Annotated in this window: 63 protein-coding genes and 1 pseudogene (1 of these 64 running past the window's edge); 28 read left to right on the forward strand and 36 right to left on the reverse strand. The window is 65.6% G+C overall.

The window, feature by feature from the left end; translation table 11 throughout:
* The 3 genes from EGM87_RS09110 to EGM87_RS09120 form a co-directional block, all read right to left on the reverse strand.
* Positions 1-187, reverse strand: the 5' portion of a protein-coding gene (locus tag EGM87_RS09110) for a hypothetical protein (RefSeq protein WP_044662651.1). It extends 89 nt beyond the left edge of the window; only the first 187 of its 276 coding nucleotides appear in the window; the start codon lies at positions 185-187; its stop codon lies beyond the left edge, outside the window.
* A gap of 52 nt (positions 188-239) precedes the next feature.
* Positions 240-851, reverse strand: coding sequence for a response regulator transcription factor (locus EGM87_RS09115; protein WP_025547776.1), 612 nt, complete (start codon positions 849-851; stop codon positions 240-242).
* An 83-nt stretch (positions 852-934) separates the two neighbouring features.
* Positions 935-1516 (reverse strand): PilZ domain-containing protein, encoded by a 582-nt coding sequence (locus EGM87_RS09120; protein WP_044662652.1) that lies wholly within the window; start codon positions 1514-1516, stop codon positions 935-937.
* A 231-nt stretch (positions 1517-1747) separates the two neighbouring features.
* On the opposite strand from EGM87_RS09120, the gene EGM87_RS09125 reads away from it, so the two are divergent.
* Positions 1748-2164, forward strand: a complete 417-nt coding sequence (locus EGM87_RS09125) for a BLUF domain-containing protein (protein WP_025547774.1) — start codon at positions 1748-1750, stop codon at positions 2162-2164.
* A gap of 316 nt (positions 2165-2480) precedes the next feature.
* Here EGM87_RS09125 and EGM87_RS09130 read toward each other — a convergent pair whose 3' ends face one another.
* On the reverse strand, positions 2481-2867 hold the full coding sequence (locus EGM87_RS09130; protein WP_044662653.1) for a response regulator: 387 nt from the start codon (positions 2865-2867) through the stop codon (positions 2481-2483).
* Between the two features lie 70 nt (positions 2868-2937).
* Here EGM87_RS09130 and EGM87_RS09135 point away from each other — a divergent pair, with 70 nt between their 5' ends.
* From EGM87_RS09135 to EGM87_RS09145, 3 genes are all read left to right on the forward strand, one after another.
* Entirely contained in the window at positions 2938-3696 is a 759-nt protein-coding gene (locus tag EGM87_RS09135) for a Crp/Fnr family transcriptional regulator (RefSeq protein ID WP_044662654.1), read from the forward strand.
* Entirely contained in the window at positions 3693-4622 is a 930-nt protein-coding gene (locus EGM87_RS09140) for an HWE histidine kinase domain-containing protein (RefSeq protein ID WP_044662655.1), read from the forward strand. The genes EGM87_RS09135 and EGM87_RS09140 overlap by 4 nt, the downstream gene beginning before the upstream one ends.
* Before the next feature lie 288 nt (positions 4623-4910).
* Positions 4911-5108 carry a hypothetical protein gene (locus EGM87_RS09145; protein WP_044662656.1) on the forward strand — a complete coding sequence of 66 codons (198 nt, stop codon included), beginning with the start codon at positions 4911-4913 and terminating at the stop codon, positions 5106-5108.
* Between the two features lie 191 nt (positions 5109-5299).
* Here EGM87_RS09145 and EGM87_RS09150 read toward each other — a convergent pair whose 3' ends face one another.
* Positions 5300-6061, reverse strand: a complete 762-nt coding sequence (locus EGM87_RS09150) for a Crp/Fnr family transcriptional regulator (RefSeq protein ID WP_052628237.1) — start codon at positions 6059-6061, stop codon at positions 5300-5302.
* Positions 6062-6477: 416 nt separating this feature from the next.
* The gene (locus EGM87_RS09155; protein ID WP_025547767.1) at positions 6478-7116 is read right to left on the reverse strand and encodes a Crp/Fnr family transcriptional regulator; all 639 of its coding nucleotides are present in this window, start codon (positions 7114-7116) and stop codon (positions 6478-6480) included.
* Positions 7117-7520: 404 nt separating this feature from the next.
* Between EGM87_RS09155 and EGM87_RS09160 the strand changes: the two genes are divergently transcribed.
* The 4 genes from EGM87_RS09160 to EGM87_RS09175 all read left to right on the forward strand — a co-directional run bounded on the left by EGM87_RS09160 (position 7521) and on the right by EGM87_RS09175 (position 8916).
* Complete coding sequence (locus tag EGM87_RS09160; RefSeq protein WP_229742417.1) at positions 7521-8000, forward strand: DUF4142 domain-containing protein; 480 nt, start codon at positions 7521-7523, stop codon at positions 7998-8000.
* A complete protein-coding gene (locus EGM87_RS09165; RefSeq protein ID WP_044662657.1) occupies positions 7997-8188 on the forward strand; it encodes a DUF3606 domain-containing protein in 192 nt (63 codons plus the stop codon). Before EGM87_RS09160 ends, EGM87_RS09165 begins: the two co-directional genes overlap by 4 nt.
* A gap of 120 nt (positions 8189-8308) precedes the next feature.
* Positions 8309-8530, forward strand: coding sequence for a hypothetical protein (locus EGM87_RS09170; protein WP_025551728.1), 222 nt, complete (start codon positions 8309-8311; stop codon positions 8528-8530).
* A gap of 8 nt (positions 8531-8538) precedes the next feature.
* The gene (locus EGM87_RS09175; RefSeq protein WP_226869863.1) at positions 8539-8916 is read left to right on the forward strand and encodes a response regulator; all 378 of its coding nucleotides are present in this window, start codon (positions 8539-8541) and stop codon (positions 8914-8916) included.
* Between the two features lie 9 nt (positions 8917-8925).
* Here the strand turns inward: EGM87_RS09175 and EGM87_RS09180 are convergent, their stop codons facing one another.
* Genes EGM87_RS09180 through EGM87_RS09210 form a run of 7 tightly spaced genes read right to left on the reverse strand, consistent with a single transcriptional unit; the run spans position 8926 to position 16539 of the window.
* Positions 8926-9969, reverse strand: coding sequence for an NAD-dependent epimerase/dehydratase family protein (locus EGM87_RS09180; RefSeq protein WP_226869859.1), 1044 nt, complete (start codon positions 9967-9969; stop codon positions 8926-8928).
* A gap of 32 nt (positions 9970-10001) precedes the next feature.
* Complete coding sequence (locus EGM87_RS09185; RefSeq protein ID WP_044662659.1) at positions 10002-11078, reverse strand: CgeB family protein; 1077 nt, start codon at positions 11076-11078, stop codon at positions 10002-10004.
* Positions 11075-12181 (reverse strand): CgeB family protein, encoded by a 1107-nt coding sequence (locus EGM87_RS09190; RefSeq protein ID WP_044662660.1) that lies wholly within the window; start codon positions 12179-12181, stop codon positions 11075-11077. Before EGM87_RS09190 ends, EGM87_RS09185 begins: the two co-directional genes overlap by 4 nt.
* Positions 12178-13281, reverse strand: a complete 1104-nt coding sequence (locus tag EGM87_RS09195; RefSeq protein ID WP_044662661.1) for a CgeB family protein — start codon at positions 13279-13281, stop codon at positions 12178-12180. The genes EGM87_RS09190 and EGM87_RS09195 overlap by 4 nt, the downstream gene beginning before the upstream one ends.
* Positions 13278-14360: a glycosyltransferase family 4 protein gene (locus tag EGM87_RS09200; RefSeq protein WP_044662662.1), complete on the reverse strand. Its 1083-nt coding sequence runs from the start codon at positions 14358-14360 to the stop codon at positions 13278-13280. The genes EGM87_RS09195 and EGM87_RS09200 overlap by 4 nt, the downstream gene beginning before the upstream one ends.
* Positions 14357-15430, reverse strand: a complete 1074-nt coding sequence (locus EGM87_RS09205; RefSeq protein ID WP_044662663.1) for an SDR family NAD(P)-dependent oxidoreductase — start codon at positions 15428-15430, stop codon at positions 14357-14359. The genes EGM87_RS09200 and EGM87_RS09205 overlap by 4 nt, the downstream gene beginning before the upstream one ends.
* The gene (locus EGM87_RS09210; protein WP_025551718.1) at positions 15427-16539 is read right to left on the reverse strand and encodes an NAD-dependent epimerase/dehydratase family protein; all 1113 of its coding nucleotides are present in this window, start codon (positions 16537-16539) and stop codon (positions 15427-15429) included. Before EGM87_RS09210 ends, EGM87_RS09205 begins: the two co-directional genes overlap by 4 nt.
* Positions 16540-16812: 273 nt before the next feature.
* Between EGM87_RS09210 and EGM87_RS09215 the strand changes: the two genes are divergently transcribed.
* From EGM87_RS09215 to EGM87_RS09245, 7 genes are read left to right on the forward strand one after another with little or no spacing between them, the layout of a single operon-like run.
* Positions 16813-17439 carry a histidine phosphatase family protein gene (locus EGM87_RS09215; RefSeq protein ID WP_044662664.1) on the forward strand — a complete coding sequence of 209 codons (627 nt, stop codon included), beginning with the start codon at positions 16813-16815 and terminating at the stop codon, positions 17437-17439.
* Positions 17436-18260 (forward strand): TIGR04290 family methyltransferase, encoded by an 825-nt coding sequence (locus tag EGM87_RS09220; protein WP_044662665.1) that lies wholly within the window; start codon positions 17436-17438, stop codon positions 18258-18260. Before EGM87_RS09215 ends, EGM87_RS09220 begins: the two co-directional genes overlap by 4 nt.
* Positions 18257-19180 (forward strand): glycoside hydrolase 5 family protein, encoded by a 924-nt coding sequence (locus tag EGM87_RS09225; protein ID WP_044662666.1) that lies wholly within the window; start codon positions 18257-18259, stop codon positions 19178-19180. The genes EGM87_RS09220 and EGM87_RS09225 overlap by 4 nt, the downstream gene beginning before the upstream one ends.
* 12 nt (positions 19181-19192) lie before the next feature.
* The gene (locus EGM87_RS09230; protein WP_044662667.1) at positions 19193-20308 is read left to right on the forward strand and encodes an inositol-3-phosphate synthase; all 1116 of its coding nucleotides are present in this window, start codon (positions 19193-19195) and stop codon (positions 20306-20308) included.
* The gene (locus EGM87_RS09235; protein ID WP_083199121.1) at positions 20305-21309 is read left to right on the forward strand and encodes an MDR/zinc-dependent alcohol dehydrogenase-like family protein; all 1005 of its coding nucleotides are present in this window, start codon (positions 20305-20307) and stop codon (positions 21307-21309) included. The genes EGM87_RS09230 and EGM87_RS09235 overlap by 4 nt, the downstream gene beginning before the upstream one ends.
* Positions 21306-22334, forward strand: coding sequence for a Gfo/Idh/MocA family protein (locus EGM87_RS09240; protein WP_044662668.1), 1029 nt, complete (start codon positions 21306-21308; stop codon positions 22332-22334). Before EGM87_RS09235 ends, EGM87_RS09240 begins: the two co-directional genes overlap by 4 nt.
* A gap of 15 nt (positions 22335-22349) precedes the next feature.
* On the forward strand, positions 22350-22631 hold the full coding sequence (locus EGM87_RS09245; RefSeq protein WP_025550104.1) for a hypothetical protein: 282 nt from the start codon (positions 22350-22352) through the stop codon (positions 22629-22631).
* Positions 22632-22669: 38 nt separating this feature from the next.
* Here EGM87_RS09245 and EGM87_RS09250 read toward each other — a convergent pair whose 3' ends face one another.
* The 4 genes from EGM87_RS09250 to EGM87_RS09265 are packed head-to-tail and all read right to left on the reverse strand — an operon-like array spanning position 22670 to position 26395.
* On the reverse strand, positions 22670-24043 hold the full coding sequence (locus tag EGM87_RS09250; protein ID WP_044662669.1) for a Coenzyme F420 hydrogenase/dehydrogenase, beta subunit C-terminal domain: 1374 nt from the start codon (positions 24041-24043) through the stop codon (positions 22670-22672).
* Positions 24040-25128, reverse strand: a complete 1089-nt coding sequence (locus EGM87_RS09255) for a polysaccharide pyruvyl transferase family protein (protein ID WP_044662670.1) — start codon at positions 25126-25128, stop codon at positions 24040-24042. Before EGM87_RS09255 ends, EGM87_RS09250 begins: the two co-directional genes overlap by 4 nt.
* Complete coding sequence (locus tag EGM87_RS09260) at positions 25106-25501, reverse strand: DUF6165 family protein (RefSeq protein ID WP_025550107.1); 396 nt, start codon at positions 25499-25501, stop codon at positions 25106-25108. The genes EGM87_RS09255 and EGM87_RS09260 overlap by 23 nt, the downstream gene beginning before the upstream one ends.
* A 15-nt stretch (positions 25502-25516) precedes the next feature.
* Entirely contained in the window at positions 25517-26395 is an 879-nt protein-coding gene (locus tag EGM87_RS09265; RefSeq protein ID WP_229742416.1) for a glycosyltransferase family 9 protein, read from the reverse strand.
* Positions 26396-26666: 271 nt separating this feature from the next.
* Between EGM87_RS09265 and EGM87_RS09270 the strand changes: the two genes are divergently transcribed.
* Positions 26667-27902, forward strand: coding sequence for an NRAMP family divalent metal transporter (locus EGM87_RS09270; RefSeq protein WP_044662672.1), 1236 nt, complete (start codon positions 26667-26669; stop codon positions 27900-27902).
* A gap of 2 nt (positions 27903-27904) precedes the next feature.
* Here EGM87_RS09270 and EGM87_RS09275 read toward each other — a convergent pair whose 3' ends face one another.
* From EGM87_RS09275 to EGM87_RS09310, 8 genes are all read right to left on the reverse strand, one after another.
* The gene (locus EGM87_RS09275; protein ID WP_044662673.1) at positions 27905-28633 is read right to left on the reverse strand and encodes a Crp/Fnr family transcriptional regulator; all 729 of its coding nucleotides are present in this window, start codon (positions 28631-28633) and stop codon (positions 27905-27907) included.
* Positions 28634-28714: 81 nt separating this feature from the next.
* On the reverse strand, positions 28715-28954 hold the full coding sequence (locus EGM87_RS09280) for a DUF6894 family protein (RefSeq protein WP_025550110.1): 240 nt from the start codon (positions 28952-28954) through the stop codon (positions 28715-28717).
* A gap of 73 nt (positions 28955-29027) precedes the next feature.
* Entirely contained in the window at positions 29028-31100 is a 2073-nt protein-coding gene (locus EGM87_RS09285) for an NAD(+) synthase (RefSeq protein ID WP_044662674.1), read from the reverse strand.
* Positions 31081-31620: a CinA family protein gene (locus EGM87_RS09290; protein WP_044662675.1), complete on the reverse strand. Its 540-nt coding sequence runs from the start codon at positions 31618-31620 to the stop codon at positions 31081-31083. The genes EGM87_RS09285 and EGM87_RS09290 overlap by 20 nt, the downstream gene beginning before the upstream one ends.
* 17 nt (positions 31621-31637) lie before the next feature.
* Positions 31638-31991 (reverse strand): response regulator, encoded by a 354-nt coding sequence (locus EGM87_RS09295; RefSeq protein WP_025550112.1) that lies wholly within the window; start codon positions 31989-31991, stop codon positions 31638-31640.
* Positions 31992-31997: 6 nt separating this feature from the next.
* Positions 31998-32900, reverse strand: a complete 903-nt coding sequence (locus tag EGM87_RS09300) for an iron-containing redox enzyme family protein (protein ID WP_044662676.1) — start codon at positions 32898-32900, stop codon at positions 31998-32000.
* A gap of 125 nt (positions 32901-33025) precedes the next feature.
* Positions 33026-33175 carry a lmo0937 family membrane protein gene (locus EGM87_RS09305; RefSeq protein WP_130029753.1) on the reverse strand — a complete coding sequence of 50 codons (150 nt, stop codon included), beginning with the start codon at positions 33173-33175 and terminating at the stop codon, positions 33026-33028.
* Between the two features lie 135 nt (positions 33176-33310).
* Complete coding sequence (locus tag EGM87_RS09310; RefSeq protein ID WP_044662678.1) at positions 33311-33925, reverse strand: hypothetical protein; 615 nt, start codon at positions 33923-33925, stop codon at positions 33311-33313.
* Positions 33926-34191: 266 nt separating this feature from the next.
* Here EGM87_RS09310 and EGM87_RS09315 point away from each other — a divergent pair, with 266 nt between their 5' ends.
* Positions 34192-34680 carry a hypothetical protein gene (locus tag EGM87_RS09315; protein ID WP_044662679.1) on the forward strand — a complete coding sequence of 163 codons (489 nt, stop codon included), beginning with the start codon at positions 34192-34194 and terminating at the stop codon, positions 34678-34680.
* Between the two features lie 14 nt (positions 34681-34694).
* Positions 34695-36758 carry a glycoside hydrolase family 65 protein gene (locus EGM87_RS09320; RefSeq protein ID WP_065846648.1) on the forward strand — a complete coding sequence of 688 codons (2064 nt, stop codon included), beginning with the start codon at positions 34695-34697 and terminating at the stop codon, positions 36756-36758.
* Here EGM87_RS09320 and EGM87_RS09325 read toward each other — a convergent pair.
* Together EGM87_RS09325 and EGM87_RS09330 are read right to left on the reverse strand one after the other, a co-directional pair.
* Positions 36740-37726: a DMT family transporter gene (locus tag EGM87_RS09325; RefSeq protein WP_052628238.1), complete on the reverse strand. Its 987-nt coding sequence runs from the start codon at positions 37724-37726 to the stop codon at positions 36740-36742. The genes EGM87_RS09320 and EGM87_RS09325 overlap by 19 nt on opposite strands.
* Entirely contained in the window at positions 37726-38640 is a 915-nt protein-coding gene (locus tag EGM87_RS09330; RefSeq protein ID WP_052628239.1) for an SDR family oxidoreductase, read from the reverse strand. Before EGM87_RS09330 ends, EGM87_RS09325 begins: the two co-directional genes overlap by 1 nt.
* A gap of 211 nt (positions 38641-38851) precedes the next feature.
* Here EGM87_RS09330 and EGM87_RS09335 point away from each other — a divergent pair, with 211 nt between their 5' ends.
* Together EGM87_RS09335 and EGM87_RS09340 are read left to right on the forward strand one after the other, a co-directional pair.
* The gene (locus EGM87_RS09335; RefSeq protein WP_044662681.1) at positions 38852-39247 is read left to right on the forward strand and encodes a DUF6766 family protein; all 396 of its coding nucleotides are present in this window, start codon (positions 38852-38854) and stop codon (positions 39245-39247) included.
* A gap of 127 nt (positions 39248-39374) precedes the next feature.
* Entirely contained in the window at positions 39375-40412 is a 1038-nt protein-coding gene (locus tag EGM87_RS09340) for a PAS domain S-box protein (protein ID WP_044662682.1), read from the forward strand.
* A gap of 6 nt (positions 40413-40418) precedes the next feature.
* Here the strand turns inward: EGM87_RS09340 and EGM87_RS09345 are convergent, their stop codons facing one another.
* Entirely contained in the window at positions 40419-40829 is a 411-nt protein-coding gene (locus EGM87_RS09345; protein ID WP_025550123.1) for a low affinity iron permease family protein, read from the reverse strand.
* A gap of 208 nt (positions 40830-41037) precedes the next feature.
* Between EGM87_RS09345 and EGM87_RS09350 the strand changes: the two genes are divergently transcribed.
* Entirely contained in the window at positions 41038-41946 is a 909-nt protein-coding gene (locus EGM87_RS09350) for a dimethylarginine dimethylaminohydrolase family protein (RefSeq protein ID WP_044662683.1), read from the forward strand.
* Between the two features lie 136 nt (positions 41947-42082).
* The gene (locus tag EGM87_RS09355; protein ID WP_044662684.1) at positions 42083-42262 is read left to right on the forward strand and encodes a hypothetical protein; all 180 of its coding nucleotides are present in this window, start codon (positions 42083-42085) and stop codon (positions 42260-42262) included.
* A gap of 155 nt (positions 42263-42417) precedes the next feature.
* On the opposite strand, the gene EGM87_RS09360 is transcribed toward EGM87_RS09355, so the two are convergent.
* Both EGM87_RS09360 and EGM87_RS09365 read right to left on the reverse strand, forming a co-directional pair.
* Entirely contained in the window at positions 42418-43059 is a 642-nt protein-coding gene (locus EGM87_RS09360; RefSeq protein WP_137710343.1) for a DUF4142 domain-containing protein, read from the reverse strand.
* Entirely contained in the window at positions 43056-43280 is a 225-nt protein-coding gene (locus tag EGM87_RS09365) for a hypothetical protein (RefSeq protein ID WP_025550128.1), read from the reverse strand. The genes EGM87_RS09360 and EGM87_RS09365 overlap by 4 nt, the downstream gene beginning before the upstream one ends.
* A gap of 228 nt (positions 43281-43508) precedes the next feature.
* Here EGM87_RS09365 and EGM87_RS09370 point away from each other — a divergent pair, with 228 nt between their 5' ends.
* Both EGM87_RS09370 and EGM87_RS09375 read left to right on the forward strand, forming a co-directional pair.
* Entirely contained in the window at positions 43509-43697 is a 189-nt protein-coding gene (locus EGM87_RS09370; RefSeq protein WP_025550129.1) for a hypothetical protein, read from the forward strand.
* Between the two features lie 16 nt (positions 43698-43713).
* Entirely contained in the window at positions 43714-43935 is a 222-nt protein-coding gene (locus tag EGM87_RS09375) for a hypothetical protein (protein ID WP_044662686.1), read from the forward strand.
* A 161-nt stretch (positions 43936-44096) separates the two neighbouring features.
* Here EGM87_RS09375 and EGM87_RS09380 read toward each other — a convergent pair whose 3' ends face one another.
* Both EGM87_RS09380 and EGM87_RS09385 read right to left on the reverse strand, forming a co-directional pair.
* A complete protein-coding gene (locus EGM87_RS09380; protein WP_083198893.1) occupies positions 44097-45341 on the reverse strand; it encodes an NADH-quinone oxidoreductase subunit D in 1245 nt (414 codons plus the stop codon).
* A 197-nt stretch (positions 45342-45538) separates the two neighbouring features.
* Positions 45539-45724 (reverse strand): hypothetical protein, encoded by a 186-nt coding sequence (locus EGM87_RS09385; RefSeq protein WP_044662687.1) that lies wholly within the window; start codon positions 45722-45724, stop codon positions 45539-45541.
* Between the two features lie 18 nt (positions 45725-45742).
* Here EGM87_RS09385 and EGM87_RS09390 point away from each other — a divergent pair, with 18 nt between their 5' ends.
* On the forward strand, positions 45743-45925 hold the full coding sequence (locus EGM87_RS09390) for a hypothetical protein (protein ID WP_044662688.1): 183 nt from the start codon (positions 45743-45745) through the stop codon (positions 45923-45925).
* Between the two features lie 6 nt (positions 45926-45931).
* On the opposite strand, the gene EGM87_RS09395 is transcribed toward EGM87_RS09390, so the two are convergent.
* From EGM87_RS09395 to EGM87_RS09410, 4 genes are read right to left on the reverse strand one after another with little or no spacing between them, the layout of a single operon-like run.
* Positions 45932-46699: a ZIP family metal transporter gene (locus EGM87_RS09395; RefSeq protein ID WP_044662689.1), complete on the reverse strand. Its 768-nt coding sequence runs from the start codon at positions 46697-46699 to the stop codon at positions 45932-45934.
* On the reverse strand, positions 46696-47208 hold the full coding sequence (locus tag EGM87_RS09400) for a ferritin-like domain-containing protein (RefSeq protein WP_044662690.1): 513 nt from the start codon (positions 47206-47208) through the stop codon (positions 46696-46698). The genes EGM87_RS09395 and EGM87_RS09400 overlap by 4 nt, the downstream gene beginning before the upstream one ends.
* Position 47209: 1 nt before the next feature.
* Positions 47210-48181 (reverse strand): manganese catalase family protein, encoded by a 972-nt coding sequence (locus EGM87_RS09405; RefSeq protein WP_044662691.1) that lies wholly within the window; start codon positions 48179-48181, stop codon positions 47210-47212.
* Between the two features lie 12 nt (positions 48182-48193).
* On the reverse strand, positions 48194-48484 hold the full coding sequence (locus EGM87_RS09410) for a hypothetical protein (protein ID WP_044662692.1): 291 nt from the start codon (positions 48482-48484) through the stop codon (positions 48194-48196).
* A gap of 388 nt (positions 48485-48872) precedes the next feature.
* Here EGM87_RS09410 and EGM87_RS09415 point away from each other — a divergent pair, with 388 nt between their 5' ends.
* The 3 genes and pseudogenes from EGM87_RS09415 to EGM87_RS09425 all read left to right on the forward strand — a co-directional run.
* The gene (locus EGM87_RS09415) at positions 48873-49379 is read left to right on the forward strand and encodes a hypothetical protein (protein WP_044662693.1); all 507 of its coding nucleotides are present in this window, start codon (positions 48873-48875) and stop codon (positions 49377-49379) included.
* Between the two features lie 114 nt (positions 49380-49493).
* On the forward strand, positions 49494-51734 hold the full coding sequence (locus EGM87_RS09420) for a CheR family methyltransferase (protein WP_137710342.1): 2241 nt from the start codon (positions 49494-49496) through the stop codon (positions 51732-51734).
* A gap of 11 nt (positions 51735-51745) precedes the next feature.
* Positions 51746-52273: pseudogene (locus tag EGM87_RS09425) on the forward strand (chemotaxis protein CheB); the annotation flags it as partial.
* Between the last annotated feature and the right edge of the window lie 26 nt (positions 52274-52299).

Consider the following 52299-nt stretch of genomic DNA (forward strand, 5'->3'; position numbering starts at 1 on the left):
CTTCCTGCGACTTGAAATATCCGAAATCATCGTCACCGGGGATTCTGTCCTGCTTCGGTTTTTTCACCATTAACCATGGCGTAAACGCAGACGATGTTTCACAATCAGATGCCTGCCTGAGATCGGTCCATTTCTTTCTGACAATCCCGCCCCCGAATATGGGGCCGGGAACATCCATCTTTGTCATTTCCAATCCTGTATATTGGGAATGATGGCGACGATTTCACATATTCAACAGGTCAGGGTAATCCTGAATCGGGCAAGAACCGGATGATTTCGGAGAATTTCTTGACGCCGAACTTCTTCATGATGCTGGCGCGGTGCATTTCCACCGTTCTGATGCTGATCTGCAGCGCGTCAGCCACATCCCTGTTGCTGCCGCTGGAACTCAGCGCGCGCACGACATCCAGCTCCCTTTTGGTGAGGCTGCCGAAATAGGCTGCGGCGGCTTCCCGCCGGCGCTGGATCTCGATGTTCCGTTCCAGCATGGGCCAGGCATTGGCGAGCACCTTGAGCAGCAGGCCGTCGGCAAAGGGCTTTTCCAGAAAGTCGATGGCGCCCCGCTTTATGACGTCGACCGCCGTCGGAATATCGCGCGACGCCGTCATGACGATCAGGGGGATGTCCACCCGCCGCGCGGACAGTTCCTGCTGAACCGCCGGCCCGGCCATGTCGGCCAGATGCAGTTCCATCACCGCAATGCCGGGCGCTAGGAAATCAAGCGCCTCGATAAAGTCGGAACCGCAGGAAAAGGGGACGGGTCCGAACCCTTCCCGGCGCAGGATTCGCACCAGTTCCTGGCGCATCCTGCTGTCGTGGTCCACGATATAGACTGGACATCCTGGGTTCATAGCCAATTGCCTAGACCATCATTCCCGCGCCAACGCGCGAAGCCGCCAATGGTTTCGGCTCCGATCCTTTCTTTTTTATCGCGTCAGTTCGCAGCCGTCCGGCGGGGTTCGAAGAAGACCCCGATCATCCCGCCGCTCGACCACTGCACCCGCCCCATCCGTACATCCAGGCCGCGGGTTTTCACAAGCAGCCGCGTACCTTCGCCAAGGCCGCCCACTTCGATCATCATCCCTTCGGCCGACAGGTTGCGGATCGTCCCGATCAACACGGGCGTGGAAGTCACCAGCGTTGCGGAGAAATCGACCGCCAGTCGGCGGCTGCGCGGCTCGTAGGTCTGGGGCGCGGGGTTCGCATCAGGCTCCTCGCCCGGAATCCAGGGCAATGTCTCTTCAAGCAGAAGACCGCATTTGGGCCCGTTGATCCAGCGGACCTCCGCCGTACGGAAGCTGGCGTCGTCGAAGCTCACATGCACCTGCTGGTGCAAGCTCAGCGACAGGGCGCACCGTCCGCTCAGTCCCGCATGGGACACATTTTCGACAGACAGGTTCGCTTCCTCGACGACCGGATAGAGCAATGCCGTCTTGAAGACGGTCTGCCGGGGGTGCCGGCGTTTCTCCATCATCGCGCTCCGGTCGTCGGACGGCTTTTCTAGCGGCTCGGTCATACGGGTTCCCACAGATTCGCGGAATCCCATAAATGATTGGACTTGCACGCCGATTAGCGGGGAAATAGGTATTTTTACGGTATCGCCCGGAGCGGTTGCATTAACCTTCATCTCCTAGACAGCCGGGGGCCGTTTCCTCCGCTGAGGCCGGCCTGGAACCGGCGGGGCGCATTTTCAGTCCCATCATGCGCCTCGCCTTTACTTTCCTCAGACAAATGGCATCATCGTCGCATGCTTGCTCGATGGTCCTATATTAGCACCAGCCAGTTGGATGCAACCCAAGCCGAAAAACACATGGAAGAGATCGTCCAGGTCTCCATTCCGCGCAACCGCTCGCTGGAAGTGACGGGCGCGCTGCTGTTCACGGGCAACCGCTTCGCCCAATATCTGGAAGGCGCGCCGGCCGCCATCGAAAACCTCAAGGCGAGCATCCTGCGCGACCGGCGCCACAGGGAGGTTCAGACGATCGCATCGGGCGAAGCGCCGCATCGCCATTTCGTCACCTGGTCCCTCGCCTATGCCGGCCCTTCCCATTTCGTTTCCGACATCATCGAACGCGCCTTGAACGATGCGCTGGAAAAGGGCGACGAAGGGTTCGAAGCGCTGGTTCAGATGATGTCGGAATTTTCGATCCGCGGCCGGGGTTGAGCTTTCGTCCCGCCATGGCGCGGCGACGCCGATATACCATCCCGCCGGAAAGCAGGCGATTATTAACTCAGATCAATATCCGCCGGGGAACAGGAAGACCTGCCGCTGGTTGCTCTGCCATGCCACTCGCCCTATCCTCGCCGATCGTCCGGGCGGCGGCCGGTCCACTGCCATTGTCACGCAGGATGCATGGCCTTGTCCCTTCCCCGCCCCACCGATATGAGCAAGGGCAGACCATCGGTGTGAATGACAGACGCCCCGGTCGGGCGGAACGTCCAGCGCACGACCGGTTCGGAAAGAAAGGGAGAGCCCGATGTCAGAGCCTGTGGTCCGTGCCGGCCAGAACCATGCCGATCGCCCCCAATATGTCCGTGCGGGAATAGGGCTTGATCACCCGCCTGCAGCTTTCATAGGCCGACGGCAGGCTTTGTTCGTCATAGCCCGTCACGATGATCACCGGCACGGCACGCGCGACCAGTTCGTCGATCAGGGGATAGCTCATCTCCCCCTGAAGATTGACGTCGAGCATGACGATGTCAGGCAAGTGTTCTGCAATGGCCTTGAGCGCGCCGAACAGGCTGCCATGCGGGCCCATCACCGAAAACCCCTCTTCGGCCAGCAAGGCGCCAAGGTCGCTCGCGAGAAAATAATCATCCTCCACCACCAGCACGCGAACCGCGCCGGGGGTCACCCCTTCCATCATTCATCTCTCCTCTCCCGCCAGCCGTCGCACGGGAATGGGCGGCAGAAAATAACATAGGTGGAAACGCGCCATGTCATCGCTCGATATCCCGCAGGTTGCGATGAAGGATAGCATCACTGCCCAGAAACTGGCGGCGCACTGGCCGCTCGGCCGGCGCGACCGGGATGTGATCAACGGCCTGGCCGGTCGGGCGCTTCAACCGCTGCGCACCGGCACGGACCTGTTCACCCAGGGGGACCGGCTGACCTCCATCTTCTTCCTGCTGGAGGGATGGGCGGCCCGGTACAAGATGCTGGAGGACGGCCGCCGCCAGATCGTCAGCCTGCTGCTGCCGGGCGATTTGTGCGATCCCTTCTGCTTCCTGCTGCATCGCGCCGACCATGGCGTCACCGCGCTCACGCCGGTCAGGGTCGCCGAAGTCGGACGCAGCCAGTTCGAGGAGATCGCGCTGGCCCATCCCGAAATCACCAAGGCGATGTGGATCAACGCCCTGATCACCGCGTCCATCCAGCGGGAGTGGTGCGTCAATCTGGGCCGCCGCACCGCGCTGGAACGGTTCAGCCATCTCTTCTGCGAACTCTATCACCGGCTGCTGAAAGTGGGCTTGGTCAGCGGCAACGGCTTCCACTTTCCCGTCACGCAGCTCGAACTGGCGGACGCAACGGGATTGACGATGGTGCACACCAACAGAATATTGCAGGAAATGCGTCGCCAAAGGCTGATAGAATTGCACCGGCGCCATCTTGTCGTGCCGGATCTCGCAGCGCTGGAGCGCGTCTGCGCCTTCGACCCTTCCTATCTGCATCCGGCGGCGCAAGAGGCATCGTGACGACACCATCCCCGACCGACGGCTGGCGCGACTTCCTCGCCCTCTTCGATGCCTCTCCCCTGCCCCAGATCCAGGTCGGGCCCAACGACAATATATTGCGCGCCAATGCGGCATTGACGGAATTGCTGGGCATTCGGCCGGACCGGCTGATCGGCGGGCGGCTGGTCGTGCCGGCATCGGGCGAGTCGGCGGCACGGCTGAGCTGGGACGACGGCAAATGCGAGGCGCGGCTGTTCGCCGCCGTGCTGGTGACGACGCCCGACTATCGCGTCTGCGTCTTGCAGTTCGGCAATGTCGACGCCCTGGAGGCGGCGGCGCGGCAATATCTGCTGCGCGACGTGCAGCATCGGCTGCGCAACCTGATCGCCTCCGTCCGCTCCATCTTCCGGCGGACTGCCGCGACCAGCGATTCCGTCGACCATCTCACCAGCCATTTCCTGGGGCGGCTGGACGCCATCGCCCGGATCGAATCCAATCTGGCCCTGGCGGAACGCCATGGACTTGAACTGCACGACCTGATCATGGACGAGCTGGCGGCGTTCGCCGTCCGTGCGGGGGAACAGGCCTTTCTGGAGGGGCCGGATGTCCGGCTGCGCACCTCCGCCGCGACGACATTGGCCCTCGCCTTTCATGAACTGGGCAATAATTCCATCAAATATGGCGCGCTCGGGTCGGACGGCGGCCGTGTCTGGGTCCGATGGTGGAGCGATCGCGAACCGGCCGGTCCGGTGCTGCGCATCCTTTGGGAGGAAAAGGGCGGCGACAGCCCGACAGCCGCCCGCCGGTCCGGCTTCGGCACGGAGATGCTGACCAAGACGATCCCGTTCGAACTGGACGGTTCGGGCACCATCGACTGGACGCCCGGCGCGTTCAAGGTGCACATCAGCCTGCCCATGACCAAGAGGCTGCTGCACCCCAGCGACTAGAGCCAATCGACATTCAGCCCTGACGGCCTGCAAATGACGTTTTCCGTGCTTCCGGTGCTCACCTACTTTGAGTAGGCTGCGCTCCGGGTCACGGAAAACCATCATTTTCGGCTCGTCATCTTCTGAATGTCGATTGGCTCTAGCCGGCGGAAGGGCGAAGAAGCGCGCCGGCCATGATCCAGGTTATGGGCCGGCCAGGAACGGGGGAACGTCCGCCGCCGTTCTATGTGCTGGGAGGCATGGCCATATGCTTCCCCTCAAGACCATGAAACCAGAGGAACCGCCGACATGCACGAACCGGAACGTCCCAGCGATCGGCGTCTCGGGCTGGCGGCGATCTGGGCGGTGGGAATCGTCCTGCTGGTGATCGCCGTCGTCTTCATCGGGCGCAACTTCTGGCATCATGACGTGCTGAAGGAAGACCAGCAGACGGGCGAGAACAGGGCCGACGACCATGAGGGCCTGACGCCGAACGAAAAGCGCTGAAGCGGCGCCATGCGGCGCGTGGATGCTCCAGAGCCAATCGACATTCAGAAGATGACGAGCCGAGCCGAAGGCCACCGAAGGTAAAATGTCGGTTTTCCGTGACCCGGAGCGCAGCCTACTCAAAGTAGGTGAGCACCGGAAGCACGGAAAAGCGTCATTTGCAGGCCGTCAGGGCTGAATGTCGATTGGCTCTAGCCCTGTTCTTCCTCCAACTCGACATGCCGGTCCATCCGGCCGAGCCAGGCCTGGGGGCGGAAATCGGACAGTTCTGTCAGGCGGCGCCAGTTGGGGATGGTGATCCGCCGCCGGTCGCGTTCGATCACCCCCGCCTTTTCCAGCGCCTTCAGCGTCCGGTTGACATGCACGGTGGTCATGCCGGTGGCGTCGGCCAGCTCCACCTGGGACAGGGGCAGGATCAGCCGGCACCCGTCCGATCCCCCTTCCGGATAGCTGCGCATCACCAGCTCGCAAAGCAGATAGGCTATCCTTCCCCTGGCGTCCCGCCGGCCCATATTGCTGATCCAGGCGCGGAAGACCGATGTTTCGGCCGTCATCTCCGCCCACAGCGCATCGGCGATGTTCGCCCGCTCGCGCATCAGCGCCAGCACGTCCTCCAGCGGGATGGCGGCGACGCGCAGATCGGTCAGCGCCTGGACGAAATCCTCCGATGGAAAGAGCTGCACCGGCGGCAGCGTCAATATGTCGCCCCGGCCATGTATTCCCACGATATGGCGGCCGCCATTGGACGATATGCGGTGGCGATGGGCAAAGCCCGACAGCAGGATCAGGCAGGATTGCGGCCGGTCGCCCTCCCGGATGATATAGTCCCCCGGTTCGCAATGACGCAGGCTGTGCGGCAGGGATAGCAGAGCGGCGCCGTCTTCCTTCGAGAGAGCCGTGCGCCCGCCAAGGCGCGCCAGCAGCGGCAACAGGATCGATGATGGCATTTTCATGAGCGGGATGGGATGCCGTCTTCATCTCCGCCGCGGCCGCGATGCTCGCCGCTGGCCGTCCGGCTGTCCATGGCGGAATGCCGGCCTGCCGCATGCAGGACCGGGCCGTCGCGACGCGGCGCTCTCCCCCCGGCGGGAAGAACGACGGAGCAGTGCGGCATGGGACTCATTATAAGGGTGGAGGAATTCATCCCGGATCGTGTCATGACTCGTCGTCTTGGTGGCGCTGCTCATTCTCCTTCGGTCGACCGGCCGGCGCCGGCGTTCGAACGAAGAAGGATTCACCTTGCTCCAGCCGCCCGCCGACGCTCGCTAACATATGCTAATGCAGGTGTAATTTTTGCCGTTGGGCCTCATTTTCCGGGGCTGGACGGTTGCAGAAGTTGCGCGACATCAAGAAGTTCGCGCCCGCCCGATCAGGCCGCCATGTCCTGGCCGGTGAGGGCGGCCACTTCGCGCAGGGCCTGAAGCTCCGGTATGCGCAGCCATTTGGATTGCAGTTCGACCAGACCGCGCGCCCGCATGGATTGCAGCGTGCGATTCACATGGACCGGGGTCAGCCCGGTCATGTCCGCGATCTCCATCTGCGTCAGCGGCATGGCGCATTGCTGGCCATAGGCGAGACCCGCCTGCCGCATGCGTTCGAACAATTCCAGCAGCAGATGCGCCACCCGTTCGAGCGCCGTCTTGCGGCCCAGGGTGACAAGCCAGTTGGCCTGCCGCTCGATCATGCCGGACAGCGCCTGCCAGAAGCCGTTATGCCCGTCGAAACCGGCGTGCGAGGGTATGCGACAGGGCAGCCGGAGCGCCCTGACGTTGGTGATCGCCACCACGGGCTGGGACGCCACCCCGCCCAGCGCCCATTGCGGATCGCAATAATCGCCCGGCAGATAGAGCGCCGTAATCTGGCGGCGGCCATCCGACAGCAGCCGGTATCGGCACGCCCACCCTTCCTGAACATAAAGCATGGCGTCGGGTTTTTCATTTTCCCGGGCCAGAAACTGATGCATTCGGAAATGAACCTGGTTTTCGCCTTCGGCAACCTGGCTTAACATGGACTACTCCTTGTTAAGCCCCCCTGGACCAATATCGATTGAACCTGCCCCCACCATAGCGTTTCTGGTTCATGCTGGATTCACCTATGTTTCCTCGCAGCAAATAATTGGGATGGAGCGAGAAAAAGAGCCGATGAACGCGGCACGCCCTCCGGCGGCCTCCGGAAAATTGCCGTTCGTCTAGGGTGTGTGGGGATTCAGTTCAGGGTGGAGCGAAAATGGTGGCTTTCGAGAACCAGCGCGCAGCGTACTCAAAGTACGTGAGCACTGGAAGCGCAGAAAGCCGCCATTTGCAGCCCGCCATGGGCTGAATCCCCACACAGCCTAATGCAGGTTATCGCGCGGGCGTGGGGCCGTGGAACCTCCTAACCCCGAAAACCGCTGGCTTTGCAGGAGGAACGACCATGTCCAAAATGCTCTTGCTGATGCCGCTGATCGCCGTGGCGATGCCCGCCGCCGCGGCGGAATCCCCCACCGCCTATCTGGGGAAAGCGGGCGCGGGCGACCTGTACGAACAGACATCCAGCAAGATCGTGCTGGAAACGACCAGGGATGCCAGGGTCAAGAGCTTCGCCACCATGATGGTGGGGGATCACGGCAAGAGCACCGCCATGCTGAAAAGCGCGGCTGCGGCATCGGGCGTCAAGGCGCCGCCGCCCAGTCTGACGCCCGATCAGCAGGCGAAGGTCAGGGCGCTGAAGCAGGCGAAGGGCGCTGCCCGCGACACCCTCTACTGGCAGCAGCAGAAGGCGGCTCACAGCCAGGCGCTGCAACTGCATCAGGATTATGCCGCCCATGGTTCTGACCGGTCGCTCAAGGACGCGGCGGCGAAGATCGTGCCTGTGGTGAAACATCATCTCGACCTTCTGAACGCAGGCCGATGACGGACGTCCATAGCCTCGCCGCCCCTGCCGCTCCGGCGGACCTGAAGCATGTCTCGCTGGATCGGGAAAGCGATGCGCGCTACTGGCAGCAGCGTTTCAGCACATCGCGTGCCCGGCTGGAGCAGGCGGTCGAGCAGGTCGGCCATAATGTCAGCGCCATAGCGGAGTTCCTCCACCACAGCGGCTGACGGCGGGCGTGACGGCCAGACCCTTGTTGCACCCGGATAAAAGATCGACCAGGGCCGCGCCTTTCCGGGAACCAGCCCGTCGGCGCGCCTGTTCTCTCCTCAACGAAAGGAGAGTTTTCGATGCACAAGGAAGAGGAAGACGGCCGCATCGTCACCCATGTCTCACGGCAGGAGGCGCGAAGCGGCGCTTCCACCCATGTCACCCGCTATGTTCTGGGCATCAGCCTCTTACTGGTCGTGATCGCCTTCGCCATCCTTCTGGCGGGCGGCTTCTTCAGCACTGCCGAAACGGGCGCCGACGGATCGCACATGGCCAGCCCGGCCGAAGCGAACGGAGGCTGAGTCCCGGCATGATGGGCCAGACCGACCTTGCGGCACAGACGGTGTTGATCGTCGAGGACGACTATTATCTCGCCTTCGATACGGCGGAAGCGCTGCGAGGCGCGGGAGCCGGGATCATGGGGCCTTTCCCGACCGAGGAGAAGGCGATGGCTGCGATCCGCCAGGAACGCCCCACCGCCGCCGTGCTGGACATCAACCTGGGAAACGGTCCCTCCTTCGACCTTGCGCGGTTGCTGAAGGAACGGGGCGTGCCGTTCCTGTTCCTGACCGGCTATGACGAGGAAATCATACCGCCCGATCTCGGCGATACATTGCGGCTGCAAAAGCCGGTCGCCCCCAGGGAGATCGTCGCCTCGCTCGCCAGGCGCCGCCAGGGCAGCGCCTGACGCCCGGACTCATTCGGCCGCGATGCCCGCGCCCCCCACGAAGGAGGCGCCGCTCAACGCAGGACTGCATGCAAAGCCCGGCATGCGATCGTAAAGCTCCTTCTCGAAAAAGGCGCAGGTGATCGCCAGCCCCTCGCTCAAGGGAACGTGCGGTTCCCAGCCGAGCAACTGGCGCGCCCTGCGGATGTCCGGCCTGCGCCGGCGCGGATCGTCGACCGGCAGCGGCTGGAACACGACCTGGGACTGCGTGCCGGTGGCGGCCACGACCTGATCCAGCAGTTGCAGGATGGTATATTCCTCAGGATTCCCCAGGTTGACCGGCGCCATGTCGGACAAGGGCGCCTCCATCAACCGGATCAGCCCGTCCACCATGTCCGACACGAAGCAGAAGCTGCGCGTCTGCGATCCGTCGCCATAGATGGTGATGGCATCGCCCGACAAAGCCTGGCAGACGAGGTTGGAGATCACCCGGCCATCGTCGGGATGCATGTTCGGGCCATAGGTGTTGAAGATCCGCGCCACCCGCACATCGGCGCGGCCCAGCCGGGCGAAGTCGAAGGCCATGGCCTCCGCCGCGCGCTTCCCCTCGTCATAGCAGGCGCGGGGGCCGGTGCAGTTCACCCAGCCACGATAGTCCTCGCGCTGGGGATGCGCCTCCGGATCGCCATAGACCTCGCTGGTGGAGGTGAGCAGGAAGCGCGCGCCGACCTGCTCCGCCAGCCGCAGCAGGCGATCGGTTCCGACCACGCTGGTCAGCATCGTATGTTCGGGATCGGCCTGATATTGCGGCGGCGAAGCCGCGCAGGCGAGATTGTAGATGCGGCTGATGTCGCGCCGGCGCGTGACCGCATCGGGCAGGGGATCGACGATGTCGCCGCGCACGAAGGTGAAGGCGCGATGCCCCTCCAGCATCCGCAGGTTGACCTCCCGCGAGGTCTGGAGGTTGTCGAGGCAGATCACCTCATGCCCCCGGTCCAGCAGCGCCCGGCACAGATGCGACCCGATGAAGCCGGCTCCTCCGGCCACCAGGGCTGTTTCACGCTTTCCGTTCATCGACCCTCCGTCCTTTTCTGTCCTGTCGTTCTTCATTCGGCCGCCGCCATGTCCCGCGTGCGCATCCGGGCGGCCTCTTGCAGCCAGTTTTCCAGCTCGGCGGCGCGGCTGCCCGATATATGCCGGTCCAGGATGCGGCGGCGGGCGGCCTCGCCCACATCGGCGCGATCCTCATGGAGGGCGACGATCACCTGCTCCGGATTCCAGGCGAAGATGATTTCGCGATTGGGCTCCAGCAGCTCATTGAGCCCCGGCCAGACATCGGAGATGATAGGCGTGCCGCAGGCCGCCGCCTCGAACAGCCGGACGGAGGGGGACCAGCCCGCCTCGATCATGTCGGCGCGCGTGACGTTCAGCGTGTAGCGCGAGGCGGAATAGAAAGCGGCGTGGTCGCGCGGGGCGAGATGCTCGATCCGCTCGACATTGGCGGGCCAGTCCATGTCGTCCGGATATTGCGGCCCGGCGACGACGAAACGCCTGTCAGGCAGCAGCCGCGCCGGTTCGATCAGCAACTTCTCCAAGGTGGGCTGGCGATCCGGGCTGTAGGTGCCGAGATAGGAGAGATCCCATTTCTTCGGCACGTCCATCGGCCGATAGGCCGACGCATCCACCGAGCAATAGAGCGCCCGCGCCATGGGGGAACGATAATGCCGCTCCAGCAGGTCGAGCGTCGGGCCGCCGGTGAAGGAGCAATAGCAGTCATAGCCCGCGATCAGTTCCGCCGACAGATAGTCGCACCGCCCTTCGCGCAGCGCCGCCAGCGTGACGGGCGTATCGATGTCGTAGAAGGCGGTGACCCCGCGCGCCGTGCGCTGCACATAATGGCCGACCGCGATGCCGTCGGGCACATAGGAGCCGACCATGACCGCGTCCGCCGTCTCGATCTCCTGCCGCCAATCTTCCAGCGCTTCCACGCTGTCGTAGAATTCCAGCCGGCAGAAAGCGGGATCGATGAGGTCGCGCTGGCTGGCATACCAGGGCACGTCCCGCTCCAGGAAGAGTATCTCATGCCCGCGCCCGGCGAAGGCGGAGAGCAGGGCGCGGAAGGTCGTGGCATGACCATTGCCCCAGGATGAAGACAGGCTGAGTCCGAGGACGACGAGTTTCATGCTCCCTCCATCTGATGGTGCCTGGCGGCGCGCCGCCCCGACCGGTCGCGCAGGATTTCGTCGACCTGGCGCCCGCGTAGTTCATAGCTGTGTTCGGCCCGGACACGGGCAAGCGCCGCCTGTCCGATCGCCCGCGCCCGATCCGGCGTCAGCGCCGCCAGATGATCCGCCACATCCTGCCCGTCGCGGGCGACCAGCACCTCCTCGTCCGGGGTCAGGAACATCTCTATCCCCTCCCACGCATCGGTGATCAGGCAGGCCCCTGCCCCCGCTGCCTCGAACACGCGGGTCGCGGGGGAAAAGCCGATATGCGCCATGCTGTCGCGGGCGACGTTCAGCACGGCCAGCGGGCTGCAATTGAAGGCGTTGTGCTCGGCGGTGTAGACATGACCGCGATGGCGGACATTGCCGGGCATCGCCTTGCTGTCCCAGCCATTGCCGCCGATCAGGAACTGGCGGCCGGGCGACAGGGCCGCGGGTTTCAGGAAGAATTCCTCCACCCGCGCCTCCCGGTCGGGCAGGCGGTTGCCAAGGAAGGCGAGATCGGCGGTGAAGCGCGGATCGGGCGGCACGGGATGGTGGCTCTGCGGATCGAGCGCATTGTAGACGGGAACGCACTCCACCGCGCCGAAGCCGCGATAGGCGTTCACCACCGGATCGCCGCCGCCATAGGTCAGCACCATGTCGAGTCCGGGCAAGGCGCGGCGCACGGCATGGTCCGGATCGGCGCGCATCTCGTCCAGCGTCGCGGCGGCGTCCACATCCCAGAAGATGCGCAGCGCATGGGGCCCGGCGCGGCGCATGACCCCGTCCAGCAGCTCGTCGTCGAACACGCCCACGCCGCTGGCCTTTACGACGACGTCGGCATCGGCGGCCTCGTCCATCACGCCCTTCAGCGCGTCCGGCGTGGCGGGATAGACCACCACCCGCGCCCAGTCGGGCGGGTCGATGTCACGGTGCTGCTGCCGGTCGAAGGCATCCGGTTCATAGAATGCGATGTGATGGCCATGCCGGGCAAGCTGCTCCAATATCCCGCGATAATAGGTGGCCGCGCCGTTCCAGTAGGAGGAGAGCAGGCTGGAGCCGTAAAAGGCGATCTTCATGCAACGCTCCTGATCGGCTGCGCGTCGAGCGACGCCGTGATGTCCATCAGCTGCTGCGCGCGATGGGCGCAGCTATGGCGGCTGCGGATCGTCTCCAATCCGTTGCGGACGAGGCTGGCGCGAAGGTCCGCATCCTCGCTGATGGCGCGCATATGGCCCTTCATTTCGTCGCCGGTCCGGGCGAAGAGGAAATCCTCGCCGGGCCGGAACAACCCTTCGCTGTCGTCCCAAGGGGCGGACAGCAACGGAATGCCGCAGGCCAGCGCCTCGAACACCCGGATCGTCGGAATGCCGGGCAGAAGCTGCGTATAATAGCGGCGCGGCACATGGACGGTGGCAAGGTGGCGGGCGAAGATAGCCGGCGCGGCGGCATTGGGCGCCCAGCCATGATAGGCGACGCCATAGCGTTCCAGCGTCGCCAGCGCCTCCTGCGGATAGCGCACGCCATAGATGTCGAGCGGAAGCTTCGCCTGCCGCGCGGGGCGGAAGAGGTAATCCTCCAGTTCGGCGGTACGCTCCCCATCGCCCCAGTTGCCGATCCAGACGAGGCCGCTCTTCTCACCGGGCAGGGGGCGGAAATGCCTTATGTCGGCGGCTTCATGCCAGGTCCAGACGCGCTCGCCCCAGCCCCAGCTTCGATAGACCTCCGACAGGGCCTCGCCGAACGCCAGCACGCCGTCATAGCCCGACAGGTCGAACGCCCGGATCGCGTCGGGATCGGACACGGCGCGATGATGGGTGTCATGGAACAGCAGCGTGAAATCGCTCCGCCCCGCCCGGATCAGGCCGAGCGCCCCGACCAGCGAAGGCTCGTTCCATTCATGGACGATGACGAGGTCCGCGCCGTCGACCAGCGCGACCAGATCGTCCTTCATGCCATAGCCTTGGGCACGGAGTTCGGGATAGGCCTGACGATAGGCGGCGAGCCCCTCCTCCCCATGGTCGGACAGGAGGTTGGCGAGGCTCCAATTGCCCTCCGGCTCCAGCGCCAGCACGTCATGGCCCATGGCGGCGAGTTCGCGCAGCACGCCGCGCAGGAAATGAGCATTGCCATGGTTCCAGCAGGACAGCAGCGAATGGGTGAAATAGAGGATCTTCATGCGGCGACCTTCCGCTGGACGGCGCGATAATGGGCGGCCATGTGCGCGGCCGTGGCGGCGGGGGTATAGGCGCCCGCCCGTGCTTGGGCGCGCTGGCCCATTTCCCCGCGAGCGGCGCCGTCGCCCAGCAATTCCTCTATCGCCCAGGCGAAGCCCCGCGCGTCGCGAGGATCGACGAAGATGGCGGCGCCATCCCATAGCTCCCGGAAAGTCGGAATGTCGGACAACACCAGCGCGCAACCCGCCAGCGCCGCCTCCAGCACCGCAAGGCCGAAGGGTTCGTAAAGCGCCGCCGAGGCGAAGACCGGTCGGCTGGCCAGATGCCGGGCCAGCGCCATGCTGTCGAGCGGGCCGAGCGGCAGCAGCGAACGCAGACCGATCGCCCCTCCCTGCGGCCCCTCAAGCGGCCCCGCGGCCCTGAACGGCACGGCGATGCGGGCGGCCGCCTCGTCCAGCACCCGGACATTCTTGCCCTCGTCCCAGAGACGGCCGGCGGTGAACACATGGTCCTGCATCGCCTGCGGCTTCACCGGAAAGAACCGGCCATTATGGACCGCCATGGGGAGCACGCCATAATGGCGGCGCGCCGCCTGCGCAAAGGCCATGCTGGGCGCGACGATGCGGCTCGCCTGCCGAAGGCCGGCCGCGACCAGCGCGGTGCGCCAGTTGAAATCCTCCGGCATGGGACCGCCGCGCACCGCTTCCCACCAGGTCGCGACGCAACTGTGCAGCAGCGCGATCACCGGGCAGGGATAACGGCCGGCACTGGCCAGCGCCGGCGTATGCAGTTGCACCGCGTCGGCGCGAAGGTCGCCCGCCATTTCCGCCAGCCGCGCCTCGGCCTGCACGATGGGCGCCGCTTCCGCCGCCAGCCATTCGAGTTCGAGGCCGGTTTCCACCAGATGGCAATTGGCTATGGCCGCCGCCTCCGCCCGCTGCGCCTCGCTCAGCGCAGGGCCCATGACGGCCAGCGTCACCTCATAGCCATGGGGCTGGAGCGCGCGGATCAGGTCTGTCGAATATTGCCAGACGCCGCCCACCGCGTCGGCGGACAGCAGCAGATGCCCGCCGCCCCTCACAGCGCGCTCGCGGTCATCAGCCTGGGCCCGGCGCGCTCCGCCCGTTCCTCCGCCAGCCAGCGGGCCAGGTCGGCGACGCCCTGCCGCCAGGGCTTGCGCGCCTTCAGGTTCAGCGCCGTGCGCGCCGAGGCGGTGTCCGCGACGAAATAGCGCTGGTCGCCCGCCCGCCAGGGCGCGAAGTCGGGTACGATGGACTTGCCCAGATGGACGCCGATGAAGGCCAGGATCTGCCGCAGGCTGACGGCATTGTCCGGCCCGCCGCCCAGGTTGAAGGCGCGGCCGCCCACCCGTCCGATCTGCCGCCAGACCGCCAGATAGGCGTCCACCGCATCCTGCACGTCCAATATGTCGCGCACCTGATGGCCGTCGCCATAAAGGGTGATCGGCTGTCCTTCCAGGGCGCTGATCAGGAAATGCGCGACCCAGCCCTGATCCTCCGTCCCCATCTGCCGCTGGCCGTAGATGCAGCTCATGCGCAGCACTGCGGCGGGCAGATCGAAGCTGCGGGCATAGTCCAGCACATATTGGTCCGCCGCCCCCTTGGAGCAGCCATAGGGCGTATGGAAATCGAGCGGGCGGCTTTCGTCTATGCCGTTGGCGCGCAGATGCTCCGAGGCCGGCTGATAGGCGCCGTCGATCAACGGGAAGTCCAGGTCCTCCAGCCCGCCATAGACCTTGTTGGTGGAGGCGAAGATCACCGGGGGCGGCGTGGCGCAGCGGCGCGCAGCCTCCAGCACGTTGAGCGTGCCGAGCGCGTTCACCTCGAAATCGGCGCGCGGATCGGTGAAGCTGGTGGTGACGGCGACCTGCGCGGCCATGTGGAAGACCGCCTTCGCGCCGGCGACCGCCCGGTCCACCGCCGCATCGTCCCGCACATCGGCGATGACCGGCGTGATCGCGGCGCCATGGCGCTGCTCCAGCCAGGCAAGGTTGCGCTCGACGCCGGGCCGGGCCAGCGAGTCATAGACGACGACCTGCTCGCCCTCCCCCGCCAGCCGGTCGGCGATGTTGCAGCCGATGAAGCCGGCGCCGCCCGTGACCAGCACGGGCCTTCCGTCGGCGCGCTTCACGCGACCAGCCCCCGCGCTTCCAGCTCCGCCCGCGCCTGATTGACGCGGTCGTCGGCGGTCTGCCGCGCCACCCATTCGGCCAGCACGGCAAGGCCCTGCTGGAAGTCCTGCCGGGCCCTGAAGCCCAGCACCTCTTCCGCCTTGCCGGTGTCGCAGAAGCAATGGCGGATGTCGCCGGTGCGCGCTTTGCCGACGATTTCCGGTTCCCCGTCGTTCCGGCCCATCGCCAGTGCAAGCGATTGCGCCACCTCCGTGACGGAGCGGTCCTGCCCGGAGCCGATGTTGAAGGTGCCGCCCGCCGCCTGCGGCAGTTCCAGCGCATCGGCAAAGGCGCGCGCCACGTCGCCGACATGGACGAAGTCGCGCCGCTGCCCACCATCCTCGAAGATCATCGGCTTCTGCCCGTTCAGCAGGCGCGACGCGAAGATCGCCAGCACGCCGGTATAGGGATTGGACAGCGCCTGCCCCGGCCCATAGACGTTGAACAGGCGCAGGCAGACGCCCTCCATGCCATAGGGCGCGGTCATGATGTGGGTCGTGCGTTCCTGCACATATTTGTTGAGCGCGTAGATAGAGGCGAGATTGGGCTGCTTCCATTCCGGCGTGGCGATGGGGGTGAGCGGGCGGCCCTGCCGGTCGACTGGGTCCCAAACCTTCTGATTGTCGCGGATCGACCCGCGCTCCGCGTCCTGGACGATCCGGCCGTCCTCGTCGCGGTACAGCCCCTCGCCATAGATGCTCATCGAGGAGGCCGTCACCACACGCCGCACCGGACGGTCGATCAGCCGTTCGAAGAGGACGGCGGTGCCGACGTCGTTGACGGAGGTATAGCGCTCCACTTCATACATGGACTGGCCCACGCCGACTTCCGCGGCGAGGTGGATGACGGCGTCGACGCCTTGCAAGGCGCGATCCACCGCATGGCCGTTGCGCACATCGGCGCGGATCAGCTCAACCTCCGGATCGAGATCGGCCGGCCGCTCGATGTCTCCATGAACCTGCTCGATCATGCTGTCCAGCACGCGAACGGCATGGCCGCGCTCCAGCAACTCCCGGCAAACCGTCCGGCCAATAAAACCGGCGCCACCCGTGACAAGAATCTTTTCCACGGCCGCTCCCCTTCATTGATGATGATTTGCCAAGGATTGGCCGCGAGGATGTGATATTCCCCGCAACCGTGGCAACGGGATCATGAACATCTTCTTCTACCGTCAGGTTCCGGAAATATTTCAGAAAACCGTTGAATCTCTACTCAATATAAACTCATGAAAATAACTCATGTTATACGGCAAAAACACAGGTTATTCATGATATTTCCATTTACCTGTTTGAGAATTACGTCTATGGAACTTTCCTTCTCTTAATCCTGTTAAGCAGCATCTATGTTGATGCTGTCCTCCTCTCGCGAACCGCCCCGCACCTGCTTTCACCTGATCCGTCATGGGATGCATGGCGAATATGGCCGCCTGCTGAGCGGGCGGGCGGGCGCGTCGCCCCTCACTGCGCGGGGCCGCATGCAGGCAGCCGGGGTCGCGGCATGGCGCGGCCTGCACGACATAGACGCCGTCCACGCCAGCCCGCGCCGGCGCACGGTGGAAACCGCCTCCATCATTGCCCGGTCCCTGGAGCTGGAGGTCGCCATCGTCCCCGATCTGGACGAGGTCGATTTCGGTTCCTGGAACGGACAGTCCTTTCCGGAACTGGAGGAAGATCCGCGCTGGCGCGATTGGAACCGCAACCGCTCCACCAGCGCGACGCCGGGCGGAGAGACGATGGGCGGCGCAGTCGCCCGAACCGTCCGGCATCTGGAAACAGTCGCGCGGGAAAAGGCGGGCGCGACCATCCTCTGCGTCACCCATTGCGACATCATCCGCGGGACGATCGCGCATTATCTCGGCCTCAGCCTCGACAATCTGCTGAGGTTCGAAGTCGATCCCGGTTCGATCAGCACGATCCTGCTGGGACCAGGCGGCGGTAGCGTGACCCGATTGAACGAGGTACCCGCATGAAGACAGTGAATCTCGCCGCAGACCGCAAGACCGACGCATTGCGCCGCCAGATCGAAGAATTGGGCCCATGGTTCCACAATCTTCGCATCGGCGGCGTGGAAACCGCGCCGGATCATTTCCTGGGCGATTATCCGGCTTTCAAATTCGCGCGCTTTGCGGATGCCGTTCCCGAAGACCTTTCCGGAAAATCCGTACTCGACATCGGCTGCAACGCCGGTTTCTATTCGCTCGAGATGAAACGCCGGGGCGCAGCCGAAGTCCTGGGCATCGATTCCGACGACCGGTATCTGGCCCAGGCCCGTTTCGCCGCCGAAGCGCTGGGCCATGACGGCATCGAGTTCCGCAACCTGTCCGTCTATGACGTCGGAAAGCTCGGTCGCCGCTTCGACCTCGTGATCTTCATGGGCGTGCTCTACCATCTGCGGCACCCCCTGCTCGCGCTCGACCTGATCCGCGAGCATGTGGCGGGCGACATGATGCTGTTCCAGACGATGCAGCAGGGTTCGTCCGACGTGCTGCTGGTGCCGGAGGATCATCCCTTCCACGTCCCCGGCACCAGCCGCCCGCCCGGCTTCTTCGACAATCCGGCCTATCCCCGCCTGCACTTCATCGAACGGAAATTCGCGCATGACTGGACCAACTGGTGGGCCCCGAACAAGGCCGGCGCACAGGCGCTGCTGCGCGCCGCCGGCTTCACCATAGAGGCCGAGCCGGAGGAGGAAGTCTATCTCTGCCGCGCCGCCCCGATCCCCTTCGGGGAGCTGATGGGCAGGCCGGCCGTCTATCCAGCCCAAGGGCCAGAGGAGGGAACCGACGCATGATCGAAGCCGCGATGATCTGGAACGAACCCAATAACAAGTCGCATTGGGACCCGGAGGTCGACCCCGACTGGTCGCTCTATGCCGACATGGTTATCCGCGCGGGCGCCGCCATCGCCGACGCCAATCCCGCCGTGACCCGCGTGCTGGGCGGCATGTCGCCCATCGATCCGCATTGGGTGAACCGGATGCGCGACCATGGCGCGCTGGACGCGGTGGATGTCGTGGCGGTGCACGGCTTCCCGCTCGACTGGAACCTCTGGCCGCTCAATGACTGGCCCGCCCGGATCGCGGAGATCGAGGCGGTGGTGCCCGACAAGCCGGTCTGGGTGACGGAAGTCGGCGTCGGCTCCTTCGGCGCGGAGGAAGTGCAGGTCTTCGGCCTCAACCGCACCGCCGAACTGCTGATCGGGCGGGTGCCGCGCATCTATTGGTACAGCCTCTACGACCTGCCGCAGGAATGGGGCGCGACCACGCGCCATCGGGAAGCGGAAGGATCGAGCTATTACCGCCATTTCTACATGGGGCTGATCCGCGCCGACGGCACGCCCAAGCCCGCACTGGACGACTATGCCAGGGTCGCTGGCGAGATGGGGCTGATGCAATGGTTTCATTTCGAGGACCCGCGCCTGAACGATGCCGTCGACTGGATGAAGCGGCTGGGCGTCAGGCAGTTGCGCACCGGCCTGAGCTGGGCCGACAGCTTCCGCCCCAATGCGGTCGACTGGTTCGACCGGCAGATGGAGGCGCTCAGCGATTTCGACGTCACCGTCACCTTCTGCTTCACGCCCGAACATCTGGGCATCGCCCCCCATCACAGCAGCGCGGTCCACGATCCGCAGGCCTTCGCGGATTTCTGCGCCTGGATGATCGACCGCTACGCGCCGGCATCGGCCGCCCTGCCGGTCGCCCGCACCGCCTGACGGAGACGCATCATGCAACCTATCAACATCGGCATCGTCGGCGTCGGCAATTGCGCCAGTTCGCTGGTGCAGGGCCTGTCCCACTATCGCGCCGAGAGCAACGACCATAGCGGCCTGATGCATTGGGAACTAGGCGGCTATCGCCCCTGCGACATCCGACTGGCGGCGGCCTGGGACATCGACCGGCGGAAGGTCGGCCGCGACATTGCCGAAGCGATCTTCGCCCGGCCCAATTGCACCCAGACCTTCTGCGGCGACGTCCGCCCAAGCGGGGTGAAGGTGGAGATGGGCCGCCTGCTCGACGGCTGCGCCGATCATATGGCGGACCATCCCGACGAGCGCACCTTCCTGCCTGCCGACGCCGCGGAACCCGACCGCGCGCAGGTGATCGAACGGCTGCGCGAGGCGAAGGTGGACGTGCTGCTCAACTATCTGCCCGTGGGATCGCAGCAGGCGACGGAATTCTACGCGCAATGCGCGCTGGAGGCGGGCGTTGCCTTCGTCAACAACATTCCGGTCTTCATCGCCAGCGACCCCGCATGGGCGGACCGGTTCGAGCGGGCAGGCGTGCCGATCATCGGGGACGACATCAAGGCGCAACTGGGCGCGACCATCGTCCATCGGGTTCTCACCGACCTGTTCGCCAAGCGGGGCGTGAAGCTGGACCGCACCTACCAGCTCAACACCGGCGGCAATACCGATTTCCTCAATATGTCGAACCGTTCGCGGCTGAAGTCGAAGAAGATTTCGAAGACCGAAGCCGTGCAGTCGGTCGCGGAAACCCGGCTGGAGGATGAGAATATCCATATCGGCCCGTCCGATTATGTCGCCTGGCAGAATGACAACAAGGTCTGTTTCCTGCGCATGGAAGGCCAACTCTTCGGCGGCGTGCCGATGAACCTGGAACTGCGCCTGTCGGTGGAGGACAGCCCCAATTCGGCGGGCGTCGCCATCGACATGATCCGTTGCGCCAAGATCGCGCTGGATCGCGGTCTGGGCGGCCCCATCCATCCGGCGGCCGCCTATTTCTGCAAGCATCCGCCGATGCAGATGACGGATGACCGGGCGCATGAAGCGCTGGAGGCCTTTATCCGTGGGGAGGGCGCGATCGCGCTGGCGGCGGAATGAGCGCATTGCTGATGGCGGAGCGCGAACCGGCCGAAAAGGCGGCGACCATGCGCGCGGCGGTTGTCACCGGCCCCGGCGCGGTGCGGATCGACCGGGTTCCGATGCCGCGGCCCGGCCCCGGTCAGGTCCGCATCAGGCTGGAGGGATGCGGCGTCTGCGCCTCCAACCTCACCCCCTGGGCGGGACCGGAATGGCAAAGCTTCCCGCTGGAGCCGGGCGCGCTCGGCCATGAGGGCTGGGGCATTGTCGATGCCATCGGGAAGGACGTGACCTCCGTAACGGTGGGGGACCGCGTGGCGGCGCTTTCCTATGCCAGCTATGCCGACCATGACCTCGCGGACGAAAGCGCCATCGTGCGGCTGCCGTCCGAACTGGACGGGCTGCCCTTCCCCGGCGAGCCCCTGGGGTGCGCGTTCAACATCTTCCGCCGCGCCGACATCCATCCCGGCCAGACCATCGCGATCATCGGCATCGGCTTTCTGGGGGCGCTGCTCACCCGGCTCGCGACGGAGGCGGGAGCCCGCGTCGTCGCCATTTCGCGGCGCCCCTCCTCGCTCGCCCTCGCCCGCGATCATGGCGCGGCGGAGACGATCGCAATGGACGATCATCAGGCGATCATCGACCGGGTCGGCGCGCTCACCCAAGGACGCTTCTGCGAACGGACGATAGAGGCGGTGGGCAAGCAATGGCCGCTCGACCTGGCGGGCGAACTCACCGCCGAGCGCGGCAAGCTGATCGTCGCGGGCTATCATCAGGACGGGCCGCGCCAGGTGAACATGTGGCTGTGGAACTGGCGCGGCATCGACGTCGTCAACGCCCATGAGCGCGATCCCGCGGCCTATGCAGAGGGAATGAGGGAAGCGGTGGCGGCGGTCGCTTCCGGCCGCATCGATCCCGCGCCGCTCATCACCCACCGCTATCCGCTCGACCGGCTGGGCGAGGCGCTGGACGCCACGCGCGACAAGCCGGACGGTTTCGTAAAGGCGATCATCGTCCCATGAATGCCGCTATCGCCCCTGCACCGACCCTCCTCACCCGCCCGCACATCGGCTTTCTGGGCGTGGGCTGGATCGGCCGCAACCGGATGGAGGCCATGCTGGCGACCGGCGGGATCGAGGCGGTCGCCATTGCCGACGCCCTGCCCGGCAACGGCGCGGAGGCCGCGCTGCTCGCTCCCGACGCGGTGCGGCTGGACTCGCTCGACGCGCTGCTGGAACAGCCGCTCGACGGCATGGTCATCGCCACTCCCAGCGCACTCCACGCAGAACAGTCGATCCGCGCGCTGGAGCGGGGCGTCCCGGTCTTCTGCCAGAAGCCGCTGGGCCGCACCGGGGCGGAGGTCCGGGCCGTGATCGACGCCGCCCGCGCGGCCGACCGGCTGCTGGGCGTCGACCTGTCCTATCGCGGCACCGCAGGAATGCGCGCCCTGCGGGAGCATGTCCGCGCCGGCCAACTGGGCCATGTCCATGCCGTCGACCTCATCTTCCACAATGCCTATGGCCCGGACAAGCCATGGTTCCACGATCCCGCACTGTCGGGCGGCGGCTGCATGATGGACCTTGGCGTGCATCTGATCGACCTGGCGCTCTGGGTGCTCGACTTCCCCGAGGTGGAGCGGATAGATGCCGCCCTCTTCGCGAAAGGACGCCCGCTGGAGGATCGCGGCCGGCAGGTCGAGGATCTGGGCATGGCGACGCTGCATCTGGCGGACGGGCGCATGGTCCGGATCGCCTGCTCCTGGAACCTCCACGCCGGGCAGGATGCGGTGATCGCCGCCGATTTCTACGGCGACAGGGCGGGAGCCGCATTCCGCAACATCGGCGGCTCCTTCTACGACTTCCGGGCAGAGCTGTTCCGCGGCACGGCGCGGGAGACGCTGTCGGAGCCCGGCGATCCATGGGGCGGCCGAATGGCGGCGGAATGGGCCGAAAAGCTGGCGCGCTCCCCTCGCTTCGATCCGGGATGCGAAGAACTGGCGCATGTGGCCGACATCATGGACGGCATCTACGCCGCGGCGACAGGATAAGGAAAGGACTTCATCATGAGCACATCGGACACGACCACCGACCATGACACCATCCGCAAATGGGTGGAGGATCGCGGCGGCCGCCCTGCAGTCGTCAAGGCGACCGAAGACAATGGCAAGGGCGGCGGCCTGCTGCGCATCGACTTTCGCGAAAAGGATGAGGCGCTGGACGAAATCGAGTGGGATGAATTCTTCCGCATCTTCGATGAGAACAATCTCGCCTTCCTCTATCAGGACAAGACGAAGGACGGGAAGGAAAGCCGGTTCAGCAAATTCGTGGAACGCGACAAGGGGTAAGCCCGCAGCAGGCGCCCCCTGACCATTGCGGCCAAGGGTCACGCAAAACGGTCGAACAGCTTCCCCAGCCAGCCGCGCGAATAAGCGAGGCCATGGTAGAGCTTCAGCATGGCCCGCGCCCAGAGCAGGAACAGGCCGGGCCTGCCCAGAGCCTCCGCCAGCCGGAACACCCTGCCGCTGCCCCTGCTGATCGCGTGGCGCAGCCGATAGATCATCCTGCGCCGCCACGGCAGGCCCGCGCTGCCCGGCCGCACGCGCTTGCGCGGCCGGACGCCCGCCTTGCGCCAGCAAAGCCGATAGGCCAGTCCTTCCCGCCGCTGGCGAAAGCCCGCCGCCTGCGTTTCCCGCACGAAACCGGCATCGACGGGTTGCAAGGCCAGCCTTCCCGCATCGATGCGTTCGCGCAGCATCGCGTGCAGCGCGGGCGACCGCACCACCACGACATTGGTGCCGCGCCCGTCCGAGGAATAGGGTTCCACCCAGGCATCGCCAAAGGCGATGTCGGCGGTCTCCGCCACCACATCGTCGCAAAAGTCGCAGGCGCTGTTCTGGAAGAATCCCGACCCCCAGTCACCATCCACCAGATGCCACCAATCCCGCATACGCTGTTCGCCGGCACGATCGGTCAGCCGCGCCCTGTACCAGTTGGCCGGCCGCTCCGGGTCCTTGACGCGATAGTCGATCTCCCGGACAGCGGCGGGATCGAAACCCATCTGCCGAGCGAAGCTGGACGCCATATGGCGGCTTTTCATATGCCCGCACACCAGGCCCAGCGTGAAGACAATACGTTCCCGCAGCAGCGGATCGGCGGCGCGGGCGAGATGCACCGCCTTGATGAAACAGGGAATGCCGACGACGGCATAACGGCCCGGCACCTCCCGGATCTCGCGCAGCACCTCGGCCATGTCGACGGGATAATAGCGCGACTGCGCGCCCTCCCACAAAGCAGGAAGATCGCGCGCTATGCGATAGCGGAACAGACGCCCCTCGGTCGCGGGATCGGCCCGCGTCACATGCGCCACGCCATCCACCATCCCCCGGCGCAACAGTTCACCCGCGACCCAGCTTACCATGCCGCCCGAACTGCCCCTTTCGCGATAGCCGGCTTCGGCGGCGTGGCCGACATAGGCGGCGTCGAACCGGCCGATATAATCGTCCCGCGCCGCCGCTGCCGGAAAGCGCTGTCCGGCGATCTCATCCTCATTCATGGCGTGCGGGGAAAAAGGACAGCATGCCGAAAAGCCCTCGCTCCGCCGCCGGTACCAATCCGGATCGCCGGCCGGGTTTCGCTGGCCGTCCCTGTTCCACTCCAGCCGGGCCTGCTCGGACCGGGCCTGCGCGACGCAGCCGCCGCAGCCGATGCAGAGGCCCGACGAAACCATGTCGCGGGGGCTGACCGCCGCCGCGCTCATGACGGCATCGCCAGCGCCCGCCGCAGGAAATCGCCCGACTGCGCCCGCAATTGATCGATGCGCTGCTGCACGGCCGATGCCGGCGGTTCGTCGAGGCTCCGGGCGACGACCCGATCATCATCCTCCGGCAGGATCATATGCCCTTCCGCGCCCAGCTCCCAGAGGAGGTCGCGCACCTTGTTCATGCGGTAGGCGGAGGGCGCCGTGACGAAAGGACGCCCATTCAGCAGGGCGAAGACGCAGCCATGGAAGAAATTGGTGACCACGGCGTCGGCGCCCGCCATCAGCTCGGCGAATTCCAGCGGTCCGGCCTCCAGCCATTGCTCGTCCGCCCAGTCGTTGCGATAGCCTATGCTGCGGATCGGGAGCCCGCGCGCCCTTGCCCAGTTGCGGACGGAAAGACAGAACCACTCCGGGAAATTATGACCGTAAAGCGCCACATAGCCTTCGCCGGACGCGCCCCTGCGCGCCGCCGGTCCGGGAAATTGCAGGCAAGGGTCCAGCACGATGTCGGGGTCATGACCCAGCGCGGTTCTGATCATCCGGCGGCTGTTCTGGTCGCGCACGGAAATGGAGGCGAAGTTGCCGATCTGGCTTGCCCAATGGTCGGACAGTCCCTCCGACGCGTTCTGATTGCCGAAACTGGCTGCATAGGAGATCAGCGTCCCGCGAACCCCCTTTCCGTAAAAGGCCGAACATCCGCCATACCAGGGGTGGCGCAGGTTCCACACCTCGTCGCTGCCGACGATGACGGCGTCATAATCGCCCATCTCTTCCGGCCGGTCGATGGGAAAGCGGCGCGACAGCGGCAACCGCTCGAACGCCTCGCGAAATTTCCGGGTCTTGCGGGCATAGGCCGGAAAATCGCTGCGCGGCGTCCGCTGCGGCAGGGTGGGACTGAGCGCGCAGCGAAGCTCCGCCCGGGTGACGCGCGGCGACTCATGGTCCAGCAATTCGGCCTCGACACCCATGCGCCGCAACCCTTCGACCAGACAGCGCGCCTGCCAATAGGAACCGTAGTTGATGCAACGGTGGAATGTCAGGACGCCCAGCCGCCGCATCTCAGTCCGCTGCGCAGGCGGCATAGCTTTTTTCCTCCACCAGTTCGGAATCCAGCAGGCGGTTGATCTCCCGCTTGATCGCGGCGCGCCGGTCGTTCATCCGGTAGACCGACCGGGCAAGGTCGATGAAGGACGCGCCGAACCGCGCTGCCGCCTCTTCCCCCCGGATCGCGTCCTCGATTTCCCACAGCGCCTCGTTCACCCGCTTCAGGCTTTCGACCAAACCGCCCACGGCTCCGTCGCGCAGGGCCTGTTCGCCAATGGCGCTCAGCAACCGATATTCCCTGCCCACATTGTCCCGCGCGGCGGGCGTGGCGATCCGCTCCTGCTTGATCTGCAGGATCGTCATCTTGTCCAGCAGCTCCCCCCAGGACACCGGCACGGAAGGGGTCGGCATATATCCCATGTTCAGCTACCTTTCCGCTGCGAGCGCCGGACAGGCGGCAAGGTCGCGCGCCAGTTCGGCCAATGGCGTTTCCCAGTCGCCGGCGCTGGGCTGGGCATAGATCCGCATCGACGGATACCAGGGCGTGCCGCGCGCGCCGACCGGCCAGCGCCAGTCGGGATCGGACTTCAGCAACAGCCAGGTCGGCTTGCCCATGGCGCCGGCCAGATGGGCGATCATCGTGTCGACGGTGATGACCAGATCCGTCGCGGCGATCAGGGCCGCCGTCGCCTTCATGTCGAAGGGGCAGCCGTCCGGATTGAGCACGGGCAGCGTCGTCGCCTCCGGCATCAGGCTGATGCAGGGCGCCATGGCGCAGATCGGCGCCAGCAGGTGCGGCGGAATGGACCGCGCGGGGTCCCACGGTCCCGCGCCATGGCAAAGCCCGACGCAACCATGCGGCAGCACGCCGCTTTCCGCCGCGAGATAGGGCATCGCCGCATCGGCGGGCGTCAGCCGAAGAGCGAAGTCCAGTTCCGTGATCTCCAGATCGCATTCCGACTGCGGCAGCGGATGGGCGTCGATAAAGGGGACGAAGCGGATGCCTCCGCCCGGTCCGGCGATGAGGTCGATCAGCCGCGGCTGCATCTCCACCGTCAGCGAGGCCGTGCGCGCCGCCAGCATCGGCAGGAAGCGCGCGAACTGGATGCTGTCGCCCAGGCCATGATAGCAGCGCACCAGACAATGCCTGCCTTCATAAGGCCGCCCGTCCCATACCCAGCGCTGATGATAGGGCAGCGTCGGATCGTCCCGGCGGGCGGGATCGCGCCGCTGGAGTTCCCGATCCGAAATCGCCCAGGCGGCGGCATGGTCCCCCGCGCGCATCGCAGCCGCCCAATCTGCCATGTGATCCGCCATGCCTGCCCCAATTCCCGCCCGGTGGAGCGCGTTCCGGACCGCCGGCGCGACCCGGACGATCCGCTAACCTATGTGATCGAAATTCCGGCATCGGCGTGTACGGGAAACCGGCCCGCTATCATGGGTTAACGGCCATGCACCTCCCGCCATGCCTGCCGTGTTGAACCACGGCTTTGCCCGTTCGAGGTGGAAATTGACTACCCAATCCCGTGAACCGCTGAAAACCCGCAGGCCGGTGGACAGGCCGCGCCGGGGCGTCATGAAGATGCTCGCCGCCGGCATCGTGACGGGCGCCGCAGACGACGATCCTTCCGCGATCGGCACCTATGCCAGCGCGGGCGCGCGCTACGGCCTTGCCTTCCTGTGGATCGCGCCGGTCCTGCTGCCGATGATGTATGTCGTCGTCTATCTGTCCGCGAAGATCGGGCAGGTCTATGGCAAGGGCCTGTTCGCCTGCATCCGCGATCAGTTCCCGCGCTGGCTGCTGCTGCCGCTGGTGACGCTCGCCTTCGCCGGCAACATCATAGAGGCGGCGGCGGACCTGGGCGGCATCGGCGCGGCGCTCAACCTGCTGGTGCCGATCCCGGTGCCGCTGATCGTGGTGGGCGCGGCTGCGATCATCTTCGCCCTGCAATATTTCGGTTCCTACATGCTCATCCGGCGCGTGTTCCGCTGGCTGGCGCTCATCCTCTTCGCCTATGTGGCGGCGGCGGTCATGGCCCGCCCCGATCCCATCGCGGTGCTGCGCGCCACCTTCATCCCCGCGCTCAGGATCGATGCGCAATCGCTGTCGCTGATCGTCGCCTGCATAGGCACCTCGCTTTCCGCCTATATCTATACCTGGCAATCCAATCAGGAGGTGGAGGAGCAGATCGCCCTGGGCCGCCGCCGGCTCTGGCAGCGCAAGGGCGCGACCGCGTCGGAGATGAAGCGGACGAGCCGCGACGTGCTGACCGGCATGATCTTTTCCAACCTCATCCTCTATTTCATCCTGCTCGCGACCGGGATCACCCTGCACGCCGCCGGACGGACGGAGATCGAGACCGCCGCCGACGCCGCCGCCGCGCTGGAACCCATCGCCGGTCAGGCCGCGAAATTCCTGTTCGCGGCCGGCGTGGTCGGGGTGGGCTTCCTGGCGGTGCCGGTGATGACCACGGGCGCGGCCTATGACGTGGTGCAGGGGCTGGGCCGCGCGGGCAGCCTGCATGACGCGCCGCAGGACAACAGGCTGTTCTATGCCATCATCGCGGCGGTGACGGCGCTGGCGGCGGCGATGAACTTCCTGGGCTTCAACCCCATGAAGGCGCTGGTCTGGTCGGGCATCGTCCAGGGCTTTTCCGTGCCGCCGCTGCTGCTGCTCATGATGCTGCTCACCAACCGCCCGGCCGTGGTCGGCGCGCGCACCAATGGCCGCTGGACTAACCTGCTGGGCTGGACGACGACCGGCGTCACCTTCCTCTGCGCCCTGTCGCTGGCGGCGAGCTGGCTGCTATGAGCCTATTCCCGACGCATTTCCAGATAGCCGCCGTCGAAGCTCGCGATGCGGACGAGGCCGTCCCAGTCCAGCACGCGGATGGTCCGCCCGGTCCAGGACAGGACACCCTGCTGCCTCAGCCAGCGAACGACGCGGTTCATGTGCACCGGCGTGATGCCGAGCGCGTCGGCAATATGCGCCTGCGTCGCCTTGAATTCGAAGGCCGTGCGCGAACCCTGGCCCGCGCATTCCAGCCGCAACGCCATTTCGCACAGCAGATGCGCGGTGCGCGCCGCCGCATCCCGCCTGCCAAGGCTGACCACCCATTGGGCGATGATGGAAGCGTCGACCACGCAGTCGCGCCAGAAGGCCTCCGCCACGCGCGGATGGGCGCGCGAGACCCGCAGCAGTTCCTCATGCGGGATCTTCAGGTAGGTCAGCGGCGCGGAAAGGGCCTGAACCGCCCATTCCACGCGCGGCAGCATGGCGGAATGCAGGTCGCACATGTCGCCGGGAATATACATCGCCGTGATCTGCCGCATGCCGTTGGGCAACTGCCCGAACCGCCCCGCAAGGCCTTCCGCCACCAGGCAGGAATAGGTCACCAGATGACCGGGAGGGACGATGTCGACATTGGGCGACACCTGCGCCAAATGGAAGCGCATGGACAGGATCGCCTGCCGTTCCTCCTCCGTCAGCGGGGAACGGATCAGAAGCCGGTTCAGGAAATATTGCAGGGCAGGATGCGGCATCAGCCGACGCTCCCCACAAGAGGGCGCAATGGCCGCAGGGCGATGATGCGCGAGGGGGGCGGCCTGCAGGATCGCCGCAGGTCAGCCACCGAACGTCACGACATCGCGAAAATAGATCGTTTCCAGCTTGCGGCCCTGATCGTCCTGCAAGACCAGATGATGATCGAGATTGACAGGCCGGCCGTGGATGACATGTTCCGCGATGATTTCGCGCCCGCTGCGGATCGCTTCGGCCCGCGCCTCCGCCACGTCAGCAAATTGCTGACCGGCTTCGTCGATCACATTGTCGTCGTTGAACAGGTGAATGTGGAATATCGGCATGGGTGATAAAATCCGTGTTCGAAACATTGTTCCGGCGTCAGGCCGCGTGATCCCACGACGACTTCGGCGGAGGTCAGCCCCCGTTGTCGTCGCCATCCAGGCCACGCGCCAATTCGTCGAGCCACACCGTCGCGGTCCCGTCCGACGGCGCCCGCCAGTCGCCTCTGGGCGACAGCGCGCCGCCGGAGGAGATTTTCGGGCCATTGGGCAGCGCGGACCGCTTGAACTGGCTGATCGTGAAGAAGCGGTAGAGGAAATTTTCCAGCCAGTGCCGGATCGTCGGCAGATCATAGGCGCGTTTGGCGCTCTCCGGATAATCCGTCGGCCATGCGCCGCTTCCGGCGTCGCGCCAGGCGTGCCATGCCAGAAAGGCGACTTTCGACGGCGGCAGGCCCAGGCGCACGATATGATGCAGGAAGAAATCGTTGAGCGCATAGGGGCCGACCCGATCCTCCGTGCTCTGCAAGGCGCCGTCCTCCCCCGCCGGCACCAGTTCGGGCGAGATTTCGGTATGCAATATCGCGTCCAATATCCGCGCAGTCGCCGCATCGAACTGGCCGGTCGCGATGCACCAGCGGATCAGGAACTGGATCAATGTCTTGGGAATGGCGCTGTTGACCGCATAATGGCTCATCTGGTCGCCCACGCCATAGGTGCACCAGCCCAGCGCCAGTTCGCTGAGGTCGCCCGTCCCCACGACGAAGCCGCCATGCCTGTTGGCCAGCCGGAACAGATAGTCCGTGCGCAAACCCGCCTGCACATTTTCGAAGGTCACGTCATAGACCGGCTCCCCCCGCGCGAAGGGATGCCCCATGTCGCCCAGCATCTGGCGGGCGGCGGGGCGGATGTCGATCTCCTCCCCCTTCACCCCCAATGCGTTCATCAGCGCCCAGGCATGGCCCTTGGTCAACTCGCCCGTGGCGAAGCCCGGCATGGTGTAGCCCAATATGGCCGAGCGCGGCAGGCCCAGCCGGTCGCAGGCCTTAGCGGCGACGATCAGGGCATGGGTGGAATCGAGGCCGCCCGACACGCCGATGACGAAATGCCGGCCCGCGGTCGCGCGAAAGCGCGTGACCAGCCCCTCGACCTGGATATTGAAAGCTTCGTAGCAATCCGCCGCAAGCTGCCCCGGATCGGCGGGGACGAAGGGAAAGCGCCGGGGCGACCGGTGCAGGCCGACATCCTTGCCGCCGCGCAAAAACGGAAAACGCACGGTACGGAAGCGGGTTTCCGGATGCCCGGCCGCGGCCGCATTGTCGTTGAAGGTGCCGTTGCGCATCCGCTCCAGCCGCAGCCTCTGCACATCGACATCGGCGTAGAGCAGTTCCGCCGCATCCCCGAACCGCTCCGATTCCGCCAGCAGTTCGCCCAGCTCATGCACCATGGCCTGCCCATCCCAGGCCATGTCCGTGGTGCTCTCGCCCGTGCCCGCCGCCGAATAGGCATAGGCCGCCTGACAGCGCACCGACTGGGAGGCGGATAGCAGATGCCGGTCGCGCGCCTTGCCGATGGTGATGTTGGAGGCCGAAAGATTGCACAGGATCAGCGCGCCCGCCATCGCCCCCATGGTGGAGGGCGGCAGCGGCGCCCAGAAATCCTCGCAGATCTCGACATGGAAGATGAAGTCGGGACAGCTGTCCGCCGCGAACAGCAGGTCCGTGCCGAACGGCGCGACATGGCCGCCGACGTCGACTTCCAGCCCGGAAAGACCGGCCCCGGACGCGAACCAGCGCTTTTCATAATATTCGCGGTAATTGGGCAAATAGCTTTTCGGCACCACGCCCAGCAGCCGCCCGTCCGCAATGACCAGCGCGCAATTGTAGAGCCGCCCGCCGCGCCGAAGCGGCGCACCGATCAGCAACACCGGCCAGCCGGCGCTCGCCTCGATCAGCGCCGCCGCCTCCCGTTCCACCCGGTCGAGCAGCGCTTCCTGCAGGTGCAGGTCGTCGATCGCATAGGATGACAGGCATAGCTCGGGAAACAGCAGGAGGTCGGCCGCGCCGCCCGCCGCCTGCCGCGCAAGCGTCCGGATCGCCTGTGCATTGGCTCCGACATCGCCAACGCTGCCCTTGGGCGTCGCCGCCGCGACACGGACAAGGCCGTGGCTATGGATCGACGCGAACCTTTCAACCTCGCTCAAGGGCATGCCTCATCATCTCGAGCGCGACCCGGATGGACCTGATCCGCACGGGTCCTCGCCCTATGTCCCCGAAATGCTCTTCCCGATGCTCGGTCGGCCCGCCTCGTGCGGCGCAGGCGAAATGGACCAGGCCCGCTTCTTCCCCGGGCGGGGCCGCGCCGGCATAGCCCGTTATGGCAAGCGCGATGTCCGCATGGGACCGTTCGATCGCGCCATCGGCCATCGCCATGGCGACCTCCCGGCTGACCGCACCGCAGGCTGCGATCCGCTCGCTGCGGATGCCCAGCAATTCGCATTTGGCATCCTCGCTATAGACGACGAAGCCGCGTTCGAAGGCATGGCTCGCGCCCTCCACATCGGTCAGCAGCGACGCCAGCAGCCCGCCCGTGCAGCTTTCCGCCGTCGCCAGTGTCAGTTCGGCGGAACAACAGTCCTTCAGCAACGCGGCGGCGGCATTCTCAATATCTTCGGGAATGATGGGCGACAGGGTTTCCGCCGTATCGCCCTTCCCATCCGATGCGCTCATGGCGGGCCATCCTCATTCTAATGCACGATCCGGCGCAGGGCATCGATCAACTGGCGGGACAAGGCCCATTTGGGCACGAGCGGAGCGCCGGGATGAGCGTTGACGGCAGGATGCGCAAAGGCGCCGGTGCAGAACAGATAAGGGATGTCATATCGGTCCAGATCGTCGGCGAGCAGACCGACATCCCCATCCCTCACCCGCACGTCGAGCACCGCGCCCGCCGGGAAGTCCGCCGCGACCGCCGCCATGCCGTCCGCCAGGCTGGCATATGGACCGTCCACCTCATAATCCGCGTCTTCCAGCAGGTCCGCGATGATGCCCGCTATCGCCGGATCGTCCTCCACCAGCAGGATTTTGGGATTTGCCGCCATGGCGCCTCATCCCAATCCGAAATGCGCGCGATAGCGCTCGAAACAACGCTCCCCGCATTGAAGGCGGATCAGCGCGCCTTCCGCCATCGCCGTCGCCCGCCGTGGGTCTTCGGCGACGAGCGGCACTATGGCTTCGTCGTTCCAGTCGCGGCTATGCTTGACGTCCAGCACGGCATGCAGATCGAAATAGCGCCTTTCGCTGCCGCTGAGCCCGATGCGGCGCAGGCCCTGGGCGGTATGGGCGGAACGGCCGGGCGCGGTCAGTTCGATCACGCCCAGCGCGCCGACGCTGTGCCAGGCATAACAGCGCGACGTCGCCATCGCCGTCATCGCATTGGCGAGGGCCAGGCTCTGCCAGACCGTGCTCTCGACCCCGATGTCGAGGTGGAGTATGTCGACCAGCTGGCCCAGCATCGGGCCGTGCATGCCCTTGGCATTGCCGCGGCCCATCTCGTCCCAATAGTTGCGCGCCAGTTCCAGCTTGGCGCGCGGCGGCAGCTTCACCTGAGTCAGGGCGACCAGATCGTCGAAACCCGCTTCCCCCGCCGCTTCCTGCGAAAGGAACCATCGAATCTCGTCCCGGCTCGCCTCCTGCGCCAGCCAGGGGAAAAGCGCGTCCTTCTGGCCGGGTCCGCTTTCCTTCAGTCCTTCGAACCAGGCGATGAACCCGTCCGGGTCGGTCGGCGCCTGCGCCGCTTCCTCGCGAACCTCCGCGCGTAGCTCCTCGATAAAGCCATGCTCCAGACGAAGCATCCGCCGATCGCGGTCGAATCTCTCCGCCGTCATGTCCGAAGGAAATGCTGGCGAAAGCCGTTCACGATTCCAGTAGGTAAGTTCCTCCTGAAACGGCTGCTGCAGAAATTGTGACCCGTGATATTCCCATTGTGTCGCCACGATAAAACCTCTCATTCATCATGGCTAAAAATCCCGGGACAGGCGAGCGTTCCTGAAAATCTTACTGATCCGGATCAACTCTGCAGGAAACGACCATGATGACTGCCGGACGGGTGCCGACAATCATCCTGGTGAAACGATCAGGGAACCCGTCGGCCCGCCACAAGCTGATAGACGAGGACGACCAACGCCAATACCAGCAGCAGGTGGATCAGTCCCCCGCCCACCGGCACGATGAATGCGCCCAATGCCCAGAGGATGAGGAGGATGATAAGGATGGTCCACAACATGATCGGCCTCGCTGTCGCTAAGTCAGGCTGGATAAGTCGCGCCGCCTGCGATTGTTCCGACGCGATCCATTCCCGTGCATGAAACATGGCGGCTCCGCTCAGGAAGCCGCCATGTCCGGGGTCCGGCGTCGGCCGTCAGCGCTGGGTGACGGTCGTGGTCGTCTTCTCCACCACGGAAGCGCGGGCCGGGCTCGTCGTGCGCTGCACCACCTTGCGCTTGACCGGAGCGGCCTTGCGCGTCGCAGTAGGGGTGGTCTTCACGGTTTCCGTGGTCACCGTAGTGGTCGCGGGCGCGGGCACCGCTGCGGCGGCGCGGGCGGCGCGGGCGTCTGCGGCCGCGGAAGCCGCTGCGCGCTCGGCGGCTTCGGCGCGCGCATTGGCCGCCGCGGCATCCTGCTGCGCGGCCACGGCCGTCGATGCATGCACCTGGGCGTCGGCATCGGCGCGCAGCCGGCTTTCACCGATGGCAGTGTCCGCGAATTGCTGCGCTTCCACCGCCGTCCGGATGGCGGCCTGTTCCTTGCCGCTCTTGAGATGCTCCTGCGCCAGACGCAGGGACGCCTGGGCCTTCGCCAACACCGCCGGATCGAAGTCGCCGGCCTTCAACTTGCCCGCCGCATCGATTTTCCCCTGGGCCTGCGCAATCGCCGCAAGCGCGCGTTCTTCATCGCCCGCCAGCGCGGGCGTGCTTGCCAGGAACAGGGCCGATGCAGCAGCGAAAGCACGCATGGAAAAGCTGATCTCACGCATATACTCTCCTGTATTCGTTTCTTGAGGCCACGAGAACGAATCATATGGCGACTGTGTTCCACTTGGATGATGCGGATGCCGACTGTCGCATCCTCCGCCAAGGTCAACGCCTGATCTTCGATGCCGATATATTTCTCTTCCGGATGGGAACAGGATTGCACCGGAATATAAGGCGGCCGCTCTAACCTGCATTATATGGCTTGCCCCGGCATCGGGGAACCTGCCCGCGCGAGCCGCCGTTCTTCCGCCGAGGAGGCTGTCTGCACATGACACCGAAGAACTGGAGCCTTGGCCTCGGTCTTTTCTCCATCGGTCTGGGACTGGCGGAAGTCGCACGGCCACGCGCCATTGCGAGGCGGCTGGGGCAGGACCATGCCGCCGCCCGTGCGACGATAAGGCTGTTCGGAGCGCGCGAGCTGCTCGCCGGCGCAGGCATCCTCGCGGCGCCGGCGCATTCCACGCGGGTCTGGAACCGCGTGGCGGGCGATGCCCTCGATCTTGCGGCGCTCGCCCTGGCCAGCCGGCGCCGCCCGCTCTGGGGGCCGATGGCCTTCGTCATGGGCGCCACGGTGGCGGACATCATCGTGGCGCGCGCACTGGACCGAAAGACCGGGAAGATGTTGCCGCTGTCTCCCGGCAAGCCGCGCACACCCCCCGATCCGCCTGCCGACAACCAAGGGTCCCCCACCACCATAGAGCCGGACGACATGGCGTTTCACCATGCGCCGCCGGTGCCCGCGCGACAGGTGCGATGACCGGGGCGGGGATGATGACCTCCGCCCCCCTCAATCCGCCGCCCTGTCGTGGCGCCCGCGGCAGCGACCTGCCGGCCTATGTCGGCAACGGCACGATCGGCCTTCGGGTGCGGGAAATCCCCCTGCTGGCGGGTTCCGCGATCCTGAACGGCGTCGTCGGTCCCGATCCGGACAAGGGGATCGAAGCGGCGGTGCCCATCCCCTACCCGCTCGCCGCCGACATCGCGATTGGGGAGGCATGGCTGTCGGACCAGCCCTGGGCCGCCGAAGACCTTCTGCAGAGCTATGACTTCGGCACAGGGGAACTGTTCAGCCAGTTTCTCTTCCGCATCGGGGACGTGGCGCTGACCGTGGAGGTCACGACCTTCGCCAGCCGTAGCGACTGCTCGCTCGTCCTGCAGGAAAGCCGCATCACCGCCGGGCAGGCCTGCTCGATCCGGCTGCGCACGCTGGTCGATTCCCGCCCGGCGCAGGGGCGCATGACCGAAAGGCGCACCGGCGGCCCCTCCGCCGGCGGGGGCGAAGGGTCGCTGCTCTGGGTGCCCGAGGGCGATCTCAGCCATTGCGGCATTGCCTTCCACAGCCGCTGCTCGCTGACGGATGACAGCATGATCGCGCCGAAATTCGGCTCCGGCCCTCTGGTCGCCGAATATCGCGTCGACCTGAGGGCCGGCCAGCCGGTGGAGCTGCATCAGATCGCCGCCCTCATCCCCTCCATCGTGCATCACCGGCCAAGGGAGGAGGCGGTCAGACGCGCCAGCCTGGGCGCGCGGCGCGGGCTGGCGCGTCTGCGCGCCCTCAATCGGGAAAGCTGGGCGGAAATCTGGAAGGGCCGCATCGTTGCGCAAGGCGCGGAACCCCGGCATCAGCAACTGATCGACGCCGGCTTCTACTATCTCAACGCCTCGGCCCACCGCTCTTCACCCGCCGCGACATCCATGTTCGGCCTCGCCCATTGGCCGGGCTATCATTATTATTACGGCCATGTGATGTGGGACATCGACGCCTTTTGCGTGCCTCCCCTTCTGCTCCTGCAACCTGGCGCCGCCCGCAGCCTGATCGACTTCCGGGCGCGCCATGTCGAGGCTGCCCGGCGCCATGCCCGGCTGGATGGGAAGCCGGGCATGCGCTTCCCGTGGCAGGCCGCGCCCCTGAGCGGGGAGGAGGCCGCTCCGGACGACGGCCCGGCGGCAGCCTTGGCCGCCCATCTGTCCCTCCACGTCGCCCGCGCCTTTTCCCTGGACGCCGATTGCACGGGCGATCTGCGCTACCTGCGGGACCGGGGTTGGCCGATCATCGCCGGCGTTGCCGACTGGCTGACCGGGAGGCTGGAACGCACCCAGCGCGGCGCAGAGCTGCCCTGCGCCACTGGCCCCGCCGAAGTGCCGGATCCGCCGGACAATGACAGCTTCACCCTGATGACGGCCGCCGACCTGCTGAAGCGCGCGATCCGGATCGGCGCCGGCATCGGCGCCGACATCCCGGCGGCCTGGCAGGACATGCTGGACGCGCTCTATCTGCCGCGCCGGAGCGACGGGGTCATTCCCGCGCATGAAGACTTCCGGATCGACGAGGACAAGGGCGCCACGCCCAGTCCGCTGGCGGGCCTGTTCCCGATGGACTATCCCGCAGGCGAAAGGGAGCGGCAGGCGACGCTGGACTTCTTCCTGTCCCGCTGGCGCGATTATGTGGGATCGCCCATGCTGGCCGCCTTCTATCCCGCCTGGGCGGCCATGGCGGGCGACCGGAAGCTGGCGCTCGACCTGTTCGAGGAGGGCTATGCCGCCTATGATGCGGGACGGTTCCACCAATGCCTGGAATATCGCGTCGACCATCCGGACTCGGCCGTGCCCGCCGGCCCCTTCCTCGCCAATATCGGCGGCATGCTGATGACGATGCTGTTGGGACTGCCCGGCCTCCGCATCAGCGGCGACAGTCCGGAGGCATGGCCCCACCGCCCCGTGACGCTGCCATCGGGCTGGTCCTCCATCGCCGTCGATCGCCTCTGGGTGCGGGGAAGGCCGATGCGGCTGATCGCGGAACAGGGCAAGGATCGCGCTCAGATCCTGCCGGCATAGCCCGGCCGCCGCAGCAGGCGCCCGCCGCGCAGCCGCAACCGGCCGAGAAATCCTTCCCGCTGCAGCGTATAGGCTCCGCCCGCCGCCACCAGGGCAATGCCCAGCAGCGAAACCCCGTCCGGCAGGGCGCCGAAGGCCAGATAGCCGACCAGCGTGGCGAACAGCACCTGCGCATAGGAGAAGGGCGCCAGGAACGACGCCTCGCACCGCCGGTAGGCCAGGATCAGCAGCAATTGCGCGGCGGCATAGAGCAGGCCCATCAGCGCCGCGGCCGCCACCTCCCACCGGTCCATGGCCGTGAACCACAAGGGGCTGCCCGAAGTCAGGACCAGCAGTCCCAGACCCGACGACCAGAACAATGTGATCGACAGCGGATCACGGTCCCCGATCCGGCGTGTCACGATGATGCCCAGCGCGCCGCATAGCGCGGAACCCAATGGCAGGAGGGCGGAGGGCGCGAAGGCGCCCGCCCCCGGCCGGACGACGATCAGCACGCCGGCCAGACCCAGCAACATGGCGGTCCAGCGCCTTCGCCGCACGACCTCGCCCAGCAGGGGGACGGACAGCATCGTCACGAAGGCGGGCGTTGCGAAGGATATGGCCGTCGCCTCCGCGACCGGCAACCGCCCCAGGCCCAGCAGGAAGAGGCTGGCGGAAAGCAACAGGCACAAGGCGCGCAGCGATTGCAACCCCGGTTGGCGGCTGCGCCACGGCACGCTGCCCGCCCGCACGGCCAGCATGGCGGCAAGCATGAAGAAAAGCAGATAGCGCAGCCAGGCGACCTGAAATCCGGGAAGCGTCTTGCCCAGCCCCTTGGCAAAGACGTCCGAAATGGAAAACAGGAACACCGCGCACAGGATCATCCCGATCGGCCGCCAGGGCGAAGCGGGCCTTTCCGCCGCCGCCTCCACCTGCGGCGGCACGCCGTCAGGGCCGGGCCATCCTACGATGGGCTCGCCGCTGCGCATCAGGTCCAGTTGGCGCTGTCGGCCGCGTCGATGCTCAATGTTCCGCCGCTGACGAAGCGCGCCTCGTCGCTGAGCAGGAAAAGCGCGCCGGCCGCAATGTCCTCCGGCTTGACCCAGGCATAGCCCATCGGCGTCGCATCCCTGCGCGCCTCCAGATAATCGTCGCGCGTCGGATTCTCCTTGTCGGGGACCACCTGACGGAAGCGTTGCTCGCTGGACATCATCGGCGTGTCGACAGGCCCCGGCAGGATCGCGTTCACGGTGATGCCGGCCTTCGCCACCTCCAGCGCGGCGACCTTGGCAAGGCCGATCAGCCCCCATTTGGACGCCACATAGGGGGCGGCGTTGGGCTCGGCATGGCGCGCATCGCCCGAAGCGACGACGATCACGCGCCCGCGCCCGGCGTGGCGCATGCTGCGCAGCGCGGGCGAGAGGATGTTGAACACCCCCAACAGATTGTTGCGGACCACCGTCTCGAATATCTCGGGGGAAAGGTCGACGATCTCGCCCTCGATCGTCAGGGCGGCATTGGCGATCAGGAAATCCAGCCCACCGAAGTGCCGCTCGGCCAGCGCCACCAGTTCGCGCGCCAAGGCCGGATCGCCTGCATCGCCGACCTTCCAGACCACCTCCGCACCCAGCGCTTCGCAGATGCGCTGGGTCTCCGTCAGGTCGGCGCGGGACGTCCGGGGATAGGGCGTGCCTTCGGGCAAGCCCTCGCAAATGTCGCAGATCACCAGCCTGCACCCTTCCCGCGCCAGCGCCACGGCGAAGGCCCGCCCGATGCCGCGCCCCGCCCCGGTGATCAGGGCGGATCGCCCGGTGAAGCGGGGCGTGGACGTGACCGGCGGCGCGGCGGGCGGATCGGCGGGGTGGGGCATGACGGCGCTCTCCGGCTCGGGAAGACGACCCATATCGCTTTGGCGTGGCGGGCTGTTCCGGAAAGCCGCCCCGAAACGCGCATGACGATGACCTGGGTTAGCATCTCTCCCGCCCCCCCCCCCGATTCCTTCCGGCCCGACCGCATGAGACAAAAGGCGCAAGGGCCAACTTATGTTAGTGATCCCAATCCCTTGCCGGGCGTTTCATCTTCCACGTGGAAGATGATGCAGGGAAGCGGCCTTCATGAAACGATATGCCTATGGATGGATCACGGCGATATTCTTCCTGGTTTCCATCGTCGGTCACTGGGCGTTCGGATGGCTCGCCTATGTGGACGACGCGCGACAACATGGGCAGGCCGCCGAATTCACGCAATATGCCGTGGAAATGGGCCGCGACACTTTCGAGAACTGGCAATCGGAATTTCTGCAACTGATCTGGCAGGTCGTCGGCCTTGCCTATTTCCTCTATGTCGGCTCCCCCGCGTCGAAGGAGAATGACGACCGCATGGAGGCCAAGATCGACGCGCTGCTGAAACTGCAAGGCGGGGAGAAGGCGGATGCGCTGATCGCGGAACTGGACGATCGCTACCTCCGAACCCATGGCCACGCAAAGCCGCACGGCCATTTCACAGGCTGAAGGCCAGCCGCATCACAGGCCCTCCAGGCGGAGAGCTTAACCTGCTTTAGTGCATGGAGGCCTCGCGCCACTATAAGCGGCCAGTCAACGCCATCGCCCCCGAATGGGGGCACGCAAGGAAGCAGGATTGTCGGATATACCAGCTACAGCCAGGGCGGCAGGCGGTTCGGACGGAAAATCAGAGATCGATGCCGGCGCCTGGCTGGCCGCCATCGTTGAAAATTCCGACGACGCCATTCTGAGCAAGACGCTGGACGGCATCATCACGACATGGAACGGGGGCGCCAGCCGCCTGTTCGGCTATTCCGCCGAGGAAGCAATCGGCAGGCCGGTGACGATCGTCATTCCCGAAGACCGCCTGCATGAGGAGGATCATATCCTCGCGCGCCTGAGGGCGGGAGAGCGGATCGATCATTTCGAGACGGTTCGCCGGCGCAAGGACGGGACGCTCATCGCAATATCGCTGACGGTTTCCCCCGTCCGCAATGCGGCTGGGCAGATATTGGGGGCATCCAAGATCGCGCGCGACATCACCGCGCAGAAGCGCGCAGCCGCGCAACAGACCCTGCTGCTCAAGGAGATGCGCCACCGCGTCAAGAACCTCTTCGCGCTGGCCACCGGGCTGGTGGCGCTGAGTGCGCGCGGAGCGAAGGATGTCGGGGAACTGACGCGCGATCTGACGGCGCGGCTGATGGCGCTCGCCGCCGCGCACCAGCTTACCTTGCCCGATGTGGACAATGAGGGGACGGCGGGAACCGCCACGACCCTGTTCTCGCTGCTGGAGGCCATCGTCGCGCCCCATGAACTGGCGGATGAGCGCAAGCGCATATTCGTGAAGGGCACGGACCTGGCCATCAGAGGCGGCGCGTTGACGTCGGTCGCGCTGCTGCTGCACGAACTGGCGACCAATGCCGCCAAATATGGCGCGCTCTCGACGCCGGACGGCCGGCTGGACGTCACCGTCAGCATCCAGGATGACGATGCGCTCATCCAGTGGGTGGAATGCGGCGGCCCCACCCTGGACCGGGCGCCGGATCGCGAAGGCTTCGGAACGGCGCTGGAGCAGGCGTCGCTCAGGGGAACGGGCGGCACCCTCGTCCGGTTGTGGAAGGATGCCGGCCTGACGATAGAGATCCGGTTCAGGCTGAGCCGTCTCAGCCAATAGCGGCGCTCAATACCGCTTGAGCAAGCGTTCGACCGTGGGGGCGGCCGACCCTTCGCGGCCCGATTTGTCCTTGATGTCGCGTTCCAACGCGTCGCGGATGGCCGCGATCTGCGCATCCGTCAGATGTTCGATGCCGACAAATTCCACGCGCGCCCTGTCCAGGGCCCGGATGATCTCGTCCAGTTTCGCCTGCATGGCCGCGCCGTCGCGGTTCTGGCTGTTCTGGATCAGGAAGACGGCGAGGAAGGTCAGCACCGTCGTGGCGGTGTTCACGATCAACTGCCAGGTATCGGAGAAATGGAGAAAGGGCCCCGACACAGCCCAGAGGAGGATCAGCAAGGTGGATATGATGAAGGCCTGGGGTTGTCCCATGAGGCGTGCACTGCTGGTGGCGATGTTGGTGAAAATTCGATCCATTATTTTGCGCCTGCGACAATATGGCCCCCATCGGAAAGGATAGGTGCGAACCGAACCGCGGACATTAACTTATGATAGTGCCGGCGGGCCGTCGGTTTTCGGGGCAGGAGCGGCGCAATGCTTCGACCGTCGCGGGAAGATTGCCGGGATACAGTCGCAAGGCGGATGCGTTGAACGCGAAGGAAGCAAGGCGGCACGGAGCGCAGGCATGAAACTGGACTGGCACGGCGAAGACGGCGGAGCGGGCGCCACCATCATCCGCGATTTTTTCGTGGAAGGGGAAAGCGACAGGCTGACCGACGTGCTGCTTTGCGCGCCTTCCCATCTGGAGCCGGTTCCCTGCTGTTCGGTCACGCGCGAAAGCCTGCGCAAGGGACTGGCGGTTTCGGTCGACAAGGCCGAACGGCAACATCGCGCCCTGCGCGGGGCATTGGCCGATCATCAGGTGCGGTGCCATCTTCTGCCGACGCATGCCGATCTGCCGGACCTCTGCTTCACCCGCGATACGGGCGTGGCGACGCCCTGGGGCCTTGTCGCGTTGAATCCCGCCATGCCGCACCGCGCGCGGGAAGCGGACCATGTGGCGCAGGCCTTGTCCCGCCTCGGCGCCCGTCCCGTCCGTCGCATCTGCGAAGGCAGGATAGAGGGCGGCGACATCTGCCTGGCGCGGCGCGGGCTGCTGATCCTGGGCATATCCGGCGAGCGGACGGACGAGGCGGGCGCCCATGCCTTTGCGGAGCCCTTTGCCGCCAATGGCTGGGACATTCTCCGCTACGCTTTCGATCCGCATTTCCTCCATCTCGACACGCAATTCTGCATGCTCGACGCCCATCATGCACTGGCCTGCGTCGACGTTCTCGACGACGCCTTCCTCGCAGCCGTCGAGGCGCGCGGCATCACGCTGCTGCCCGTTTCCTACAAGGAGGCGCGTGGCCTGGGCTGCAATATCCTCTCCATCGACGGCCGGACGATCCTGATGGGCGCTGGGCATGACGACGTCGCCGCCCGGATCAGCGCGGCGGGATTTCAAGGCGTCGCGCTGGACGTGTCGCAATTCGCCGCCTGTGGAGGCGGCATCCATTGCATGACCATGCCCCTCCGGCGGACGGCCGGCTAGGCGGGCGCGAAAAGACCCCAGACGGTCCTTTCCCGAAGTCGTTCATCTGGGTTAGCGCCAGCGCATGAAAGGGGCCGGCGTCCGGAACGCCGCAAGCGCCGCTCCGTTGATCCTTCGATCATATCAGGAGGCAGGAATGGCGCAAAAAGGTGCAGGCGGAAATCCGGGCGCGGTCACGAAGAAGGGCGGCGATGGCGCTCATGGAAGCACCGGCACGGGCCGCGGCGGCGGCAATAACGCGCGCGGCAGCGGCAGCGCCAGTTCCGGCAAGAAGAAGGAAGACGGGAAAGCGGCCAGCGGAAAGGGCGACCGCTAGAGCCAATCGACATTCAGGTCTGGCGGCCTGCCAATGATGCTTTTGCGTTTCCGGCGCCGGGGGTACAGCGGCGCCGGTCGGCATCCAGTTCGCGCCGGTAGAAACAGGCGATGGCCCTCGGCATTCCGGCCGTGCCATCCTGGCATTTCCGCAGGTCATTGCCCGGCCGGAACCGGCCTGGCGGTCGGACCGAAGCTGGCGTCCAGCGCCTCCGCCTCCCTGCGATGCGCCGCGATCACCGGGACCATCTCCCCGGCCATCTTCTTCAGCACGGGATAATCGCCCCGCCGGGCATAGCTGCTCTGCAGGTTGAAGGCCTCCAGATGCGCCGCCGCCTGTTGGCCGACATAGACGCTGTCGAATTCCCGGTCGCCCGAACCGTTGAGGGCGCCCAGCATCGCCCGGCGGCGCGCATCGATATTCTGCGGGATGGCGATGTTGACCGGATTGTCCGCAACGAAGCGCCTGAGCCGCTCGCCGCTCTTCTGGTGGTCGGAGACCATCTTCCGCGCAAAGGCCTTCACCTCGGGCGCGCGGGCACGCACCATGGCGATCTTGCCCGCCTCTATCTCATACATGTCGCCGATCGCGGCCTGCGGAATGTAGAAGGTGGTGGTCACCGCCTCGTCAGGGCGGGAGACGCCCTCGGGCTTCGGCCCTTCATAATGCTTGGCCACCGTGGCGCTGCCATTGGCCGGTCCCCGTTCGGACGGGCCATCGGTCTGGTTGCAGGCGGAAAGGGCCAGCACGGCGAGGCAGGCGGGCAGTCCCGGCCGGAACGAACGGCCGCCGGTCATGGCTGCGTTCCGTTGCCGGCCGCGCCCGGAGCGCCGATGCCCGGCATGGCGTTCGCGCCACCCATGTCGCCAGCGGCATTGATCGCCTCCTGCTGGTTCGTTCCGCCGGGCACCCTGCCATTCTCATTCTGCGCGGCGGGGCTGCAGGCGCAAAGCAGGGCGGAGGACGCCATCAGGATCAGGGCGGTCGATATGGGACGGGGCATGCTGGGACAAAGCATGAGGTTCTCCTTCTGCGGGGCTGCTGCGGCGACAACGCCCGGCAGGCCGAAGGGCAGCGTCCGTGCGATAACCCTATGTTAGCGCGGGCGCGCTTTTCCCCTTTTGCGGCGCGGCCGTCCGCCAGCCCGGGAACCCCCTGCCGATGGGCCGCGTATAAAGGCTTTCCCCCATCCCGTGCGCCGCCATCCTGACGATGGAGCGCGACACATCGCGATTGGAGACGGCCCATGTCGGTGACAGGTTTGACGGCGATCATCGTCCTCGTGGCGGCCGCGCTTCTGGGCGTCGTGCTCTACGGTCTGCACAGGGGCCGGTTGAGCCGGGGCGGCGCGCTCGCGGCGGCGATCCTCATATTGGCGGCCGCCTCCGTCATCTTGGTCTATCCGTCGGTTCTGACGACGACGCACATGAGCTGAAGAGGAGAGAGACACCATGACGATCGAGGATGAAGCCCTGACCGACGGAGACATCGCCACCGCCGGCGTCCAATGGGTGGCCGCGCTGGTCGGCAGGTTGGTGGAGAAGGGCCTGATCACCACCCAGGACGCGCAGAGCATCGCGTCGGAAGCGCGCGAACAGTGCAGGGCGGAGGGCGTGGCCAAGGCCGCCCGCGTCATCGCCGCCCTGTCGGAAGAGGGCGAACCGCGCGGCTGAACCGGCCGGTTCCCGCCTAGAGCCAATCGACATTCAGATGATGACGAGCCGAAAATGGTGGTTTTCGGTGACCCGGAGCGCAGCCTACTCAAGGTAGGTGAGCACCGGAAGCACGGAAAAGCGTCATTTGCAGGCCGTCAGGGCTGAATGTCGATTTGGCGCTAGCGGTCGATCTCTCCGAACACGATGTCCAGCGATCCCAATATCGCCGTCACATCGGCCAGCATATGGCCGCGCGTCAGGAAATCCATCGCCTGAAGATGGCTGAATCCGGTCGGCCTGATCTTGCAGCGATAGGGGGCGTCCGTGCCGTCGGCGACCAGATAGACGCCGAATTCCCCCTTGGGGCTTTCGGTCGCGACATAGACTTCCCCCGCCGGAACGTGGAAACCCTCGCTGTAGAGTTTGAAATGATGGATGAGCGCTTCCATCGACCGCTTCATCTCGGCCCGTCGCGGCGGCACCACCTTGTTGTTGTCGCTCGACACGCGTCCGCCGGGCATGGCGTTCAGGCACTGGCGCATGATGCGGGCGGATTGCCGCACCTCCTCCACGCGCACCAGCAGCCGGTCGTAGCAATCGCCCCGGCTGCCCACCGGTATGTCGAAATCCATCCGGTCATAGACGTCATAGGGCTGGCTCCGGCGCAAGTCCCACGGTACGCCGCAGGCGCGCAGCATCGGCCCTGAAAAGCCCCAGCGCAGCGCATCCTCCTTTGAAACCGCGCTGATGTCGACATTGCGCGCCTTGAAGATCGGGTTGTCGATGGCAAGGCCGACGGCATCCTCGAACATGGTGGAATAATGGTCCAGCCATGCCCCTATGTCGTCGAGCAGCTTTTCCGGCACGTCCACGCGCACCCCGCCCGGCCGGAACCAGGCCGCATGCATCCGCGCGCCCGATGCCCGCTCGTAAAAGCCCATGAGCTGTTCCCGAAGCTCAAGCAGCCAGAGATTGGGAGTCATCGCCCCGACGTCCATGATATGTGCGCCCACGGAGAGCAAATGATTCTTGATCCGCGTCATTTCCGCGAACAATACCCGCAGATATTGGCCGCGCATGGGAACTTCCAGATTGAGCAGCTTCTCTATCGCCAGAACGAAGCTATGCTCCTGACAAAGGGGAGATACATAGTCGAGGCGATCGAAATAGGGGAGCGCCTGCAAATAGGTCTTATATTCTATCAGCTTTTCCGTGCCGCGATGCAGCAGGCCGAGATGCGGGTCGACCCGCTCCACCACTTCCCCATCCAGTTCCAGCACCAGTCGAAGCACGCCATGGGCCGACGGATGCTGCGGTCCGAAATTGATCGTGTAGTTGTGGATGGCGGTGTCGCCGGGCGTCGGCTCCTCTCCTGCTATGGGATGAGCGAAATTCCGGGTGGCGCTGGTCGGTTCGCGGGCCATCATGTCCTTCCATCCGCCCCGTTCAATGGCAGGAGCGGCGCATCGGTAAGAGGGGGCGGCCTGCGGATGATCACGGGCGAGCCGGACGATGAGGAGAAGAGTAGAGCGGAACCGCCCCGACCGCATCGGAATGGACGCTGATCCATCTTAGCGCGGAATCGCCTTTGCCGGAACGCGGAAACACATCCTTTCCTATGTTAGCGCAACCCATGAATGGGGAAGAAATCGCCTCCGGATTCATCTGTGTTGATGACATCTTCTTTCATCCGCGCTTCTTCATCGGAAGATTTGCGACAAAACAGCATGGCAAGGCGCAGCATGATCAACAAGGATGAACGACGGCGCAGGCTGGTCGCGAAACACCCGATTCCCGGCATGATCAAGTCGGGCAGGCAGGCGGCATGATCATCATAGCCATCGTCGCGGCGGTCGCGCTGGCGGGATTGACCGGCATCCTCGTCGCGCTGCGTCGTCGCCGGGTCGGCGCGTTCATGGCCATGCTGATGCTCATCGTCCTGCTGGCCATTTGCGGCATGGCGCTTCTCTATCCCGCAGCGCTCACGCTGCGGTCGCCGGGCCGCTGAACGCCCTCAACCGAGTGCGACGTCGAGGCAGGTCATCACCGCAAGGCCGATCAGCAGGCTTCCCTGGGCGGCATGCCCGTCCTCGCCAAGTTCAGGGGCGATCTGGCTCATCACGACGCTGATCATCGCCCCCGCCGCAAGGCACAGGGCGATCGGCAACAGCATGGCGAAGCGATGCACCAGCGTCGCGCCCAGCGCACCGAATACCGGTTCCACCAGTCCCGATGCCAGCGCCCCGGCAAAGGCCAGGAGCGGCGGATAGCGCAACGCCAACGCGCTGCCCACGGCGAAACCTTCGGGTATGTTCTGGATTCCGATGCCCAGGGCCGTGGCATAGCCCTCTCCCCCCGCATCCCGCGCGAAGCTGACGCCGACCGCCAGCCCCTCCGGCGCGTTATGCAGCGTGATCGCCGCGACCAGCAGCCAGATGCGATGGCCCGTCCGGTCCAGCCCCTCCTCACTGGTGAAACGCTCGACGGAAAAGCGCCCGAGGGCAAGCAGCAGCGCCCCGCCGACCAGAACCGCCACGGCAATCATGGCCGCCGCCGGCCAGGAGCCGATGCCCTGCCGGTCCAATATGCCGATGGCGGGCACGATCAGAGAGAAGAAGGAAGCGGCGAGCATCACGCCCGCCGCAAATCCCAGCATCACGCCCTGACAGCGCGCCGCCGACCGGCCGATGCCCAACATGGGCAATCCGCCCAAGCCGGTCGCCGCGCCTGCCAGCAGGCTTGCAATCGTGCCGGCCAGAACCGGCGACAGGTCGATGCTCAATGGCTGGCCTGCTCTCCTTGGCTGCGCAGCGCGAGGAACCTGTCGATCACCCTGGGCAGCATCTCGTCCAGGAACGTGGCCATCGCCAGTTCTTCGCGCAGGCTTTCCTCCAGCACGGGAATGGCCGCCTCGAACCCGCCCGCCCTGGCCATGGCGATCAGGGCCTTGTAGGCCGCCGCCTCATAATTCTCGAACGCATAGTTGGCGAGGCTGTTCTTGATGACCTCGTCCGGCGCCAGCGCGTGGGACAGCGCAGCAACGCTGCCCCGGAACTTCAGCGCCGCGTCCTTGATGGCCGACGGACTGTCGCCCAGCGCGTCCAATATGCCCTCCAGCCCTTCTATCTGGCGTTCGGTTTCGCCCCTGTGGCTGCGAAGCCGCGCCTCGACCTCGGTATATTGGGCGAGATGCTCGATCTGCCGGTCCATGATGCCCAGCGCCTGATGCTCGACGGCATGGGCGTCGCGCAGGCCGACGATGAACATGTGCCGGACGGTGTCCTGGTCCATCTCACTCCCCGTCGGACTGGAGGGGGCTCTTGGCGGCGGCCTGCGACCGGGCGTCGGCCATGTCGCTCGCCCCGCCCAGATCCTCGTCGCTCAACTTGCCCGCACCCGGCCCGCCGCCCAGGTCCGCGCCGGTCACCGGATTGGCGTTGGGATCGGACTGCAGCCGGCCGGTCATGGCCGCGAAATCCTGCATCTCCTGCTCGCGGAGCGTGACCGAGGCCTGGCCGTCGCCGCCATCGACCGGCAGCTTGCCCTCGACATCGTCCAGCCGTTCCCATTGCTCGCCCGTATTCCAGGGGCCGACCGCATCGCCCTCCCCCTGGGAGGCGTTGACATAGAGGTTGGCATAGGGAGCAAGGCCGGGCAGCTTGCCGGCGGGGAAATTGTCCTTGATCGAATAGAGCGCCTTCTCGAAGCTCTTCTGGTGCGAAACCTCCCGCGTCATCAGGAAACCCAGCGCATCCTTGACGCCCGGATCGTCGGTGATGTTGATCAGCCGTTCGTAGATGATCTTGGCCCTGCTTTCCGCCGCGATGTTGGACCGCAGGTCGCAGGTCGGGTCGCCGCGGCTGTCGACATAGGCGGCCGTCCACGGAACGCCCGAACTGTTGGTGAGCGAAGGCCCGCCGCCATAGAGGATCGACTGGGTATGGCTGTTGCCGCCCGCATTCAGCGACATGTAGAGTTCCGCCTCCTCCATCGACGCTTCGGTCAAGGCCGACTTCGCGCCCTTGTTCAGCATGGCGACGATCGATCCGATCACTTCCAGGTGACTGAGTTCCTCGGTCGCAATGTCCAGCAGCATGTCCTTCCGGCCGGGATCGTCCTCGGCAAGACCCTGGGTGAAATAGCGCATTGCCGCCGCCAGTTCTCCGTCCGGTCCGCCAAATTGTTCCAGAAGAAGCGAAGCGAGCGCCGGATTGGTTTCCGAAACCCTGACCGTATATTGAAGCCGCTTATTATGCATGAACATGGAATGGTCTCCTCAGACTCCGCTGCCGGATGAAAATATGTCGGGATGATGGGTGCGGGCGCTGGCCCCGCCGGGTTTGAATTCGCCGTGCAGGATATGGCGGACGCAGGCCAGCACACCCCCGGCGATCAGAACCATGGCCCCGGCGCCCAGCACCGCCGCCATGACCGCCTCCCGCCGAAGCGGCGCGCCGGTCAGCCAGACATGGAGCAGGATGCACAGGGCCGCGATCCCCGCCGCCTCTATGGCCGCACCGACGAGCAATCTTGCCGTTGCCCTGGCGCTTCTATTTACCCTGCTCATGATTGCTCCCACATCGAACAAGGACAGTTAAGCCTCACCGGGAGCAAGCGTTCCGCGATCCGCGATGGAACGCTAATGCAGTTTACAGCGAACCGATCTACGATATTTCCGCCGTAAAACTTCGACTGCGATCCGGAACCATTCCGGATCGACAATCATGGCGGCCCGTATCATGAAAGTAGCGGAAGCAGAAGCCTGGAAACTTCCGCCCCCACCCGGCAGGATTTCCGATGAAGGACCGGCAACCGGGTTCCGGCTGCGCTTCCGGTGGCGAACGCCGCGCCATGGAAAAGACCGTCCGAAGCTGATCCAGTTTATCGTCCTGCGCGGATCGCCCCTCCACCCGATGCGTTGCTTTTGAAAGCGGATATTTTCAGGAAGACGCGCGATGAACGACCGCAATGCATTTCTGCAAGGGCAAGGATCGCCCATCAGGGACGACGCGGCGCCGCCCGAACAGGGCTGGCGCGGCGAACGCGCCGCCGACGAACCGGCTGGAAAAGGTCCAAGGCGGCGCCGGATCGGGGGCGTGAAGGCGGAGGTGGAGGACATATCCGGCACCGCCTTCGTCGAGGCGGGCGGCGCGGACATGGCGTCCACCCACGACGACGGCGACGGCGACGGCGAAGACAGGCGCATGCAGCCGCGGCAGGAAGGCGGCAGGCGCTCCCATCCGGACGGGGTCAGCGATCTCGACATGTCCGCGACGAGTCCCGGCGGGGAAAGCGCCGGCGCCCCCTATCCGCACGGGCGCAGGAAGTCGAAGAACGACTTCGGCAGCCGCATGGGCCATGGCGGGCAGACGGAGATCGGCTATCACGGCACCGGCCATCTGGGCGGCCGCAAGGTGGGGGAGGACGACAATCGCAACGGCGTCGCTGAAACGGACGATTGACCCTGTTGCGGCCCGGCAACCCGTTGATATTTCGGCTTCGCAGGCAAGCGGCATGGACGGCGGCGCCATTCGGGCATAGCAAGGGCAATCCTGTTGCGGAGCCGAAAGAGTTCAATGGTCGAAAGAGCTGCCCCCGATCCCGAGTTCGAAGCCCTGCTGCGTCACATTCAGGAGAGTCGGGGACTGGACTTCCGCGGCTACAAGCGCACCAGCCTGCGGCGGCGCATCTCCCTGCGGATGGAGGCGGTCGGCGCGGAGGATTTCGCCGCCTACCGTACCTGCCTGGAGGCGCAGCCCAGCGAATATGAGGAACTGCTGAACACCGTCCTGATCAACGTCACCTCCTTCTTCCGCGACGAGGATGCGTGGAACGTGATCCGCGACGAGGTGATCCCGGAAATCTTCAAAAATGCGGAGGACGACCGCGCGATCCGGGTCTGGAGCGTGGGCTGCGCCAGCGGCGAGGAACCCTATTCCATCGCCATGCTGCTGGCCGAGGCGATGGGCATGGGCGACTTCTGCCGGCGCGTGAAGATATATGCGACAGATCTGGACGAGGAAGCGCTGAAGGTGGCGCGGGTCGCCACCTATTCGCCCCGGGAGGTCGAGAGCGTGCCCGGCCATCTGCTCGAAAAATATTTCGAGCGGACCAGCAATCATTATGTGTTCGAGCGGGAATTGCGCAAATGCGTGATCTTCGGCCGCCACAATGTCGTGCATGACGCGCCCATCTCGCGCATCGACCTGCTCACCTGCCGCAACCTGCTGATCTATCTGGAGGCCGAAACCCAGTCGATCGTGCTGCCGCGCCTGCATTATGCGCTGAACCCCGATGGTTTCCTGTTCCTGGGCAAGGCGGAAACGCAGCTTGCGCGATCCTCGCTGTTCCGGCCCGTCGACATGAAGCACCGCATTTTCGCCAAGGTGCCCCAGGAATGGCGCCGCCCTCTGAACGGCAGCTTCACCGCCAACCGCCCGACCCGGCTCGACATGCCCCTGCCCGACGTCCACCTGCTGGAGGCCGTGATCGACGAGGTCGGCACCGCCCTGCTGGTGATCGACGACAGCGGCGCGGTGGCGCTCGCCAATCTTCCGGCCCGCAACCTGCTGGGCGTGGGCGAGGCCGATCTTGGCCGGCCGTTCCAGGACCTGCCCATTTCCTACCGTCCCATAGAATTGCGCGGCCCGATTGACGAGGCGTTCCGCGGCCGCAGGGGCCTGCGGCTGGAGGACCAGGAATATCGGCTCAACCAGACGGAGGTGATGCGGCTCACCATCGACGTCCGCCCGCTCCAGCGCGCGGACGGCAGCGTGCATGCCATCCTGCTCGCTTTCCACGACCATACCGGCATTCACGGCTTGCGGCGGGAACTGGAGGCGGCGCAGGAAAATCTCGAACAGTCGATCGAGGAACTCCAGTCCGCCAATGAAGAACTGGAAACCACCAATGAGGAGCTTCAGTCCACCAATGAGGAGCTGGAGACCACCAATGAGGAACTCCAGTCCACCAATGAGGAACTGGAAACGCTGAACGAGGAAGCCCGCTCCTCCAATGAGGAGATGGAATCGGTCAACGAGGAACTGCGCATACAGGCCGAACAGGCGGCCGGGTACCGCCTCCATCTCGAATCGGTGCTGCGCTCGATGAATGCGGGCATCGTCGTGCTCGACCCGCGCCATTTCATCCAGAGCTGGAACCGCTGGAGCGAAAACAGCTGGGGCCTGCGCGCGGAGGAGGTGCTCGGCACCAGTTTCGACAGGCTGGACATCGGCCTGCCCGTCCAACAGTTGCGCGACAACATGATCGCGGTCCAGTCGGGGTCGGAGGAGCAGACCGAGCGCCAGCTCGAGGGGCTGGACCGACGCGGACGCCGCATCATCTGCCGGATACGCATTACCGGCCTGCTGGACGAAACCGGCGCGAATCACGGGCTGGTGCTCGTCTTCCAGGACATTACCGACGAACGCAACAGCGAGGATTACACCCGTTATCTTGGCCGCGTGCTGGGCGGCGCGGCCAATCAGATCTACTTTCTGGACCCCGATAATCTTCGCTTCCTGCTGGTGAACGACAGCGCGCAGAAGAAGCTGGGCTTCAACGCCCACCAGCTTTCGCGCATGGCCCTGCCCGACCTGCTGCCGGACATATCCGCCGACGACCTGCACGCCATCCTCGCCCCGCTGCTGGGCGGCGAACTGCCGGAGCTGCCGCTCCAGACGGCGATGCGGTTCGGGGAAGGCGGCAGTCTGCCCGTCGACCTGCGCCTGCAATATTTTTCCGAAGAAACGCCGCCCATCCTCGTCGCCATGGTATATGACAGGAGCGAGCGCGAACTGTCCGCCGCGCTCGAATAGAAAGGCGGCACATGGCCGGCCATGACATCATCGTCGTCGGCGCCTCCACTGGCGGCGTCGATGCGCTCGTCCGGCTGGTGGCGCAGCTTCCCGCCGGGATGGACGCGGCCATGCTCATCGTACTGCATGTCGGCACCGGCGTCAGCCGGCTCGCGGACATATTGAACCGCGCTGGCAAGCTGCCCGCCGGCCAGCCCGCCGATGGCGAGGAGATACTGGCCGGACATATCTATGTCGCCCCGCCCGACCTGCACATGACGGTGGAGGGCGGCCGCGTCAGGCTGGCCCATGGCGACAAGGAGAATTTCAGCAGGCCCGCCATCGACCCGCTGTTCCGATCCTCCGCCGCCGCCTATGGCCCGCGCGTCGTCGGCATCGTGCTGACCGGGAAGCTGCAGGACGGTTCGGCGGGCCTGCTGGCGATCAAGCAGGGCGGCGGCATCGCGATCGTGCAGGACCCGGCGGAGGCGGTCGCTCCTTCCATGCCGCAACGGGCCATCGCCTGCGCGCCGGTGGACCATGTCTGCCCCCTTGCAGAGATGAGCGCGCTGCTGCTCCATTACGG

The organism is Sphingobium sp. RSMS (assembly GCF_005406185.4).
In the GTDB taxonomy this organism is placed as follows: Bacteria; Pseudomonadota; Alphaproteobacteria; order Sphingomonadales; family Sphingomonadaceae; genus Sphingobium; species Sphingobium fuliginis.

Bases quoted from the DNA above. Each gene is read 5' to 3' on its own strand.
- EGM87_RS09115 (WP_025547776.1), bottom strand. From the start codon at position 851: ATGAACCCAGGATGTCCAGTCTATATCGTGGACCACGACAGCAGGATG.
- EGM87_RS09120 (WP_044662652.1), bottom strand. From the start codon at position 1,516: ATGACCGAGCCGCTAGAAAAGCCGTCCGACGACCGGAGCGCGATGATG.
- EGM87_RS09125 (WP_025547774.1), top strand. From the start codon at position 1,748: ATGCTTGCTCGATGGTCCTATATTAGCACCAGCCAGTTGGATGCAACC.
- EGM87_RS09130 (WP_044662653.1), bottom strand. From the start codon at position 2,867: ATGATGGAAGGGGTGACCCCCGGCGCGGTTCGCGTGCTGGTGGTGGAG.
- EGM87_RS09135 (WP_044662654.1), top strand. From the start codon at position 2,938: ATGTCATCGCTCGATATCCCGCAGGTTGCGATGAAGGATAGCATCACT.
- EGM87_RS09145 (WP_044662656.1), top strand. From the start codon at position 4,911: ATGCACGAACCGGAACGTCCCAGCGATCGGCGTCTCGGGCTGGCGGCG.
- EGM87_RS09150 (WP_052628237.1), bottom strand. From the start codon at position 6,061: ATGAAAATGCCATCATCGATCCTGTTGCCGCTGCTGGCGCGCCTTGGC.
- EGM87_RS09155 (WP_025547767.1), bottom strand. From the start codon at position 7,116: ATGTTAAGCCAGGTTGCCGAAGGCGAAAACCAGGTTCATTTCCGAATG.
- EGM87_RS09160 (WP_229742417.1), top strand. From the start codon at position 7,521: ATGTCCAAAATGCTCTTGCTGATGCCGCTGATCGCCGTGGCGATGCCC.
- EGM87_RS09165 (WP_044662657.1), top strand. From the start codon at position 7,997: ATGACGGACGTCCATAGCCTCGCCGCCCCTGCCGCTCCGGCGGACCTG.
- EGM87_RS09170 (WP_025551728.1), top strand. From the start codon at position 8,309: ATGCACAAGGAAGAGGAAGACGGCCGCATCGTCACCCATGTCTCACGG.
- EGM87_RS09175 (WP_226869863.1), top strand. From the start codon at position 8,539: ATGATGGGCCAGACCGACCTTGCGGCACAGACGGTGTTGATCGTCGAG.
- EGM87_RS09180 (WP_226869859.1), bottom strand. From the start codon at position 9,969: ATGAACGGAAAGCGTGAAACAGCCCTGGTGGCCGGAGGAGCCGGCTTC.
- EGM87_RS09185 (WP_044662659.1), bottom strand. From the start codon at position 11,078: ATGAAACTCGTCGTCCTCGGACTCAGCCTGTCTTCATCCTGGGGCAAT.
- EGM87_RS09190 (WP_044662660.1), bottom strand. From the start codon at position 12,181: ATGAAGATCGCCTTTTACGGCTCCAGCCTGCTCTCCTCCTACTGGAAC.
- EGM87_RS09195 (WP_044662661.1), bottom strand. From the start codon at position 13,281: ATGAAGATCCTCTATTTCACCCATTCGCTGCTGTCCTGCTGGAACCAT.
- EGM87_RS09215 (WP_044662664.1), top strand. From the start codon at position 16,813: ATGTTGATGCTGTCCTCCTCTCGCGAACCGCCCCGCACCTGCTTTCAC.
- EGM87_RS09220 (WP_044662665.1), top strand. From the start codon at position 17,436: ATGAAGACAGTGAATCTCGCCGCAGACCGCAAGACCGACGCATTGCGC.
- EGM87_RS09225 (WP_044662666.1), top strand. From the start codon at position 18,257: ATGATCGAAGCCGCGATGATCTGGAACGAACCCAATAACAAGTCGCAT.
- EGM87_RS09230 (WP_044662667.1), top strand. From the start codon at position 19,193: ATGCAACCTATCAACATCGGCATCGTCGGCGTCGGCAATTGCGCCAGT.
- EGM87_RS09235 (WP_083199121.1), top strand. From the start codon at position 20,305: ATGAGCGCATTGCTGATGGCGGAGCGCGAACCGGCCGAAAAGGCGGCG.
- EGM87_RS09240 (WP_044662668.1), top strand. From the start codon at position 21,306: ATGAATGCCGCTATCGCCCCTGCACCGACCCTCCTCACCCGCCCGCAC.
- EGM87_RS09245 (WP_025550104.1), top strand. From the start codon at position 22,350: ATGAGCACATCGGACACGACCACCGACCATGACACCATCCGCAAATGG.
- EGM87_RS09250 (WP_044662669.1), bottom strand. From the start codon at position 24,043: ATGAGCGCGGCGGCGGTCAGCCCCCGCGACATGGTTTCGTCGGGCCTC.
- EGM87_RS09255 (WP_044662670.1), bottom strand. From the start codon at position 25,128: ATGCCGCCTGCGCAGCGGACTGAGATGCGGCGGCTGGGCGTCCTGACA.
- EGM87_RS09260 (WP_025550107.1), bottom strand. From the start codon at position 25,501: ATGCCGACCCCTTCCGTGCCGGTGTCCTGGGGGGAGCTGCTGGACAAG.
- EGM87_RS09265 (WP_229742416.1), bottom strand. From the start codon at position 26,395: ATGGCAGATTGGGCGGCTGCGATGCGCGCGGGGGACCATGCCGCCGCC.
- EGM87_RS09270 (WP_044662672.1), top strand. From the start codon at position 26,667: ATGAAGATGCTCGCCGCCGGCATCGTGACGGGCGCCGCAGACGACGAT.
- EGM87_RS09275 (WP_044662673.1), bottom strand. From the start codon at position 28,633: ATGCCGCATCCTGCCCTGCAATATTTCCTGAACCGGCTTCTGATCCGT.
- EGM87_RS09280 (WP_025550110.1), bottom strand. From the start codon at position 28,954: ATGCCGATATTCCACATTCACCTGTTCAACGACGACAATGTGATCGAC.
- EGM87_RS09285 (WP_044662674.1), bottom strand. From the start codon at position 31,100: ATGCCCTTGAGCGAGGTTGAAAGGTTCGCGTCGATCCATAGCCACGGC.
- EGM87_RS09290 (WP_044662675.1), bottom strand. From the start codon at position 31,620: ATGAGCGCATCGGATGGGAAGGGCGATACGGCGGAAACCCTGTCGCCC.
- EGM87_RS09295 (WP_025550112.1), bottom strand. From the start codon at position 31,991: ATGGCGGCAAATCCCAAAATCCTGCTGGTGGAGGACGATCCGGCGATA.
- EGM87_RS09300 (WP_044662676.1), bottom strand. From the start codon at position 32,900: ATGAGAGGTTTTATCGTGGCGACACAATGGGAATATCACGGGTCACAA.
- EGM87_RS09305 (WP_130029753.1), bottom strand. From the start codon at position 33,175: ATGTTGTGGACCATCCTTATCATCCTCCTCATCCTCTGGGCATTGGGC.
- EGM87_RS09310 (WP_044662678.1), bottom strand. From the start codon at position 33,925: ATGCGTGAGATCAGCTTTTCCATGCGTGCTTTCGCTGCTGCATCGGCC.
- EGM87_RS09315 (WP_044662679.1), top strand. From the start codon at position 34,192: ATGACACCGAAGAACTGGAGCCTTGGCCTCGGTCTTTTCTCCATCGGT.
- EGM87_RS09320 (WP_065846648.1), top strand. From the start codon at position 34,695: ATGACCTCCGCCCCCCTCAATCCGCCGCCCTGTCGTGGCGCCCGCGGC.
- EGM87_RS09325 (WP_052628238.1), bottom strand. From the start codon at position 37,726: ATGCGCAGCGGCGAGCCCATCGTAGGATGGCCCGGCCCTGACGGCGTG.
- EGM87_RS09330 (WP_052628239.1), bottom strand. From the start codon at position 38,640: ATGGGTCGTCTTCCCGAGCCGGAGAGCGCCGTCATGCCCCACCCCGCC.
- EGM87_RS09335 (WP_044662681.1), top strand. From the start codon at position 38,852: ATGAAACGATATGCCTATGGATGGATCACGGCGATATTCTTCCTGGTT.
- EGM87_RS09345 (WP_025550123.1), bottom strand. From the start codon at position 40,829: ATGGATCGAATTTTCACCAACATCGCCACCAGCAGTGCACGCCTCATG.
- EGM87_RS09350 (WP_044662683.1), top strand. From the start codon at position 41,038: ATGAAACTGGACTGGCACGGCGAAGACGGCGGAGCGGGCGCCACCATC.
- EGM87_RS09355 (WP_044662684.1), top strand. From the start codon at position 42,083: ATGGCGCAAAAAGGTGCAGGCGGAAATCCGGGCGCGGTCACGAAGAAG.
- EGM87_RS09360 (WP_137710343.1), bottom strand. From the start codon at position 43,059: ATGACCGGCGGCCGTTCGTTCCGGCCGGGACTGCCCGCCTGCCTCGCC.
- EGM87_RS09365 (WP_025550128.1), bottom strand. From the start codon at position 43,280: ATGCTTTGTCCCAGCATGCCCCGTCCCATATCGACCGCCCTGATCCTG.
- EGM87_RS09370 (WP_025550129.1), top strand. From the start codon at position 43,509: ATGTCGGTGACAGGTTTGACGGCGATCATCGTCCTCGTGGCGGCCGCG.
- EGM87_RS09375 (WP_044662686.1), top strand. From the start codon at position 43,714: ATGACGATCGAGGATGAAGCCCTGACCGACGGAGACATCGCCACCGCC.
- EGM87_RS09380 (WP_083198893.1), bottom strand. From the start codon at position 45,341: ATGGCCCGCGAACCGACCAGCGCCACCCGGAATTTCGCTCATCCCATA.
- EGM87_RS09390 (WP_044662688.1), top strand. From the start codon at position 45,743: ATGATCATCATAGCCATCGTCGCGGCGGTCGCGCTGGCGGGATTGACC.
- EGM87_RS09400 (WP_044662690.1), bottom strand. From the start codon at position 47,208: ATGGACCAGGACACCGTCCGGCACATGTTCATCGTCGGCCTGCGCGAC.
- EGM87_RS09405 (WP_044662691.1), bottom strand. From the start codon at position 48,181: ATGTTCATGCATAATAAGCGGCTTCAATATACGGTCAGGGTTTCGGAA.
- EGM87_RS09410 (WP_044662692.1), bottom strand. From the start codon at position 48,484: ATGAGCAGGGTAAATAGAAGCGCCAGGGCAACGGCAAGATTGCTCGTC.
- EGM87_RS09415 (WP_044662693.1), top strand. From the start codon at position 48,873: ATGAACGACCGCAATGCATTTCTGCAAGGGCAAGGATCGCCCATCAGG.
- EGM87_RS09420 (WP_137710342.1), top strand. From the start codon at position 49,494: ATGGTCGAAAGAGCTGCCCCCGATCCCGAGTTCGAAGCCCTGCTGCGT.